The sequence below is a fragment of the Streptomyces sp. NPDC001292 genome (assembly GCF_042896465.1).
Classification (GTDB): Bacteria; Actinomycetota; Actinomycetes; order Streptomycetales; family Streptomycetaceae; genus Streptomyces.
In genome coordinates this window covers 1-56,631 of the sequence record NZ_JBIAXG010000046.1, presented here as the reverse complement: position 1 = coordinate 56,631, position 56,631 = coordinate 1, and the positions used below count along the sequence as shown (strand labels likewise).

The window sequence follows — 56,631 nt, the reverse complement described above, 5'->3', positions numbered from 1 at the left end:
CGACGCCGAGGGCGATCTGTGGGGCGGTGTCGGGCGCGTACGTCGCCAGCCGGGCGGTCAGCAGGCGGAGTGTCTCCGGGGTGAGGGCGGTCAGGTAGTCCTCGGAGAAGAACAGCGAGGTCAGGAAGGCGCTCAGCTTGCCGTCCCGACGGGCGTGCAGTGACGCCCACATTTCCAGGCTGAGCCACAGCATGGTGCGGGGTCGGGCGAATCCGGCAGCGTGAACAGACCGCGCCAGGCCGGGATGGCGGGCGGCGGCCTTGACGGCGATGGCTGCGCACAGCGAGGTCCCCGTGATGACGAAGTCCTGCAGACCGGCATTCTGCGCCGTGGCCACCACCTGGTGGGCCACGGTCCCCACGGCCAGCGGGCCGGCGGGCAGCAGGCTGCCTCCCGATCTGGGGAGGTCCGGAAGGACGACGATGTGCTGCGCGGCGAGGCCGGTCACCAGCGTCTCCCCAGCGGCGGCCGCGGAGCCCCCGATACCGGGCAGAAGGACCAGACCGGGCCCGCTGCCCCAGACGCCGTACGCCAGCATGTGCCGCCTGTTCTCACACTTCCTCAGGACTACGAGAGGAGGCGGCGTGCGGGTGCACCCGGCCCGGGCGGTCCCGTCCTGGGCCGGGTTCGTGTCCTCCGTACGTTCATCGGTCCAGGAGGTGAGGAGGCGCAGGGCGTCGTAGGAGGAGCTGCCGGTCCCGGCGGTCAGGACCATCAGGCGCTGTCGTGCTTGGTGTGGTACATCGCTGTTGCCGCGGTGTCCGCTCCACCAGGTGCGGAAGTCCGTGTCCTGCGCGGACAGTTCCGAGGCACCGTCCGAGGACGGCGGGGTCAAATGCCCCGCCGTCCTTCGAAGGTCGTCAGCGGGCGGTGGCGTGGGCGGCCTGCTCGATCACGTGGGCCACCAGGTGGGGGTGGGAGACGGCGACCGAGTGGGAGGCGGCGACCTCGGTGGTGTGGGCGTGGGCACGCTGGGCCATGAAGCGCTGGACGGCGGCGGGGATGTTGAGGTCGCGGGTGGTGACGATGTCCCAGCTGGGCTTGGTCTTCCAGGCCGCGGAGGTGGCCTTCTCCTCCAGGGCGGCCTGGGCGATGGGGCGCTGTTCGGCGGCCATGAGGGCGGCCTGCTGCGCAGGGACGTCGGCGGCGAACTGGTGACGGAACTTGTCCTGCTGGATGTACAGGTCGGTGGCGGTGGAGCCGTCGGCCTGCTTGTACGTCACCGGATCGAGGGCGTCGGGGAGGGTCGAGCCCGGGTACTTGTTGGTGAGCTCCAGGGCGCTCTCGCCGGGGGCAGGCAGGAAGGCGGCGACGTAGACGAGGGCCTTCACCGAGGGGTCGTCGGTGGCGGCCTCGCTGATGACGTTGCCGCCGTAGGAGTGGCCGACGAGGATCTTCGGGCCCTTGACATGGTCGAGGACGGTGCGCAGGGCGGCGGCGTCGGAAGCCGGGCCGCGCAGCGGGTTGGCGGCGGCGACGACCGGGTAGCCGTCGGCGCGCAGGTCGGCGATGACGCCGTTCCAGCTGGAGCCGTCGGCGAAAGCACCGTGCTCCAGGACGATGGTCGGCTTGGCGTGCCGGCTGGCGTCCGCGGACTTGGCGGGCGCCTCAGTCACGCCGCTGGCGGTGCCGCTGAGGGCGAACGCGCCGAGCGCGAGCCCCGCCGTGGCCGTCGCGACCGCACCCGTCACCAGTCGCTTGCGCCCACCCTTGATGCTCACCACGACAAACCCCTCTCAGGCATTCTCTCGGTACATGGGGCGGGCCGGCCTCACCGGTTCGTCACCGCCCTGACTGGTGATGAATGTGTCACGCGATTCATCACCTGTCAAGGCGGTGACGATGGGAATGTGGGGATCACGAGCCGGTGCGAGCGTCGACACGGCGCGGACACATGCGGACAGAAAGGTGAGATGCCGTGAGCGACACCGAGGAGGGCACTGCCGGCCGTCGGCTGCTGGGGCAGCCGCTAGGTCATGAACGGCGGCAACACTGGCGCGGCACACATGCGTTACCGGACCGTCGTGCGTCCTACTTCACCCACGGGTCCCGCGCGATGATGTCCGCCAGCGCCGACGCGCACCCGGCGAGCATTCGCTCGCCCTTTTCCGCGCTCGCCACCCGGGCGTTGCCCGCGACCCCACTCTCGGTGATGCGGTCAAAGGACACCGCCATGTACAACGGGTCCGCGCTCTCCGCGGGCAGCGTGATCTGCGGCCCGTGGGCCTCGGCGAGGTGCTCGCTGCGGATCAGGTCGGGGTGGGCGGCCATCATCATGGACGTCTCCCCCTCGCAGGCGTGCATCAGGCCGTCCTGGGTCTCCAGGGTGTCCCGCACCACCTTCCGTCCGGCACCGAAGTAACTGGCGAACGCGATCGGCGTCGACAGCTCCACGGTCAGTTCGGCCGTGAGGGCGTTGAGGGCGCTCATGTTCCCGCCGTGGCCGTTCACGATCAGGATGCGTGAGAAACCCGCCCGGATCACGGAGTGGCAGATGTCTCGCAGCAGCGCGTGCAGTGTGGGCAGGCTGAGCGTAGGGTGCCGCCGAAGGCCATGTGGTGCTCCGAGAGACCCGTGGGGATCGACGGGGTCACCACCACACCCGTGTGCTCGGCGGTCAGCACCGCTGCCCGGTGGCACACCTCCGCCGCGAGGAAGTCGTCGACGCCGGTCGGCAGATGGGGGCCGTGCTGCTCGGTGGCCCCGATGGGCACCAGCACCACCGCGTCCCGTGCCGCCAGGGCGCGCAGTTCGGCGGCAGTCAGACGGTTCCACTGGACTTCGCTCATCTAGGACTCCTCCTGGGCGGGGGCCGGCCCGGTGAGTGGGGCGCCGGGTCGGGTGGCGGATACGGATCTCAGAGGTGGTCGGCGTCGATCACGGCCTGGGCGAAGACCGTGGGCGCCTCCTGCGGCAGGTTGTGGCCGATGTTCGCGATCGTGTGGTGCAGGTACGGCCCGGTGAAGTGGGAGCGGTAGACGGCGCCGTCGCCTGCCGGGGTGAAGGGGTCGAGAGCCGCGTCGAGGGTGACCGTGGGCACGTGGATGGCAGGCTGGGCCGCGAGCTGCTTCTCGTAGCGGTCGTAGCGGCGTTCACCTTCGATGAGGCCGATGCGCCAGCGGTAGTTGTAGAGGACGATGGCCGCATAGTCGGGGTTCTTGAAGGCCTCGGCGGTGCGGTTGTACACGGCGTCGGAGAAGTTCCAGTTCGGGGAGACCAGCGTCCACACGTAGCGGCACAGCGCGATGCGCTCGTCCTCGTTCTCCATTGCCTTCTTGCCGCGGTCGGTGGCGAAGTACCACTGGTACCACCAGTTGTGCTCGACGGCCGGAGCGGCGGGCGACAGCTGGGCCTTGACGTCGGTGATCAGGTAACCACTCGTGGACACAAGAGACTTGACCCGCTCGGGCCACAGCGCGGCGATGATGTCGGCGGTGCGCGAGCCCCAGTCGAAGCCGGCCAGGGTCACCTTCTGGATCTTCAGGGCGTCAAGGAACGCGATGATGTCCAGCGCGATGGCGGACTGCTCGGCGTTGCGCGGGGTGTGGCGGGACAGGAAGCGGGTGCTGCCGTGGCCGCGCAGGTAGGGAACGAGGACGCGGTAGCCCTGCTCGGCCAGCAGCGGGGCGACGTCGACGAAGCTGTGGATGTCGTAGGGCCAGCCGTGCAGGAGGACGACGACCGGGCCGTGGGCGGGGCCTGCCTCAGCGTAACCGACGTCCAGGACGCCTGCCTTGACCTGCTTGAGAGTCTCGAACTCGGTGTGGGTGCCGGGTGTGATGGTGGGCACGGTGGGAGCGGTGGAGCCGCTGCCCGGCTTGGGCGAGGTGGTCGCGGCGGACGCGTTGGTCTGCAGGCCGGACAGTGAGATCGCGGCTGCGCCGGCGCTCAGGCCGACGGCCTTGCTGAAGGTACGCCTGTTGATCATGTCAAACCCTCTCGAGCGTTTTCCGGTGACCGGTCCGTGCCTGAAAGACCTCCCCTCGCATCGGCGTGAGGGGATCACCGCGGCTCTTGGCACGACCCTCGGCCACCACTCGTCACCCGTCAAACCGATGCGTGATGGCGTCCGATGCGGGCGGGCGACGAAGCAAAGGGCCGCCCCCTTCCGGGAACAGGACCAGCGGCACAGATTCTCGTCCGCCGTGAAACCGGACACATCAGTCATATGACGGTAGGACACGGACAGGGGGCCGGGTGTGCGGCTCACCATGTTTTCCTCCGGCAACCGCAGGTGAGAACACCGGAGGCATGTCGGTCGGATATGTTCGCGTGTGCTCCGGACCAGGTGCAGTGGCCCTTAAGTCATTCGACTGAGGAGACACTCCTCAACGGGCCGCCCCTCAGCCGCCCCGCTCCTCTTCCAGCCTGGCCAGCGCGTCGCGCAGTGCGGCGCGTGAGGTGATGCCGAGCTTGGGGAACACCCGGTACAGGTGTGAGCTGACGGTGCGCGGTGACAGGTGCATCCGTTCGCCGATCTCCTTGTTGGTCAGGCCGCTGGCCGCGAGATCCGCGATCCGGCGTTCCTGCCAGGTCAGTTCGGCGAGCTGCACGGACGCCGTACGCGTGGCCAGCCCCGAGGCCCGCAGTTCGGTCAGGGCCCGCTCGGCCCAGTTCGGCGCACCCAGCCGCTCGAAGATTTCGGCGGCCTTGACCAGCACCTGCCGCGCGTCCTTGGAGCCCTGGGTGTGGCGGAGGCGGATGCCGTGGGCGAGGTGGATGCGGGCGAGTTCGAAGGGGAAGTTGGGGCCGGCCGGGTGGGTTTCGGCGCGGTTGTACATGTCTTCGGCTTCGGCGGGGTCGGTGGCGGTCATGGCGAGGGCGCCGTAGGTGATGAGGGCGAGGCGGGGGGAGATGTCGGGGAGTCCTGCGCGGTGGGCGGCTTGGGCGTGGGCGCGGGCTTGTTCGGCGCGGCCGGTGTGCAGGGCTGCTTCGACGAGGTCGAGGAGGGTGCGGGAGGCTTGGTGTGCGTAGGGCTGGAAGCTGCCGGGGGGTGTGATGCCGATGGCGTGGAGGTAGGCGGCTTCGTAGTCGCCTTCGGCGAGGGCGGCTGTGGTGCCGACGGCGTCGGCGATCTGGGTGAGGAAGCCGACGCCGCGGGGTCGGGCCCAGGCGTCGACCATGGCCTGGAGTTCCCGGGCTCGCTCGACCTCACCACGCAAAGCGGCCAACAAACCCAGATACGCGCGGCTGTGGTGAGCGAGCAGCTGATAGCCGTGGGACGACGTCAGCTCCAGACCGTGCTGTCCGGTGCGCTCGGCCTCGGCCCACTCACCGACCGCGATCTGATCGAGCATGATCAGATGCTGCGTGGTCATGCTGTTGCGCGCGAAACCCGTCTCGGCCTCGCGGTCCACGATGCGCTGCAGATGCGGCCGATACCGGCTAAGGGTGTCCACGTGATAGGCGGCCACGGACAGCCGGGTGACATCCCACGGCTCCATCTCCGCAGGGCTGTTGAACTCGGTCTCCACCCGCTCCCGCGCCCCGGCACCGTGCCGGACCACGTCGCCCCACGTGTCGCGGTAGACCAGCGAGCGCGACGGGAGCACGTCGCCCAGGGAACCGAGCAGCCCCCGGGTCTCCTCCCACTGGGCCGCGTCATTGGCGTACTGGTCGATCGCCAGCAGCAGGTTCACGAGCCGCGTGAGTACCTCGGACGCCCGGTGCGGCTCGCGGTCGCGCAGGGTCTCGATCGCCGACGTCACCTTGCGGTGCGAATGCCGTACGTCCCCGTCCTCCCAGAGCGCCCTGTACGCCGAGGTGACCACCGAGGCCGGGGACTCGTCCGTGCCCGGCGTCCGGTCGGAGAGCGCCAGCCGCTGCGCCTGGTCGAAGAGTCCCGCGTGCCCGGCGACGAAGGCGGCGTCGCCGAGTCTGCGGGAACGGTCCTGTCGGTGCTCGCTGAGCTCCGCGGCCCGGGTCAGCCAGGCCATGGCGGCCACCGCGCTGCCGCGCCGGGTCGCGGACTCGGCCGCCGCCTCCAGCGCGGCCGCCACCTCCTCGTCGGGGTCGACCGTCGACGCCGCCAGATGCGTGGCCCGCCGCTCCAGATCGTCCCGGTGGACGTATGCGAGCACGGCGTGTGCCGCACGCCGCTGGTTGGGCGTGGCCGTCTGGACCACGGTGGAACGTACCAGGGGGTGCCGGAAGACGAACTCGCCGGTGAGCGGGTCGAGCCTCAGCAGGCCGGCCATCACCGCCTCCTCGGCATCGCGCATGCGATAGCGTCCTGGACCGGGTGCGGGCGCGGTACCGGGTGTCGCTCCGACACCATCGAGGGCGCCGCGAAGCAGCTCCTCGCGGACCGTGACGTCGAGCCCTTTGATACGTGTGCTGTAGACATGCTGCAGGCGGCGCGGCAGCGGCAGTGAGGCGTCGTGCAGTCCGAGGGCCCCGGCGGATGCGAGTTCCGCGGGACCGACGGGGAGGTGCGCGGGCAGTTCCAGTAGGGCGAGCGGGTTTCCCTGGGCCTGGTCCAGCACCAGACGGCGCACGGACGTCTCCAGGTCCGGGTGGTGCAGGGACAGCAGCTGCCGTGCGGCCGTGTCCGAGAGGGCTCTGACCGGCAGTTCGGGCAGGGCGGCGGTGTCGAACCCCGATGCGACGTCCGTGCGCAGCCCGACCAGGAGCTTTACCGAGCCGCCGGTCAGCCGGCGTCCGACGAACCCGATCACCGCGACGCTGGAGGCGTCCAGCCACTGCCCGTCGTCGAGGACCAGCAGCAGCGGTCCCGCGGAGGAAGCCAGGGACAGCAGGTCCAGAACGGCAATACCGAGCGACATGACCGACGGTGGCTTTCCCTCGCTTCGCCCGAAGACGGTGTCGAACACGGTGCGGTGCAGCAGATCGAGGCCGTCCGTGAAGGGCAGCAGGGGGTAAAGCAGCTGGTGCAGGCCGGCGAACGGCAACCCGGACTCTGCTTCGACCCCGGCGGCCCGGATCACCTCGTGGCCCGCCTCCGCCGCCAGCCGGGCGGCATGGTCGAGCAGGGCGCTCTTCCCCACCCCCGCCTCCCCCTTGAGGACAAGGGCCTGACCTTCGACGGCCGTCATGAAAGAGGACAGCCGCCCCTGTTCGCCGTCCCGGCCGATCATCGTCACGAGCGATTCCACGCCGCCCCGCTCCCTTCCCCACCGGTCCAGCCACGTGCGTACAACTCCGAGCCTATGTGTGCGAGGCAATGCTCTCGCGTCGAAGGGTGCGGAAATAGGTGACTGCACATGGGATGGGGACGATCGTCACGTGGGTGTTCGGAAGAGATGTTACGTGGGTGCCTTCGGAGTGGCAGAACGAAAGTGGGCCGCCGTGGTGGTTCGTGCCACGGCGGCCCGCTCCGGGGTGTGTGCGGTTGTTCATGCCCTTGACTTCGGGGCGTGCGTCAGTGCGACGTTCCCGCTTTCGCGGGCGGGAGCTCGACCTGGGCGTCGGGGTCGCCCGCGTCGGCGGTGTAGTCCTCTGGCTTGGTCTCGTCGACGCCCTCGGGGGCTTTGAAGGCCTTGAGGACGAAGGTCAGGACCACCGTCACGATCACGTTCATGACGAAGGCGGTCAGGCCGATGTAGCCGATCTCGCCGATGCCGGGGATCTCCTTGGCGGAGCCGCCGAAGTGCTTCTGGGTGGGGGAGGCGACGCCGTACGCGGCGACGGTGCCGTAGATCATGCCGACCGCCCAGCCGGCGATCAGGGCCCAGCGGTGGAACCAGCGCGTGAACAGGCCGCCGACCAGGGCCGGGAAGGTCTGCAGGATCCAGATGCCGCCCAGCAGCTGGAAGTTGATGGCGACCGTCTTGTCCATGGTGAGGACGAAGACGAGGGCGCCGACCTTGACCAGCAGCGAAACCAGCTTGGAGACCTTGGTCTCCTGCTCGGCGGTGGCGGCGGGCTTGATGAAGTCCTTGTAGATGTTGCGGGTGAAGAGGTTCGCGGCCGCGATGGACATGATGGCGGCCGGGACGAGAGCGCCGATGCCGATCGCGGCGAAGGCCGCGCCCGCGAACCAGTCCGGGAACATGTCCTCGAACAGCTGCGGGATGGCGAGCTGGCCGTTGGTGACCTTGATGCCGGCGGCGATCGCCGTGAAGCCGAGCAGGGCCAGCAGCCCGAGCATGAGGGAGTACAGCGGCAGGATGGCGGTGTTGCGGCGGATCACCTCACGGCTCTTGGAGGAGAGCGTCGCGGTGACCGAGTGCGGGTACATGAACAGCGCCAGCGCCGACCCCAATCCCAGGGTGGCATAGGTCCATTGGCCCGCCTCTCCCGGTACCACGGCCCCGCGCGGCGCCCCGGTGGCGGGGTTGGTCTGGGCGAAGGCGGCGCCGGCCTTGGCGAAGATGTCGTCGAAGCCGCCCAGCTTGATCGGGATGTAGGCGATCGCGACCGCGATGACGATGTAGATCAGGGCGTCCTTGACGAATGCGATCAGCGCCGGGGCGCGCAGGCCGGAGGAGTAGGTGTAGGCCGCTAGGGCGTGTTTCGAAAGTCCCGTCTGGTCCGCGACGCCTGGCACGGCACCTCGCCGCGTTGTCGGGATCGTCCACGTACGCCCAGTACGAGGACGACCCTCCGCCTTGCGATGCACCGCACCAGACGTCGCGGACCCCGCCCTCCGGGCGGACGACGCTACTTTCGAAACACGCCCTAGCACACCGAAGGCGATCAGCAGGGGCAGGTCCTTCACGAACCAGTTCGTGTTGTCGCCGCCGCCAACGCCCATCACGTCCAACACCGCGAGGTGGCGGGTGGTGCGACGGCCGACGGTACGGCCGTGCAGTTGTCGTCCGTTCGGATGCGGAGTCCGCAGAAGTGGACGTCGGACTCGAAGGGCCGGCTGGTCGGGACCGAGTCGGACAGGTGCCCGGACTCGCCCGGCCCGAGCTCCGCGAACGGTACGAAGCTGCGGATCTGGACCTGCGCGGCCGGCGTCAACCAGCTCTGGAAGCTCCCCGCCTGACGGGAGCCCCTCACCGACACCGGACCGTGCGGGAAGCACTCCTGCCGGTCCGGTGTTTCTTGTCGGCGTGTGTCCGAAAAATCCCTTCATGCCTCTTCTCGATAAGATACATGTTGAATACTCTAGATGTGTCAGTATGGCCGTCGAGCGTGTCTCTGACTCTTGGCCTTGTCGGGATGCCTCATGAGGGGTGTGACCAGTGCGTGGAGCGTGCTTGACCCTCGGGGGGCGAACCGGTCACGTCCGTCCGGCGGGCGCCCGTCCTCTGTCGGGTCGTGGGACCGGGGGCGCGGAGCTCCGACGCCGTGCAGAAACGTGTTGACAACGACGTCGGCCGCCTGTCCGGGACTCAGGTGTGCCTGATGGTGCGAGGCGAGATTCATCAGCTCCGGCAGGAGCGGCCCCGCCCATCCCTCCGGCTGGTCCCGGCGCAGCAGCCCCTCGTCGGTGGCCCGCGCGAGGAAGGCCTCGACCTCGGCGATACAGGCGTCCCGGCGCCGCCGGATGGCGTCGTCGGCCAGCAGGGGGGCCAGGTCGACGGGCCAGGTCCGGTTGACGGTAATGATGTTCTCGATGTAGCGGTGCAGGGCCACGGCGACGGGTGCCTCGCGCAGCCGCGCCTCCTCGATGGCCCGCTCGATGGCCGTGACCCGGGACTCGTAGATGGCGGCGAGGAGTTCCTCGCGGGAGGCGAAGCGCCGGTAGACGGTGCGCCGGTCCACACCTGCCTTGGCGGCGATGCTCGCGATGCTCACGCCCGGGTCGGCGGCGAACATACGTGCCCCGGTGGTCAGAACTGCTTCCAGGTTGCGTGCTGCGTCGGCTCTCATCCCTTAACAGTACCGTCGGTGGGGAGAATATCTGGGTTGTTCGCCACGCTGCTGTGCACATAGTAAAAAGAAGTGCTACATTGAAGTGGCAGTTGGATGACACATCCGAAGAACTGAACCGAAGCACCGGGAGAGAGAAAGCACATGATCACCTACGACCGGCTTTTCATCGGAGGTTCCTGGGTCGAGCCGAGCAACCCCGAGTTGCTCGACATAGCCTCGCCGCACGACCAGTCGGTGGTCGGCCGTGTCGCCCAGGCGCAGCCGGCTGACATCGACCGCGCCGTCGCCGCAGCGCGCAGCTCCTTCGAGGCGGGCGAGTGGCGTCTGACCCCGCCCGCGGAGCGGATCGCGGTTCTGCGGCGTTTCAACGCGCTGCGTGAGGAGAACGCGGAGAAGATCGCGTACCTGATCTCGCTGGAGAACGGCTCGGCCGGATGGTTCACCCGCGCCGGACAGCCCGGCCTGACCCGACAGGCGAACGCCTACCTGAAGGCGGCGGAGGAGTTCGCCTGGGAGGAGACCCTGGTCCCCTCCGACCCCGACTCCCCGACGCGCAGTGTGGTGCGCCGCGAGGCGGTCGGTGTCGTGGCCGCCGTGATCCCGTGGAACTCGCCGTTCTCCTCGGCCACCTCGAAGATCATCCCCGCGCTGGTCGCCGGTAACTCCGTGGTCCTCAAGGTGTCTCCGGAGAACTCGCTGAGCATGGGCCTCCTGGCGGAGCTGCTGGAGCAGGTGGGCTTGCCCGAGGGTGTGATCAGCGTGCTGCCCGCCGACCGTGAGACCAGTGAGTACCTGATCTCGCACCAGGACGTCGACAAGATCGCCTTCACCGGGTCGACGCGCGCCGGCCGCCGTATCGCCTCGATCGCGGGTGAGCAGCTCAAGCGGGTCAGCCTCGAGCTGGGCGGCAAGTCCGCCGCCATCATCCTGCCGGACGCCGACATCGAGAAGGCGGTCGCGGGCCTGAAGTTCGGTTCCCTGCTCAACAACGGCGAGTCCTGCATTGCGCAGACCCGCATCCTGGCTCCGCGGGAGAAGTACGAGGAGGTCGTGACGGCACTGAAGGAGCTGGTGGAGTCGCTGAAGGTGGGCGACCCCAACGACCCGGACACATTCATCGGCCCGATGATCCGCCCCGACCAGCAGCAGCGGGTGCGCAACTACATTCAGCTCGGCATCGAGGAGGGTGCCCGCCTGGTCACCGGTGGCCCGCAAGTCCCGGAGGGCCTGGAGAAGGGCAACTACGTGACGCCGACCGTCTTCGCCGACGTCGACAACTCCATGCGGATCGCGCAGGAGGAGATCTTCGGACCGGTCCTGGTGGTCATCGCGTACGACGACGAGGACGACGCCGTCCGTATCGCCAACGACTCCGAGTATGGCCTGTCCGGTGGCGTCTGGTCCTCCAACGAGGAGCACGCCCTGACGGTCGCCCGCCGGGTCCGCACCGGCACCATCACGGTCAACGGTGCTTCCGTCGCCTTCGACGGCCCGTTTGGCGGCTTCAAGGCCAGCGGCATCGGCCGCGAGTACGGCGCGGTCGGCGTCGGTACCTACACCGAGTTCAAGACCATCACCGTCTGACCTTTCCGTACGACACAGAACACAAGATGATCCGCGGACAGCGGCAGGTGGTCCCGCCACCTGCCGCCGTCGCGGCGTTTTCGGCTGAGCGCCGATACATGCGACGCCTCCATCGCATCCCGCGTGCTTCCCCGGCACCAGGGTGCCGTCGCCCGTGTGCGGACACGACGAAGCAGGAAGCGTCCCACCGCGGTTTCACGTCGGCCGTGTCCGGCCCGGACTCGGGCGTCGACCCAGTACGGTCCGTCCGCGCCCGTCTCGATGCGCTTGTGCGGCCACTACTCAGCGGGCTCGTGGCGCAGCAGGGTATCGACGCGCGCCGCCAAGGACAGCAGCGCCCTGTCGCCCGTACGACGCCCGATGAGCTGCATGCCCACGGGAGGCGACGCGGTGACGGGGAGAGAGACCGTGACCGACGGCAGGCCCGCGGTGGCCGCCGACGGCAGCGCCGCGACGATGGGCGCGTCGCTGGCCGGGACGAAGCCGGTCAGCGCAGGCGTCCCCGCGGTGTTGGGCAGCCTTGCGGCATGGATGTCGTCCTTGACGACCAGGCACCAGCGGCCGTGCACGCCCCGGCTGTCATGGCGGGCTGCCTCGGCGAGCGCGCCTTCGGCGTCGAGGTGATGAACGCGTGGAGGTGTGCGACCGCGGCTGTGCGGTCGAGTGCTGCCGACACCATGTCCCGAGCGAGGACCCGGCCCGCTGCTTCCGCCTCGGCCATGAGGCCGCCTCCCTCGTTCTGCCGCCGGTCGGTGGCGTGATCGACATGTGCCCACGCCGGGTCGGTCCTGTTCGATACCTACCGGTGTCCGGTCGACGGCCCGGAAGGCGGACAAACCCCGGGGGCCGGACCCGGCGAACATATGCCACCGGATCCGCCCCGACATTCACGCACTCACGCCGGTGCTGTCAGGCTGTCAGGCCGGGGGCAGCACCTGACGCCCGCGGTACATGCCGCAGTGCTGGCAGGCGGCATGGGGCGGGGTCGGCAGGGCGCACGCCGGGTTGGCGCACCTCGCCAGCAGGGGCTGAGCCGCCTTCCAGTGGGCTCGGCGGTGACGGGTCCGTGAGCGGGACTTCTTGTGCATCATGGGCGATGGTCCGATTTCGTATGTCATCGCTCTGACCGGGAAGAAACCGGCGGAATCCGGCCGGGCCGCGCGCACGCAGGAGTCAGGCGCCCCGTTCGGACAGGGAACACCTGGGCCATGCGGAGGGATCGGCGGAGAACGGGCCGGTGAAGGTCAGAGCCGCTGTATGGGGGCGGAGAGAGCACGTTTTCGCCACGCCGGAGCGCCAGCGGGGGCCTCTGACCGCTTGTCACCGGGGCGCGGAGAAACCCACGACACCGTCGGTGCGCAAGGCGAGCCCCAGGCCGGCCACGGTGGGCGGTCGGCTCAGGGGCAGGCTCTGTCGACTTCGATCAGCATGGCGAGGACGCTAACAACTGCCGACGCGCACCGCAACACATTTGATCACTGTCCTCCAGTCACACTCACTGGACAGAGGCCGGCGCTTGCCCACGGCGGCGACAGGAATCGGCGAAAGTTCCGTGATCGTCAGCGACGGCCGGGTCTCGACGACGGTGCGCCGACCGTGGGTTCACAGTGCGGCCCCGTTCTCCGAGTCCGCCTCCCGCGCCCGCGTACCGCCCGTCCACGGCCGGGTCATGGCCAGCGCGAGCCCCCGGAAGCCCATCGCGCCGAGGAACGCGAGCAGGAACGAGTTCACGGACACCGACCACGCGCCGATCCCCCGGACCATGCGCACACGAACAGGAACCGGCCCGGCCGTACCCGTGTCGCGCCCGCCACCACGACACTCGCCTCCGCCAGCACGGGCACCGGACGGCACAGGAGGAATGCGACCACGCCGAGGCGTCGCGCCGCACCGGCGGCACGTGCCAGGCTAGCCTCCCCCACCAGTCGCCGGGTCAGGGATACTGAGCGCGCCCCTACGAGATAGCCCAGACACGAGACCGTCATACCGGCCCAGACCACGGCCGTACCCCCAGAAGAACCCCAGGGGCGCCCCCGCAGCGGCCGACACGACGCTCGACGGCACCAGCAGGAACACGTCCAGCGCGAGCAGCCCGTCGATCACCGCGACCGCCATGGCCACGGAGAGCCGGTGCTCCGCCGCCAGTGCGGCCAGATCTTCGAAATAGTCCCCGAAGAGGAAGAACGGAACGAGAATCGCGGCGAACAGCGCGACCACGAGTCAGACCATGCGCATACGGGGAGCGTAGCGGGCAACGTGTCCTGCAGGTGGGACATAGGCCTACACGAGGCACACATGTGGGGCGCCTCCCAAGGGGGGACTGGGGGAATGACGACACGGTGGGAAACCCGGCCTTGCGGGTCGGAAGGTACAGTGCTCGTCGGCGTACCAGTCGAGGAGTGATCGTGGAGCTGGAGCTCGAACGGGCAGAGCTGAAGGCGGTGTTGAACCGGCAGCGCCGCGCACAGGGCCACCTCTCCGGTGTCATCCGGACGCTTGAGGAGGGGCAGGACTGCGCGGACGTCGTCACGAGCCGGGAGGACGGCGCCCGGCTGCGTGCCCGCTTGGAGAGACTCTTCCTGTCCCTGGCGTAGGGACCGCAGGGACCAGAGGGACTCAGTTCCGGAACAAAGATTCCGGAACCAATTCCCCACAAGAGCATGGAAAGTAGAGTGAACGCGGCAGGCTTCACGGCTCGTGGAGGGAGCAGAGCGTACGTTCTGATCCCTCTCCGCGAAATCCTGTCGTGACTCGACGTTTTTGTAACCTGGGTGCCGGGACCGCCTGTGCCGTTGCCGCCGTCCTTGCTACCACCGGCTGCTTCACCCCGAAGAGGAAGACTCTGCGCGCGTCCAGGCTCTCCCCGGGCATGTGCAAGGGGGCCACGGTGATCTTCTCACTGGGACGAGAACTGAGGCCCGCCCGCGCCGGACGATGCCCTGCGGCTGGCTCTGGACACCTCCGATCAGGTCGATTACCTGGTGGCCAAGACCGGCACTGGGCCCCGTACGAGCGCGCCGAGCTGTTCAACGGGCTGTGCCGGGACTTCCTGGCCGACCGGCGCTAAGCCGGCTGGCCAGGACATGGAACCCGACCGCTATGCCGGGACCACGCGGTAGCTCAGCATCGGCCGGGGAAGGTCGGTCTGGGCCAGAGTGCCGCTGCGCCATGCCGTGGTGCCGGTGCAGTCGGTCGAGGAGTACAGCTCCACGGACCCGGAGCCGGTGGCGATCTGGATCGATTTCGCCGCCGTCGACAGCGTGTGGCACGTGCTGAAGTCGCCGAGGTCGACCACCGTCACCGAACCCGTCCCGCCGGTACCAGAGTAGAGATACGCGCCTTCCTGCAGCGGAGGCCAGCCGGCGGCGTCGGCCGCCCCGGCACCGAGGCCGATCAGCGCCGCGGCCATGGTCCCGGCAGCGGCTGCACTACGGAGTTTCGCCCTGGGGGTGAACATGCGACCCACCCTTCTGTGTGTGCCGACGTCATGCGCACACGTCGGCTCGGGACTGTTGGGGTTTGATACCTGCGGCAAATTCTTGCATGGTCAATCATGTTTGGGGAGTGCCCGATTGCCACACATGCCTATGTATGTGAAGTGAAGTCCAGGTGAGCCATGACGACGTCGGCTCGACGCCGATGTCAGGAGCGTGTCTCGACAGCTCTGCGCCAGGCTCCGCCCCCGACGAGCTCGGTGAGTTGGCCCATGCTGAGTGCCGGCGTGACGCGCGCTCCCGGCAACGGGGTGACGGCACCGGCCGTGAGCGCGCCCCAGCCGGGTCTGTGTCTGTGCATCGGTTCCTTCGCATGGGGTGAAGGCAACCTGTCGGCGGGTGTTCTGCTTCTCACATGGCGATGACGTGTAGGGGCGACAGCGTTTCACCGATGGCTTCGCCGAAGACACGTACGCCGATGACTCCTTGGCAGAGACACCCGAGATGAGGGTCTTCGTAACCCGTCAAAGCGGCGACGCGCGGTGGGCGTGGGCACATGTGTCTCGCACGTTCCGGCTCGAACGCCAGGAAGCGACATGACCGGCAGACGGCGACTGGCGACTGTCCCCGGCCATGACGGCGACGGCGGGAGCGTCCGGTCTCGCCGGTGCGGGCCAGGCCTCGGCTCCTGGACCAGCCGAAGATCACCGTCCCCGCCGTCACCCTGGACGGTCAGGCCGACGGCGTCATCCCGCCGACCGACGGGAAGCGGCTACGCGGCACACTTCGCGGGCCCCTGGACCCATCGCGTCGTCCCGAACGCCGGCCACAGTCCTCCCCAGGAGCAGCCCGAGGCCTTCACCGTGGCCATCCTCGAAGCCGACGGGACGGCCTGACCACTCATGCCCCCTGCCTGCCCCGGGCCGCCGCGGCACTCACCGCGGGCGGCCCACCGGCCTTTTGCCCCAGGGCATACGTGGGTCTCCAATGAGACTCCGGCCGCATATCGAGACGCCCGAGTTGAAATGCGGACACTTCTTGCGCTGGGATGGATTGCCTCCGATACGGAGCAGGCGCCGGCACGGGGCCATCGATACAGCGCCGGCGCTTCTGTGGATCGCAGCCCTTGGGAGCCTGATGAACGACCTGGACCATCCGTCCCGCCCCGCTTCGACACGGCTGATCGGGCGCGACGAGGACCTGGAGTTCATCTGGTCCCATTTCAGCGGCTCCGCGATCCATGGCGCGGCCCTGCTGCTGTCGGGCGAGGCGGGCATCGGCAAGACCGCCGTCCTGGACGCGGTCGCGACGCAGGCCCGGGACAACGGTGTCCGGGTGCTGCGGGCAAGCGGGGTGCAGTTCGAGGCGGACATAGGCTACGCCGGACTCAACCAGCTCCTCCTACCGCTCTTCGACTCCTTCGCCCTGCTCGACCCCGGCCACCGGGACGCCCTGCGCATCGCGGTGGGCATCGGCAGCGGCCCTGCCCCCAACCCCCTGCTGACCTCCACCGCCGCTCTGCTGCTGCTGCGCCGGATCGCCGCCGACACCCCCCTGCTGATCGTCGTCGACGACCTGCCCTGGCTGGACCGGGCTACCGTCTCGGTGCTGGGCTTCGTGGCCCGGCGGCTCGTCGGCAGCCGGATCAGCTTCCTCGCTGCCTCGCGTGTCACCTCCGACAGCTTCTTCCAGTCCAGTGGCCTGACCGAACACCGGCTCCGGCCGTTGAACGACCGTGCGGCGACCGAACTGCTCGCCCGGACCCACCCCGGCATGTCCCTCGCGGCGCGGCGCACCGTCGCGGACAAGGCCCGGGGCAACCCGCTCGCGCTCGTGGAACTGCCCGCCACGCTCGACGGAGAGCACGAGGCGGTGACCGGAACACCGTCGTCCGTGCCTCCCGGGGAGCGTCTGCAGAACCTCTTCGCCTCACGGATCGCCGAACTGCCCCGTCAGAGCCGCGAACTGCTGCTGATCGCAGCCCTGGAAGGCACCGGAGACCTCACCGCGATCGAGGCGGCCGGGCCGGGGCACGCCGTCATCGACGTCCTCGAACCCGCCGAACGCGACCGGCTGATCACGATCTCCGCACCCTCCCGAAAGCTGTCCTTCCGGCATCCGCTCATCGGCTCCGCCGTCGTGGCCCAGGCGACGGCCGTCGACCGCCGCCGGGCGCACCAGGCACTCGCCGCCATCCTCACCGACCAGCCCGAGCGCCGCGCGTGGCACCTTGGCGAAGCGGCGACCGGCCCGGACGAGACGGTCGCCGACCTCCTGGAACAAGCCGCCCGGCTGCGCCTGAGGCGCGGCGACGCCCTGGGCGCCGTGGCCGCCCTCACCCGTGCCGCGGGACTCAGTCCGGCCTCGGCCGACGAGAGCCGGCGACTGGCGGAGGCCGCCTACGTAGGCACCGACGCCGGCGGCGAGCTGGCGGACGCCTCACGCCTGCTGGCCGGAGCTCGCAGGGCCGACCCCACCGCGCAGGACTCACTGCATGCGGCAGCGGCGTCCGCCCTCCTCCTGATCAACGAGGAGGGCGACGTCAGCACCGCGCACCGGCTGCTGGTGGGTGCCATCGAGGCCGGCGGACATGGCTACGACGCGTCCGATGACGCCCTCGTCGAAGCCCTGTTCACCCTGATCACGATCTGCTGGTACAGCGCGGACCCGGAGAAGTGGACGCCGCTGTACCGGGCGCTCGACCGGCTGAAGCCCGCCTGCCCCGACCTGCTGTGGGCCTGCGCCCACACCATCGCCGACCCGGCACGCACCGGGCCCCGGACCCTGGAGGTCCTCGACACCCTGCTCGCCAACATCGGCGACGATCTCACCCGCGTCGTCCGCATCGGCGTCTGCTCGATCTACCCGGACCGACTGCCCGCCGTGCGGGAGGCGTCCCTGCGCCTGGTCGAACAGGGCCGCGCCGGCGACGCCCCCGTCCGACGGCACCTGGTCGCCCTGATGCACCTGTGCCTCGACTACTACTCCGCGGGCCTCTGGGACGAGGCGGTACAGCTGGCCGCCGAGGGAATCGTCCTGTGCGAGGAACACGGATACGGCTTCTACGCCTGCAAGCTCCAGTACGTCCAGGCACTGGTGGCCGGAGCGCGCGGCGACGTGGAGGCGAGCGAACACCTGGCCGAGGAGATCGTCCGCTGGGCCGCTCCCCGCGGCGCCCGGGCCGCGCACGTCCTCGCCTTCCACGCCAGGGGCGTGACCGCCCTGGGCAGCGGTGACTTCGAAGCGGCCTACGAGCAGGCCGGCGAGATCACCACGCCCGGCACCCTCGCTCCGTTCCAGCCGCAGGCCGTGGTCGGCGCCCTGGACCTGGTGGAGGCGGCCGCCAAGTCGGGGCGGGCCGCGGAGGCCGCCGCTCATGCGGCCGCCATGCGGGAGTCCGCGATGGCCGGGCTCTCGCCGCGCCACCGCATGATCGTCCTGGCCTGCGAGGCCCTGGCCACACCCGACGACGACGCTCTGGCCCTGTTCGAGCAGGCGGTGTCGCTCGCCGAGTCCGGTGACTGGCCCTTCGACACCGCACGGGTGCGTCTGTTCTACGGCGAGCGGCTGCGCCGCCGGCGCGCCACCAAGGAGGCCCGCCGGCAACTGGTCCGGGCGTCGGAGGCGTTCGAGGAACTGGGAGCGGCGCCGTGGACAGCACGGGCCCAGGCCGAGCTGCGTGCGAGCAGCCGTACGACATCGGCCGCCGGACGGTCCGGAAAGGCGGTCCTGACCGCTCAGGAACAGGAGATCGCGGCCCTGGCGGCCACCGGGCTGACCAACAAGCAGATCGCCGAGCGGCTATTCCTGTCCCACCGCACCATCGGCACGCACCTCTACCAGATCTACCCCAAACTCGGCATCAGCTCCCGAGCCGCGCTGCGCGACGCCTTGGCCGCCCTCGACCTGACGGACACCGGTGGATGACGTGCGGAGTCCCCCAGTCATATGACGTATGTGGAATCATCGGGTTCCGTTGCAGACTGAAACGGAGATGTCCTTGGGCCGCGGTGCCTCCGACACCGTCGGCGGCCGCCCCCAGCCAAGCAGAGGCGCGAAAGAGAACTCGGATGCACGACACCGCAGGCAGCCACCCAGACATCCACTGGCCGTCCGGCTTCTCCCCCGCCGATGCCCACAGCTTCCATCGTGGTCAGGCCGTCGTGCCCGGCCCGCCGGAGCGCGCCTTCCGGCTGCTGACCGACGTGCCGAACTGGCCGACCTGGATTCCGCACTGCGAAGAGGTCACCACCACCACGCCCGCGCAGTCGTTCGAGGCCCGCTGGCACGGCTACCGGTTCGAGGTGTTCGTGGGGGAGCAGGTGTCACCCCGGCGGGTCGGCTGGCTCGGGATCGGCGCGGGTGTGCAGCTCTACCAGACCTGGCTGCTCACCGAGGTCCCGGACGGCACGCACGCGGTGGTCGAGAGTGCCGTCCGCACCGCCGCCCCCAAGTCCCTCGACCCCCTGTCCCGGGCCTGGGCCCAGCGCCTGGACGACCTGTGGCACGCCCAGCTCGCGAAGCTCTCGCAGGAGCCGCAGGGCCCCGGTCAGACGTCATGACCCGTCGGGCCGCTTTCCGAAGCGGCCCCGGACAACTCGAGAACCACCGGCACGACCGCCTCGGCGCCGCCCGGCAGCCGGTCCAGGCGGATCACGCCGTACACCTCTTGGCCATCCGCCACGTGTGAGCGTCTCCCGGGCCAAGCCCCGGCCCGGTTCCGCTCCCCACCAGCAGCCAGGGCTTCCGCGAGCACCCGGCGGGTGAGCAGTTGGCGACGAGCAGCCCGCGGCGTGATCTCTCAGCCCGCGGGCCGGTTCCAGAAGGGGTACTCATGGGGGTCGAGCGCCTCCCATGCCGTCGACACGGGGTCGAAAAGGTCTGTTCTCGGGCACGCCGAACCCGCGGATCTACCGGACTCGCCCTTGTGCGCCACATGACGGGGTGCCGGTAAGAATGCTGTCACCAGCCGCAAACGGCGGTGATCACTCCTCGGACCTGGTGGGTTGGGGCAGTTCCAGCGCGTTCGTCGCCTCAGCGAGTGCGAGGCGACCGCCCTTCAGCTCGGGCACGTAGTTGTAGATCGTGTTCCTGGAGACGCCGAGGAGCTTTGCGATCGAGGTGACGGTGTTCTCCGGGCGGGCGAGCAGGTCGCGTGCGTGACGTACCTGTTCCTCCGTCATCGCCGGCGGGCGGCCGAGTCGGGCGCCGCGGACGCGGGCGGCGTCCAGGCCCTCGTAGGTGCCCTGCACGATGAGTTCGCGGATGAACTCCGCGAGCGCCGCGAACACGTGGAAGACCGGGCGCCCGCCGGGCGTGGTCGTGTCGAGCGCCTCGTGCAGCGAGGTGAAGCCGACGCCACGCTTGCGCAGGCCGGACACAATCGCGATGAGGTCCTGGATGGAACGGCCCAGCCGGTCCAGTGACGGGACGACGAGGGTGTCGCCCTCACGCAGGTAGTCGAGGGCCTTCCATAGTTCCTCGCGTTCGGCGTTCTTGCCGGACTACTTGTCCGAGAAGATCCGGATGCAGCCCGCTGTGTTGAGTGCGTGGATCTGCCGGTCGAGCAATTGCCCCTTGGTGGACACGCGTGCGTATCCCACGAGGCTGCCGGTCCGTACGGCCGGAACAGGTGCGAGGAGATCAGCGGTGTCGTCGTCCTGGGGTGGCTGCACCCGCCAGATCGTACAGAAAACGGTGCTCCTCAAGTTCTTGAGCACATCGACTTTCTGACACCGTTTTATGGGCATGATCCGGTGTCGATCCGGCCGCGCACCGCCGCTTATCGATCTTGCTCATCAATCGGTCGATTGATGAGCGGCGCTGACGAGCCCTGACTCGTAGGCGCTGATCACCAGCTGCGCGCGGTCCCGTGCACGCAGCTTGTTCAGCAGCCGACCGATGTAGGTCTTGACGGTGCCGTTGCTGAGGTGGAGGTACTCGGAGATGTCGGCGTTGGAGAGGCCACGTGCTACGAGCACCAGGACCTCACGCTCGCGCTCCGTGAGGTCCTCAAGCGAGGAGCCCGGCGCATGGTGCGTATGGGGAAGACGGGCGAACTCGGCGATCAGGCGTCGGGTCACCGAAGGGGCGAGAAGGGACTCTCCGGCGGCGACAGTGCGGATGCCTGCCAGCAGCACCTCGGGAGATGTGTCCTTGAGGAGGAATCCCGCTGCCCCGGCACGCAACGCGCCGTACACGTACTCGTCGAGGTCGAAGGTGGTGAGGATGAGAACGCGTGTCCCGGCTGTCTCGGGGGATCCGGCTATGCGCCGTGTCGCTTCGATCCCATCCATGCCGGGCATCCTGATGTCCATCAGCACCACGTCCGGGCAGAGCCGCTGTGCACCCTCGACAGCTTCGGCCCCGGTGCCGGCCTCGCCCACCGCTGTCAGGCCGGGGGCGGTGTCGATGAGCACCCGGAAGCTGCCTCGGAGCAGGGACTGGTCATCGGCGACGAATACCCGGATCGGTTCGGTCACGCGGTCCTCTCCTTCCGGCTCGTAGCCGTGCCGTGAGCGGGTTCGGGCGGGAGACGAGCCGACACAGCGAACCCGCCGCCGGGCCGTGGCCCGGCGGCCAACGTCCCGCCATACATCATCACGCGTTCGCGCATCCCCACGAGTCCATGACCACCCCTGAGTTCCACCCGGTCGGTCGCGGCCGCGTTCCCGGCTCCGTCATCCGCCACCTCGATTCGCACTTCTCCTCGCGAGTCGACTGTGATCGTCACCTGGCAGTGCGTTCCGTCGCCGACGTGCTTGACCACGTTCGTCAGAGCCTCCTGCACGATCCGGTAGACGGCCAGCGCCGTCCCCGCGGGGAGGCCGACGGCCAGCCGGGTGCGGAGTTCGGTACGAACTCCCGCTCGCTCGGCACGCTGGATGAGGGCTGGCAGGTCGTCCAGTCCGGGAGGGGGAGCCGTCTCCGCCGAGCCGGGCTCTCGCGTGCGCCGACCAGCAGTGTCGCCGCGTAGCACTCCCAGGGCACGGCGCATCTCGGTGAGCGCCTCCCGGCCGGTCTGCTCGATCGCTTGGATGGCATCGCGCGTCTCTTGGGGGCGTGCCTCGGCCACATGGTTGGCTACCGCTGCTTTGACGACGATCACGCTGAGGCTGTGCGAGACGATGTCGTGCAGTTCTCTGGCGATGCGCAGGCGTTCTTCGGCCAGTGCCTCCTCCGCAAGGCGACGGTCTCTTCGGGCCGCTCGGGATCTCCGTTCGCGCACGACACGCCCTGCGGCCCACGCTGCCCCGATGACCAGCCAGACGAGGGCGGCAGTGCCGGCGGCTTCCGTCCACGGGCCGGAGGGCGTCAGGACCGCTTCACCGGTGATGACCGCGGCTGCCGAGACAACCAGGGTCAGGGCGAACGCCGCCGAAGCCCGGCGTGTCGGCTCGATGAGCGCCACTGCGTAGACGGCCAAGGCCGCAGAGATGTAAGGGTCACGGGTGATGTCGAGCAGTGTCGCCGTCGCCGAAGCACCCAGAACTACGGCCAGGGCAGGCAGGGGCCACAGGCGCCGAACGGCCAGCGGCACTCCCACACAGACGGCCACCAGCCAGCCCAGCCACCACGGGCCGGAGAACCGAGGCAGACCGTCTGAGGCACCCTGGTCGGCCAGTGCCACGTAGCCGGCTGTCACTACGGCCGCCACGCAGGCGTCGATCGCCAACAGATGCGTGCCGGTCCGCAGGCGCCGCCCCATTCTGTGCATCGCTAGACGATACCGATGGCCGCTCATCCGGCCTGCCCGAAGAGAAACATTGCGGTACCCACGGCGACCAACAGGAGAAGCCTTCCGGCGACCGTGGCCGCCCGCGAGGTCGTCCCGCTGCGCAACGCGGCCACGCCCAAGGGAACGAGCGCGACACACAGTCCCGCAGCGGCCGCGACCGATAGAGGGGTCGTTCCCTTCAGCACCCCCAGCGGCATCGCCGATGCCAAAGCCAGGGCCGCCGCACGCAGCGGTCCTAGCACTTGGGAGCGGTAGGCGCCGATGGCCAGCAGGAGCCAGCCGCCCATGATGGCCGAGTTGAGTGTGCTGAAGATGTGGAACGCGCCGTAGGTCTCGCTCACCGTTCGCGTCGCCGATGCCGCCCCCTGCACGGCCACCAGTTGGAAGGCCAGGTGGTCCACACCGGCGTGAAACGCGCGGGCGAAGAGGCCGAGGACCGTGAGTGCGCCGCCCCACAGAGCGAGTTCCCGGAACCTCTCGCCGATCTTGGCGGCGAGAAGCACGACTCCCGGCCAGAGCAGCACCCACCCGGCGGACACAAAGCTGTATGAGGCCGTCATGAGGCCCGGATGGTGCCCGTACGCACTCAGTTGCGCGGGGAAGAAGAAGTCGAAGCGCAGGCGCAGCAGTACGCCGGTGAGCAGCAGCAGAGGGCCGAGGACGAGGGAGGCGCCGCCCACCCAGCGTCCCGGAAAGACAGGATTAGGAACGGCGATTGACGCAGTCGTGACGGTCATGGGGCAACGATGCTGCCGCCGCACGTACCGCGTCGTCGGAGCATGGACCACACTTTCGGATCGGACCGTGGTCTTACCGCTTGCCTGTTGTTCGCTTCCGGTCCGATTCTCGGACCAGACACCATGCTGCTCGGCTCACGTGCGCTCGGCCGACCGGTGCTCGTCGACGTCCGCCGGTGCCCGAGGGCCTGGCACGGCAACCGCGGCAAGGTCCAGGCGGGCGCCCATATCGAGGTTCACCTCCCCGTACGGACGCACATGCGACCAGAACAGCGGGGTCAGGCCGCGCCGGTCGGCGAGCGTGAGAAGCCGGGCCCACTCCGGTTCGCCGAGGATGTCCTGAAGCATGAGGGTGTTCACATAGACCAGGGCGGACTGGAGAATGCGCAGGCACAGCACGAACATCTCCTGCTCGTCGCGCCGGTTCGAGGCGATCTCCCCGCCCTTGCCGTAGGCGATCACAGAGTTGGCGCCGTTGGAGGACTCCATGACGTTCAGGCCCTCCTCGATCTCCCGCTGGAGGTCGCGCAGCCGCAGGTAGCGGGCCACGAAGATGGTCTTCTGGGCGCGGCCGACCTCCAGCATCGCCGCGTAGGTGGGGTGGGAGGCATTGCGGGTGAAGCGGCGCAGGATGGCCTCGGTGGACGCGGTCCGGGTCCGGATCGCCGTCGCATACTTGATCATCTGGTCGTACTGCTGGGCGATGAGCTCCCAGCGGATCGGACGGGTCAGCGCCGGGGTCAGCTGTGGATAGGCGTCGGGTTCGCCGGCCGTCGGCCGGTACAGCTTCACCTTGTTGATCCGCTTGATGCGCGGCAGCAGGTCGAAGTTCAGCAGCCTCGTGATGCCGAAGCCGATTTCCGACTGGCCATGCGAGTCCGTGTAGTTGGCCTCGACGTCCATGGTGGTGCCGTGCCGCATCGCGCCCTCGATCATCGCGGCGACCTCGGAGGCGGTGCAGTTGATCAGCTGGGAGTGGATGGCCAGGGACTTCTTCTCGACGTGCCAGTAGATGAGCACTCCGCGGCCGCCGTAGCGTGAGTGCCACTCGGTGAAGAGGTTCTGGTCGTAGGCACGGACGTGGGTGGAGTCGGAGGCGACCGCGGTCGAACCCTGGCCCCACAACTCGATGCTGCGGGCGGCGAAGGTGGCGTTCGCGATCTCGATGGCGATTTGTCGGGCCGTCTCCGGGGTCAGATACCGGCGGCGTACATAGCGCAGTTCGTCCTCGGTGTGGCCGTGGCCACCGGAGGCGACGGCCTTGATCCCGGTGTTCGTGCCGTAGGCGTAGATCACCAGGAGCAGGCGCTCGGCCAGGACCTCCGCCGAGAGGGAGCCGCCACCGGAGACCGAGGTGACCGCGTCCAGGCAGCCCGTGCGCAGGACGGCCTCCTTGAGCATGTCGATGAGCGGCACGACGCCCCACCGGCGCTGTACCTCGCCCTTGATCCTGCGCAGGTTCTTCGGCTCGGGCTGGGCCTCGGCCGGGGTCAGCCGGATCGCCCCGGACTTCCGCTCGGCGATGTCCAGCCAGCCCATCTTCGGCATCCTGTCGTTCAGCAGGCCCAGTTCGGTGGTCATCTGCTCGCGCAGCTCGTCGACGAAGACCTGCGGGTCCAGTGGCTTGCGCAGCTCGCGGTAGTTCTCCTCGCGGCGCTCGGCGAAGTCCTGGGGCAGGTCCTCGTCCGGGTTGCGCCACTTGTCGGCGCCGACGACCCAGATCTCCTTGCACTTGAGCTGGTCGCGCAGGGCCTGGAAGGCGACGACCTCGTAGACCATGCGCACCTCCCTGCGCCGACCGCGCTTGTCGGTGCGGCGGACGACTTCCGCCCAGTCCCCGCCCATCGCCTTGTGCACCGGCACGGTCTCGCCCAGCGGGTAGTACGTGGTGTTGCCCGCCGCCGCGTACCGGGCCACCAACGCCAGGGCCTCGATCACCGGCTGGTGGGTGTGGTTGGACGAGCGGAACTCCAGCACGTCCAGCAGCCGGATCAGCCCGCGCCGGTAATGGTTGGTGTACGACGCCTTCAACGTCGTCTGCACCGTGCGCCGGTAGACCGGGCCACGGGTCTTGAACTCGTGCACCAGCTCCGCAGCGTCTGCTCACCGCCAGACACCGCCCGGTAGACCACCTCACGGACCGTGCCCTCGGGATCCCCGATCGACACCTCGGCGAGCTTGAAGAGGATGTTCTCCTTGCCCGACACCTTCTTGAACGCGTTGACCAGCTGCTCGGTGACCTTCTTCTCCGCCCGCGCCCCGATCCGGTGCACCGTGGAAATCAGCAGCTCCACCAGCGTGTCCGTGATCTCCCGCTCCCGCTCGTGCAGCAGCGCGGCCAGCAACGTGACCCGCAGCGGCAGCGGGTGAGTCCGCAGGTGCGAGGGAGACTCCACCGCGGCCCGCGCCCGCCACCCGGCCACCACCTTCGGCGCAACATCGGCAAACAGGTCCGGCGGCAGCCCGACCGCCCGGACCGCAAGCAGCTTGTCGATCTCAGTGAGCATCGTCTCCAGGCTCACATTGCCCGGAGCCTCCTTGATCCTCCCCAGGGCCGGCGGCCCGTCCTCGCCCTCACCCGCAGCGCCTTCACCTGCTTCACCGTCCTCCGCCTCATCGGCGCCGGCGACCAGGGCCACGATCCGCTCCGTGCTCTCCACCGCCAGCCGTGCGGAGATCCGCGCCGTCAGCATCTCCTCGGCCACCCGCAGCGCGCCGCCCACGATCCGGTCGCACCGCCCCGGCGTGGGCGGCTCGATGCATTCCGCACGGCAGCGGGCCAGCAGCTCCACCCGCACCTGCTCCGGCCGCCGCTCCTTGCACGCGACGTGCTCGGCGAGCCAGGCCGTCAGCTTGTCCGCGTCCGCGACGCTGCACTCCCGGAAACCCAGGTGCCCGCGGATCTGCGCCCGGTGGTACTCGATCGTTCGGCCGCTCCACTCGTACGCGTCCAGCTCGGACGCGGGCACCTGAACCTGCCGGGCGACGAACTCCACCGCCTCACCCGGCAACTCGAACCGGCCCCGAGGAAACCGGCCGTACTGCGTGTAAAACTTCAGCAACACGGCGGAGCCCAGTCTCGTCGCACCGCGCTTGCCGGACACAAGCCCATGCTCGTCCCTCAGCAGCGTCCAGTGCTCAACCAGCTCAGCCAGGTCCAGCGGAGTACGGGCCACGACCGTTGATCGTCCTCGCGAGGCTTCACCCACCGCAGCCGTACGGCCCCGCGTTCACCCACACGGGTGACGTCCCTGCAGGATCACCGCCGTTTGCGGCTGGTGACAGCGTTCTTACCGGCACCCCAAGGTCCATGCCCTGTACGAGTCGTGGGGCTGGCGCACCCTGGGGGACCTGCGCCCCCGCATCCCCGACGCGCCGCTCTTCCACGCCATGCTGCTCGACCTCCCGCAGCGCTGACCGACCCCGGGCCGCGAGCGGGGTGTCACAAAATCCGGCGGACGACGTTCCCCCCACTGTGAGGACACCACCGACATGCCCGTCGGGCCGCAGGCCCGGACAGCCGTCTCCCGGGAGACGGGACGCCCAGCGGGAGACGCCCCGCCCCCTCTCCCGTCCCGGGGGACACCACCTGACGTGCAAAAACTGGTGTCCCCGTTCCTGTAACGATTCCGAGGGCCGATACGTCTACGGCTTTGAGGAGACGTCACAGAGCAGCAGAGGGAGGGGACGTCAGGTGACCGGATCGGGTGAAGCCGCGGCGTGGCCAAAGGCCAGCCCAACGCCTCCCATTGTTCGCGTGCTTCACGCTGCAATGGGCCCGTTTTGCCTGAATGCCCGTCACTTCCCTTGTGGCGGGAGGCCGGAACTTAAACGCCCGCCTCACGGGAAATCCGGCGACACACCGGCATCAAGGTTGCGTACATGAACGTCGGTGAGGAAAGATCACCAGCATGGCCAGGCCCTACGGAAGTCGAGATGCGCAAGAGCGGGAGTACGTCCCGCCGGTGCAGGACAAGAAGCGCCACGGTCTCGTGCGCCTCTCCCCGATGGTTCCGGCCGACGTCCACGCAGCCGCGTACGCCAACGCCAAGGCTGCGGGGGTCTCGATGGGCAAGTACCTCGCCGAACTCATCCGGCGCGACCAGCTCGACAAGAGCGGCCGTCCCGTGTGGGCCAGCGAAGCCTTTGGTGAGCCAGGCCAGGGGGAACTTCCCATGACTGGCTGATCATCTGAAAACGCGTCGAAGGGCGCCAAAAAGCCCCGGCTTCCACCGGGGCGGCGCCCTTCCGACGTACCGGGTCCAGCGTTCTTTCCACGGCCGCTGAAACCCATCGCATCACCTGCAGTACCCACCGCAAGAGGCGTCTCCCAACGCCACCAGTCCAGAGGTCCCGGGTTTTCCAGGCCCGGGTCCTCGCCCCACAAAGGAGGAGGTGAGTCAAGCCCCACAGACGCTTTCCACGGCGACTGTCGGGCGGTGGTGTCCTAACCAGCGCATATGACGTTCGGAGCCCAGTTACGCGCCTGGTTGGTCGCGTTGGAGCCCTCCGCCGCTAGGCGGAAGGGGGGCTTCGGCGTGCATATGGAGTTAGGAGCGCCACCATCGTAGCGGACAGCTACGGTGCCGGACAGCTCATGCCCGCCCCCGGAGTGTCCGGGGAACCGGGCGTGCACAGCCCGTCATCTGCCCCGATTCACAACCCCCATACCGGCGTTCTGCCCCTCTTCGAGAGCGCGCAGGTCGACTTCCAGGCCCTGTTCCTGGAACTGTCCCCGCGCGCCTCCATCCGGGTGGACCGCCGCTCTGGCGATGGCGAATGGCTGCACTCCTACGTCGACCGGCCCCTGCCGTCGACCGCCCCCCGGGGCCCATACGCCGTCTACCTCGCCGACGAGGACGGCCGCTTCCGCCGGTTGTGCTTCGACCTCGACTCCAAGCGCGGCGACACCGGACCCGACCTCGCCACTCTGCTGCGCGCCCTCGACGAGGCCGGGCTGACCTACGTGGTCGCCGCCTCCGGGTCCGCCAGCGGACGGCATGTGTGGGTCACCGCAGAGACGCCGCTGGAGGCGACTCTCGTCTCCGCCATCGCCGAGGCCGCCAAGAAGCGCGTGCCGACCCTCGACAAGGGGATGCTGAACAACCCCGCGACCGGGCCCCGGAGTCCTAGCTCAGACACCGGTGGGCAAGTAACCCGCCGGTAGCTTTCAGGGCTTCGCGGCCGTGGTCTTCTTGGGCTGGCGGGGCACGGTCTTCGTCTTGTCGAGGTGGCCATACACCGTCGACCGGGGCACGGCGAACATGTCGGCGATCTGCTGGACGGTCTTCTCCCGCTCGTCGTAGAGCCGTTGGGCGAGCGCGGCCTGGTCCGCGGTGAGCTTCGGCCGGCGCCCGCCGACCCGGCCGCGAGCACGAGCAGCGGCGAGCCCGTCGTTGGTGTTCGCCACGATCAGCTCGCGCTGGAGCTCGGCGAGCACGGACAGCATCCCGAACATCGCCCGGCCCTCCATCGTGGCGGTGTCGATGCCTTGCTCGATGACGTGCAGCCCGATGCCGCGCTCGCGCAGGTCGGCGCCGAGGGTCACCAGATGCAGCACGGACCGGGAGAGCCGGTCGAGCCGGGTGACCTTCAGCGTGTCGCCCTTGCGCAGCAGCTGGAGGACGAGATCGAGCTTGGGTCGGGACGCCTTCGCGCCGCTCGCCTTGTCGACATGGATGTTGTCGCGGTCGACGCCGGCCCGTAGCAGGGCGTCGATCTGATGATCGGGGTTCTGGTCGACGGTCGAGACCCGCGCGTAGCCAATGAGCATGTGTCGGAATCTATCGGGCGGACCGTTCACCGACGTTGATTTTCGGCACGAGTTGCCGACACTGCCCACCTGCGGGTTCGTGATCACGGTTTCGAGTGTCGACAGACGGTCGTTTCTCGACACCCGAGCGAGGTCCGGCGAGCGCCACCCATGCGCGGCTGGCTTCCCTCGGTGCCGGGCGGCTGGCGCCCGCAATGCACCCCTTGCCGAATGGTCGATGCAGGGGGCTATAGTGCTAGGCAACTAGATAAATGGAGGAACCGGTGATTGAGTTCCACCTGAACAGCCGGTCGGGCCTGTCCCCGTACCAGCAGCTGGTCCAGCAGGTTCGGCATGCACTGCGCCTGGGTCTGCTGAACGAAGGGGACCGGCTGCCGACGGTCAAGGACGTGGCGAAGCAGATGGCGGTCAACCCGAACACGGTGCTCAAGGCGTACCGGGAGCTGGAGCACGACGGCTTGGTGGCCGCCCGCCCCGGCGTGGGCACGTTCGTGACCCGCACGCTGGCCGACGCCTCGCTCGCCGCACATGGGCCTCTCCAGAAGGACCTACAGCGCTGGCTGACCAAGGCCCGGCTGGCCGGGCTCGACGACGAGAGCATCGAGGCGCTGTTCATGAACACGTTTCGCAACGCCGCCGGAGAGGACGTAGCGTGAGCGCCGTCTTGCGAGCCCAGGGCCTGGGCAAGAGGTACAAACAGCGCTGGGCGCTGCAGAACTGCGACCTGGACATCCCGGCCGGCCGGGTGGTCGGCCTGGTCGGCCCCAACGGCGCCGGCAAGTCGACCTTACTGAACCTGGCCTCCGGCATGCTCACCCCGACGGCCGGCACCATCGAGGTGTGCGGCGGCCGTCCCGCCGAAGGTGTAGAACAGCTGGCCAAGGTCGGCTTCGTCGCCCAGGACACCCCGGTCTACGCCGCGCTGAGCGTCGCCGACCACCTCGACCTCGGCAAGCGCCTCAACCCAGGCTGGGACGACGCCGTGGCGCGCGACCGGATCCGTCGCCTCGGCCTGGACCCGAAGCAGCGGGCCGGCAAGCTGTCCGGCGGCCAGCGCGCACAGCTCGCTCTCACCCTGGGCATCGCCAAGCGCCCGGAACTGCTCATCCTGGACGAGCCGGTCGCCGCCCTCGACCCGCTCGCCCGACGGGAGTTCATGCAGGACCTGATGGAGGCCGTCGCCGAGCACGAGCTGAGCGTCGTGCTCTCCTCCCACCTGGTCTCCGACGTGGAACGGACCTGCGACTACGTCATCGTCCTGGTCGACTCCCGGGTACAGGTGGCCGGCGACATCGACGACCTGGTCGCCTGCCACCACCGGCTCACCGGACCGCGCCGGGACCCGAACACGCTCCCGGCCGGCCAGCACGTCATCACCGCCAGCCACACCGACCGGCAGACCACCCTCCTGGTGCGCACCGACACCGCGGTCCACGATCCGACCTGGACCGTCAGCCCGCTCGGTCTGGAAGACATCGTCCTGGCCTACATGACCCGGCCCGCCGACGCGGTACGCGACACCCGGCCCGCACTGGAGGTACTCCGATGATCTGGCTGACCTGGCGCCAGTTCCGCACCCAGGCCGCCGTGCTGTTCGCCGCGGTGGCCGTCCTCGCCGCCACCCTCGCGGTCTCCGGCCCGCAGCTGGCCGACCTCTACCGGACGGCCGGCAGCAGCCTGGTGGACCAGGTCTCCCGTGCGGACCAGACCCTCTACTACACCGGACTGCTGGTCGTGCTCGCCGTGCCGGCGGTCATCGGGATGTTCTGGGGCGCGCCGCTGATCGCCCGGGAACTGGAGACCGGCACCCACTACCTCGCGTGGAACCAGGGCGTCACCCGCACCCGCTGGCTGGCGACCAAGCTGGGCCTCGGCGCGGCGGCCTCCATGACCGCCGCCGGACTGACCAGCCTCGCGGTGAGCTGGTGGAGCAGCCCCATCGACCGGGCTGTCGACGGCGGCGGCGCGACGGACACGTACTTCCCGCGGATCGACCCCGTGGCCTTCGCCGCACGGGGTGTCGTTCCCGTCGCCCACGCCGCCTTCGCCTTCGTCCTGGGCGTCGTCCTCGGCCTCGTCATCCGCCGCACCCTGCCCGCGATGGCCACCACGCCCGTCCTCTACGCCGCCGTCCAGCTCGCCGTACCGCTGTGGGTCCGGTCCCATCTGGCCACTTCGGACCGGGTCACCGTGCCGATCGAGACCGGCGTTCCCATCGGCATCCAGGAGGACGCCAAGGAGATCGTCATGCACCCCGACGCGCCCGGCGCCTGGGTCACGTCCCAGGAGGCGCTGAACGCCGCCGGCCGACCGGTCCCCGTGCCGTCGTCCTTCGCCGACTGCCTGCACACCGAGTCGGGCCCGCCCGCCATGGAGCAGGTCGACGGCTGCATCGCCGACCTCGGCGCCCAGGGCTACCAGCAGCGGGTGACGTACCAGCCCGCCGGGAACTTCTGGGCCCTTTAGTGGGCCGAGACCGGGCTCTACCTCGGCCTCGCCCTGGCCCTGGCCGGGTTCTGCGCCTGGTGGATCCGCCGCCGGGTGACCTGACGGACGCCGGTCCCACTGCGGGAGCGCCCGTGGGGGGCAGCCGGGATGCGGCTGTCCCCCACGGCGTCGGCAGGCTCCTCTCACCTGCGACATCAGGCTCGCCGAGATCGGCTGTCCCGTTGGCCTTCAAGGCCGGTACAACAGGCACCAATCCGTCGGCACGGGGTTCACCTCGGCTCCGCCAGGGCCCGGCCGGAGGCGTCCGCCGGGGTGCGGGGACGGGCCACTGAGAGAAGTGGCGCGAGGTCGAGCCGCTTGTCCATCTCCAGGCGGAAGGTGCCGTACGGGTTGATGTTGGACCAGAACAGCGCGGTGAGCCCGCGTCGGTCCTCGTCCGAGAGTTTCTTCGCCCAGGCCGGTTCGGCGAGGACCTGCTGCAGCAGCAGCGTGTTGACGTGCACGAGCGCGGACTGGAGCAGGTGCAGGGCGAGCATCGAGGTCTCGGCGTGTTCCTTGTCCGGGCCGGTGAGCGCGCCGTCCTTGCCGTAGTGGAGCACGGTGTTCGCCAGCGGATGCCCATGTTGGTGCCCAGTGCGAACAGCGCGAGCAGCAGACGGCGCTGGAGGGTGGCCCGGTCGATGCGCTCGTACGCGGCGACGGAGGTGAACTCGTCGGTGAAGCCGGAAAGGAAGTCGGCGTTCTTCAGCACGTCCAGGAGGTCAAGGACTCCCCATCGGCGTACGACCTCGTCCTTGAGCGCCTGGAGGCCGGTCGGCTCGTCCAGCTTCTCCAGCTTCGGCACGGTGATCCACGGGTCGCCGTGCCGCGTGGTCACCTTCACCCCGCCCGCCGAACCGTCCGCGAGCGCCGCCGACAACCTGTCCAGGCCCTCGGTCATCCGCTGCTTCAGGCTGGTGATGAACGCCTGCGGGTCCTGGGGCTGGCGGATAGCCGCGTAGTGCACAGTGCGGGCGGCCTCGAAGTCGCCCGGCAGGTCGTCCTCCGGGTTTCGCCAGCGCAAGGCCCCCTCGACATAGATCTCCCGGCGCCGGATCGCGTCCCGCAGCGCCACCAGGACGCACAGCTCGTACGGGATGCGCTCGACCTTGCCCTTGTCGTCCACGACGGCCTCGCGCCAGTCCTTGCGTACGACGCCGTCCATCGGCACCGCGTCGCCGGCGTCGTAGAAGCGGGTCTTGCCGTCGACCTCCGCATACGTCTCCAGCAGCGCCATCGCATCCATCACCGGCCGGTAGGCGGTGTTGTTGCACCTGAAGCCCAGCGTCCTCAGCAGCGGCGGCAGCATCTGCCGGTAGTACGAGCTGTAGGAGGACCGCAGGGTGGTGCGGACCTTGGCCTTGAAGACCTTCTCGTTCGCCTTCGCCTCCGCGACCAGGTCGCGCAGCGTCTTCTCCCCGACCACCGGGTACAGGGCCTCGCGTACCACGTCGTCGGGCTTGCCGATCGCCGCGTCAGCGAGCTTGAAGAGGATGCCTTCCTTGCCCCGGACCTTCTTCAACTCCGCGGTGAGCTGCCTCTCCACCCGCCGCTCGGCACGCGCATTGATCTTGTGGACCAGCGCAGCAGCTTCACCAGAGCATCGGTGATCTCCGCCTGACGAGAAGAGCACAGGGCCGCGAGGAGTGTGATCCGGGCGTCCTCGGCGGTGTCCCGGAAGTCCGAGGGGTACATCTTGATCGCCCTCGACCGCCACGCGGCCAGCAGCTTCTCCGAGCAGTCCGCGAACAGCCCCTCGGGAAGCCCGAGTCTGCGTACGTCGTTCAGCTTGGTGATCTCCGTCAGCAGCGAGTCCAGGCCGACCGCGCCGGGATCACGCTTGAGCAAGGCCAGCAGGCCGGCCCCGTCCTCTTGCCCTCCGCGACCAGCGCAAGCAGCCGGGCCACCCCGACGTCGCCCAAGCGCTCGATGGTCCGGGCACAGAACACCTTCTCCCACCGGTTGCGGGCGGCGACCAGCACCTTCTCGATCCGGGTCCGGCCCGGCGGCTCGATCTTCCTCGCCCGGCACTCGACCAGCAGGGCCTCCCGCTGCCGGTCCTCCACCAGCTCTACCGGGCACACCTCCACCGCCAGCCACGAGGTCAGACGCTCCTCGTCGTCCAGCGTCGCAGGCCGGAAGTGCAGGGCTTCCCGGATCTGCTTACGGTGTCGCTTCGCCCCCGCCAGGTCGTACTTCGCAAGCTCGGTCGCAGGGACCTTCACCAGGCCAGCAACGTACTCGACGGCGGGCTGCGGGAACTCCTCGATGAACTCCGGGAATCTGCCCTCCATCTCGAAGAACTTGAGCATCAGGCAAAAGCCGAGCCGGGTCGGACCGGTCTTGTTCGCCACCAGGTCCCAGTCGCCGTCCACCAGCGTCCAGCACGCCACCACGTCTTCCGGCGACCACTCCTGCCGCACACCCGCCCCATTTCGTCGCCCCACCCTGGGATTCGCTCGTTCAGCCCAACGAGGCGCACGACGACGAGAAACGAAAGATCTGACCCACTGATAGCTACCGACGGGTTACTTGCTCCCTGATGTCCGAGTTAGGACTACGGGGCCACCACCTTCGGCGCGACGTCCGCGAACAGATCCGCCGGCAGCCCGACCGCCCGGACCGCGAGCAGCTTGTCGATCTCGGTGAGCATCGTCTCCAGGCTGACGTTGCCGGGCGCTTCCTTGATCTTCCCCAGGACCGGCGGTCCGTCCTCGCCCTCACCAGAACCGGCGTCACCGGGTCCGGCGTCGTCCTCCTGGTCGGCGCCGGCGACTAGGGCGACGATCCGCTCGATACTCTCTGCCGTGATCCGTGCCGAGATTCGCGCCGTCAGCGTCTCCTCGGCGACCCGCAGCGCCGCCGCCACGATCCGGTCGCACCGCCCCGGGGTGGGCGGCTCGATGCACTCCGTACGACAACGGGCCAGCAGCTCCACCCGCACCTGCTCCGGCCGCCGCTCCTTGCACGCAACGTGCTCGGCCAGCCAGGCTGCCAGCTTGTCCGCATCTGCGACGCTGCACTCACGGAAGCCCAGGTGCCCGCGGATCTGCGCACGGTGGTACTCGACCGTCCGACCGCTCCACTCATACGCGTCCAGCTCGGACGCAGGCACCTGCACCTGCCGCGCGACGAACTCCACCGCCTCGCCCGGCAGCTCGAACCGGCCCCGGGGAAACCGGCCGTGCCCGATGTTCCTCAGCCGCCGAGGAGTTGCGGTACAAGATGTAGGGCAACTCCTCACCCTCGCGCTCTAGAAGGAGTCGCACACGTGGCGGAACCGGTGTCTCAGGTGTCGACGCAGGCCATAAGGCAACTCGCCCAGCTGGCACAGATGGCGTCGAACCCGCTGACCGTCGTCAAGCACGGACGGCGCGAGGACCGCCAGGCCCGCCGGCGCCACGAGCTCGTGGACGTGGTCGGCGAGGACGGCGAGCCGGACTGGTTCGAGCGCGCCTGACGGCAAGAGGGAGGGAGCGGCTTCGAACCGCTCCCCGCCCTCACACCCGGCACGCGATGGCTGGCCAACCGCGGGCGAGGCAGAGTGGAAGGCATGAGTCCCTGGCAGAGCCTTGTCGGACTGCGGCAGCCGTGGAAAAGGAGTCATGCGCTGGTGCTGCTTCCGATCGCGCTCATTGTGCTGATCACGGCCGTGGACCTCAGTATTCCCGAGTACATCTACCTAGAGCCTGCGCTGGTCATCGCGCCTGCGCTGACCCCATCGTTCGCCGGGCCTCGGACTACCGGCCTCATCGGAGCACTGGCGGTTGCGGCTAATGTGATCATCTCCTATCTTTTTGGCGATTTGGGCAGCCTGAACCGCGTTGTGCAGATCGTCACGCTCACTGTACTCTCAGTGACGGTCGTCATCTACAGTGCGCTGCGCGACCGTGGCCGAGCACAACTGGCCCAGGTCCGGTCGGTGGCCGAGGCGGCACAGCACGTCCTGCTGTGGCCGCTACCCGAACAGATCGGCCCCCTGAAAGTCGCCAGCCTGTACCTGGCCGCCGAAGACGAAGCGCAGATCGGTGGAGACCTGTACGCGGTCGCCCACACTGACGACGCGGTGCGCATCCTGATCGGCGACGTGCGCGGCAAAGGACTTTCCGCCATCGGCGAGGCCGCAGTGCTGCTCGGAGCCTTCCGCGAGGGCGCCCACCGACACGCCTCCCTGCCGGAACTCGCCGCCACCGTGGAGCAGAGCGTGACCCGCTACCTGGCCGATTCCGAACCGCTAGAGGAGGCCGGCGAACGCTTCGCCACCGCCCTGCTCGTGGAGATCCCCGACGCGGACCTGGTCACCCGGATGACCACCTGCGGGCACCCACCGCCGCTGCTGATCAGTACCGGCCACTCGGTCACCGTTCCCAGCCTGCACCCCGCACCCCCGATGGGGGTTGGTCGGACCGGCCCGGGAGACCACAGCCTGGACGTGTTCTCCTTCGAGCCCGGCGACACCCTCCTGCTCTACACCGACGGCGTCATCGAGGCCCGCGACACACACGGCCGCTTCTACCCCCTCGCGGAACGCGTCGCGCAATGGCCCCAGGCCGGACCGGAGTCGCTTCTGCACCACATCCGGCGCGACCTCCTCGCCCACTCCGGCGGACGCCTCGACGACGACGCCGCACTGGTCGCCCTCCACCGCACCCCGCCCACCCACCGCGGACAGATCATCCACCGCGGATAGCACTGGTCCCGGACGGCACCGAGGGTGACGACGTAGACCTCCCCTGGAGAGAACTGCAACGGCCTTGGGGAACATCGGTACAGCCGTTGGCGCTGAGAACGATCATGGTCGGTTAGCACAGCGATCGTCCCCAGAACGGGGGTTCGCTGAAAGATCGTCGATCAGGGGCGGGGCCTGGCTACGGTCCGCCTCATGCCGGTGGAGTTCTTAACTGATGATCAGGCCGAGGCGTACGGGAAGTTCGCTGAGGAGCCGACGAGACCCGAGCTGGAGCGGTTCTTCTTCCTGGATGATGTCGACCGCGATCTGATTGCGCTGCGGCGTACAAAGCATCATCAGCTGGGCTTCGCCCTCCAGATGTGCACAGTCCGCTACGTGGGGCTGTTCCTGGAGGACCCGCTCGCGGTGCCGTGGCCGGTGGTCGAGCACCTGGCCGTGCAGCTCGGTATCGAGGATCCGTCGTGTGTGAAGCGGTACACCGAGCGGCTGAAGACGGCATACGAGCACTCGTGGGAGATCCGGGACGCCTACGGATACCACCCGTACGAAGATGCGGAGTCAGGGCGGAAGTTCCGGACGTTCCTGCACGGCCGGGCGTGGACGCATGCGGAGGGGCCGGTCGCGCTGTTCAACCAGGCGGTGGGCTGGCTACGGCGGAACCGGGTGCTGCTGCCGGGTGTCTCGGTGCTGGCCCGGCAGGTGTCGGAGGTTCGCACGATCGCGGAGAAGCGGCTGCACGCCACCGTGGCCAGGGCGGCTCACCGCGCGGACCCGGCGCTGCCAACGGACCTGGTGGCCACGCTGGTGACGCCGGAGGGCGGCCGGTACTCGGAGCTGGAGCGGCTGCGCCGGCCGCCGACACGGACGACGGGCACGGCGTTCGCACGGTCGCTGGAGAGGGTCGACGAGATCGGCGCGTTCCAGCTCGGGCGGTTGAAGCTGTCGCAGATCCCGCCGAACCGGCTCGCGGCGCTGGCCCGCTACGGGCTGGGGTCCAAGGCTGCGAGCCTGGAGCGGGCCGCAGAGCCCAAGCGCACGGCGATGCTCACCGCGGTGATGCGCCATCTTGAGGCCAAGGCGATCGATGAGGCGCTGGACCTGTTCTCGGTGCTGATGGCGACGAGGCTGATCAGCACGGCGAAGCGGGCGACGGACAAGGAGCGGCTTTCGACGCTGCCGCAGTTGGAGAAGGCGTCGCGGACCCTGGCGCGGGCGGCGAAGGTGCTGTTCGAGGAGCTGGAGCTGGTCGAGGCACACGGCACGGATCTGGACGCGGCGGCACTGTGGCGGGCAGTGGAGGAGGTCGCGCCCCGGGCCGCGGTGATGAGTGCGGCCGTGCTGGTGGTCTCGCTGGTGCCGGAGGACGAGGACTCGGCGGCCGTCGCGATGCGGGCGGCGCTGGCCACCCGGTACAACACGGTGCGGCCGTTCCTGTCGCTGCTGGGCGAGTCGAAGGCGCTGGATGCGGCGACCGGCGGGAAGCGGGTGCTGGCCGGGGTGAAGCGGCTGCCCGCTCTGGCGCGGCGGCGGGTGAAGGACAAGCCGCTGCTGCCGCGCGAGGTCGACGACAAGCTGGTGCCGGCCGCGTGGCGCAAGGCGGTGTACGCCAACGCCGAGCTGCCGCCGGGGGCCGTCGACCGGGACGCGTACGTGGTGTGCGTGCTGGAGCAGCTGCACCGCGCGCTTCAGCGCCGGGACGTGTTCGCCTCTCCCTCGCACCGCTGGTCCGACCCGCGCGCCCGGCTACTGGACGGCACGGAGTGGGAGGCCGTGCGGGACGACGTCCTGGCGGGCCTGAGCCTGGACATGCCGGTCGAGGAGCACGCCGCCCCGTCGCCGAAGTACTTCGGGTTCAAGCGCGGCATCACCTGGCTCAACGCCGTCAACGACCAGGTCGCGGGCATCGGGCAGATGGTGGTGCCGGGCACGCCGCGCGACTCCCTGCACATCCTGGACGCCCTGCTGAATCTCGATGGCGGGGTGAAGCCGGAGATGGTCGCCACCGACAACGCCTCGTACAGCGACATCGTGTTCGGGATCTTCCGCATCCTGGGCTACAACTTCAGTCCCCGGTTCAAGGATCTGGACGACCAGCGGTTCTGGCGCGCGTCCTTTCCCGGTGTAGAGACCGGCACGTACGGGCCGCTGGAGCCGCTGGCCCGCAACCGGGTCAACCTGGACAAGGTGATCACTCACTGGCCGGACATGCTCCGGGTCGCCGGTTCCCTGGTCACCAACCAGGTACGCGCCTACGACCTGCTGCGGATGTTCGGACGCGAAGGCCACCCGACCCCGTTGGGGCAGGCATTCGCCGAATACGGCCGGATCGCCAAGACCGAGCACCTGCTCCGCGTCGTCGACCCGGTCGACGACACCTACCGCCGCCAGATGAACCGCCAGCTCACCGTGCAGGAGTCCCGGCACAAGCTGGCCCGCGACGTGTGCCACGGCAAGCGCGGCACCATCCATCAGGCGTATCGGGACGGGATGGAGGACCAGCTCGGCTCCCTGGGGCTGGTCCTCAACGCCGTGGTGCTGTGGACCACCCGGTACATCGACGCCGCCGTCGCCCGGCTCCGTGCCGAGGGACACGAGATCCGGGACGAGGACATCGCCCGCCTGTCCCCTCTCAAGCACCGCAACCTCAATGTCCTGGGCCGTTACAGCTTCACCGCCTCCACCCCGGCTGGCGGCGCCCTACGCCCTCTTCGCGACCCGGACACAGTCGAACTCGACGAGGACGACGAGGGGTAGGGGAGCGGACTCCGGCCAGATACGTGCGCTGGCGAAGACGCACCACTCCGGCGCGTAGACGCCCTTGAATCGTTTGGCCCGACGACTTCCACCGCTTGACCTTGACGCAACGGCAGGGTTTCTACTGGCGGCATGCGAATCGGAGAGATCGCCGCGCTCGTGGGGCTCACCACCCGGGCGATCCGGCACTACCACCATGTCGGCCTGCTTCCGGAACCGGAGCGGCGCCCCAACGGCTACCGGGCCTACAGCGTCCGCGACGCCGTCCTGCTCGCCCGGGTGCGCCGGCTCACCGAACTCGGCCTCAGCCTCGATGAAGTGCGCGACGCCCTCGCCGACGATGCCGGACGCGAACTGACCGAGATATTGGAAGAACTCGACGCCGACCTGGCCCGCCAGGAAGCCGACATCAGGGAGCGCCGCTGCCGGCTCGGCGCCCTGCTTGCAGAGCCGCCCGGCGCGACCGGGCCCGTCTCACCCGCCCTCGCCGCACTGCTGGCACAGGCCCCCCGAACAGACTCGCCGAGCGCGGCCAAGGACCGCGAGTACCTCACGCTGCTGGACGCCACCAGCACCGGTAACCAAGAGATGCTCGCGCTGCTCGGGACGCTGGTCGGCGATCCCGCGGTTGTCGAACTGTATGAGCGCCTCGACGCGCTCGCCGAAGCCCCCACCGACGATCCGCGCATCGCACCCCTGGCAGCTGACCTGATGGCAGCCGTCCCCGAGGACCTGTTCGCCGCAATCCCCGAGGACGGGGTCGTCGTGACCGGGTTCAGGGAGGCGCTGCTCGCCGAGTACACCCCAGCGCAGGCGGAAGTCGTGGGCCAGCTCATGGACGCGTTCATGGAAAGGGGCCGGGGATGAGCGACCGGCCAAGAGGCGTACGGGCGGCGCGGGTCGCGGTGGCCGCCGTGCTGCCGGGGGAACTGGCCCTGGCGGCCTGTCTGGTGGCCGGGGTCCGGCCGCCCGGGTGGGCGCTGGCGGGCGCCGAGGCGCTGGTGCTCGCGGTGCTGCTGCTGGAGGCCTGGGTGCTGCGCTCGTTGTACGTCGCCGCGCGCGCCCGCGGCGTAGACCGCCGGGCGGCGCGGCGGGACGCCGTACAGGAGGCGGTGCCGGTGACAGTCCGCCGCCTGATCCTCCACGAGCTGCGCGCCCTCGCCTCCCTGGGGCGGTGGGTCCGGCGCAGCACGCACGGGGTGCGCCCCGGAGACCTCGCTGCCGCGTACACCGGTCCCCAAACCGCGATGATGTACGGGCTGCTCTTCGTGATGGTGATCGAGACGGTGGGCCTGGCCTTCCTCATCCCTTGGCCGGTGGTCCACCGGGTGATCCTGGTACTCGACCTGTACGGCGTCGTCCTCGTACTGGCACTGCACGCCGCATGCGTCACCCGACCGCACGTCGTGCGCCCCGACGGTTCTCTGCGGATCCGCTACGGAGCCCTCTTCGATCTCGCCGTACCGCCGGACGCGGTCGCCTCGGTCCGGGTCGACCGGCGCTATCCCGAGGGCCGCCTGATCACCCTCTCCGAGGACGGGGTCCTCGACCTGATCGTGGGCAGCCAGACCTCGGTGACCCTGAAGCTGAACCGGCCACTCCCCTTCACCCGCCCGCTCGGCGCAACGGAAGAGGCCCACACCATCCGCTTCCACGCAGACGACCCACGCGCACTGGTCAGCGCACTCCGTCAGCCCGCCTGAGCACACAGGTTGGTCCTCGCCGCGACGTGGCGCCCGGCAAGGCGCTCCGATCGGGCACCCGCCCGGTTGCATGTTCGACTTCTCGGCATTCTCACAAATGAACATCTGTGAGAGTTCTGCGAGAGCCCTGGCAGTGATCACGTCTCCGCAGGTCGCTGTTCGCAAAAGTCCTCTCGAAACCGGCGTGTTGTGCGAGGCACTTCTGAGAGGCTGCCGCCATGGATCTCACGCCCGATCAGGCCGCATTGGCGGTAGAGCGTCACGACTGCCCGAACTGTGACGCGCCCGCTGGCAGCGCCTGCCGTACCCGGGGCGGGAAGACCGCTGCGAAGTACCACACCCCCCGGCCGCGTGTGGAAGCCGGGGCCCGCGCTCGCCGTCGTGCCCGCGCCCCGCACCGAGAGGCCGGTGAGGATCGGGTACGCCCGTACCTCGACCGCCCGCCAGGAGCTGGCGAGCCAGCTGGAAGCCCTCCACCGCGCGGAGTGCCACAAGGTCTTCCAGGAGCAGATCAGTACCCGCGTCAAGGTGCGGCCCGAGCTGGAGAAGGCGCTCGCGCTGGCCCGCCAGTTCAAGGAAGCCGCACCCGAGACGCCGGTCATCCTCACCGTCCACGAGCTCAAGCGGCTCGCGCGCAACGCCGCCGAGCTGATGACACTGTCCGCCGAACTCCAGGCCGGCGGCATCCAGCTCGAACTCCTCACCGGCCCGCTCACCGGCATCTACGACCCCAACGGCATGGGCGCCATGTTCTTCGCCGTGCTCGCCGTTGCCGGGCAGATCGAGCGCAACTACATCCGGGAGAAGACACTCGAAGGCCAGGTCACCGCAGCAGCCAAGGGCAACCACGGCGGACGGCCGAAGGTCATCGACGACGACATGCTCACCTTCGCCGTCGCGCCCAAGGACAAGGGCGTCCCCGTTCCCGAGATCGCGAAGAAGCTGATCATCAAGACCGGGAAGAACGCAGGCAAAAGCCCCTCGGTCGCCTCGCTCTACCGGGCGCTGGCCGAAGTCGAGGAGGCTGCGGCGGATGGCGGCCCGCCGCTGCGGCCCAAGCACGTCCGCATCCGCCGGTCAGAAGGCCCGCTCACCCCCGAGGAGACCGACCTCCGCGACCGTCTCCAGGCCCAGCCCCACCCGAACACGGAGATCCGCAGCTAGACCCCATGATCAATCTCAGCGCCAACGGCTGTACCGATGTTCCCCAAGGCCGCTTCAGTGCCTCGCGGGCCGCTCTGGAGGCCTCCTTGGGCACGGTGAACCCGCGGCCGCGCGCCTCGACGGTGACTCCGGTGATCCTGCGCTCGATGGTGTTCGGTGCGGCTTGTTGCACCTGGTCCAGCCAGGTCACGAAGCCCACGAAGGTCCCCACCGTGAGTGCGCTGAGCGGCAGCCGGGTGCCGGTGCGCTCGGCGAGCCAGCCGTGGAACTCCTCCCACAGCGCCCAGTCGCGGGCGTAGCCGTCCTGGGTCTTCTTCGGCCGGATCCGGCCCAGGTGCTCCCGGGCGCCGTGTTCCAGGGCGGTGAGGACGGCGGCCGCCGCCGGGTCGTACACCGCGATCGCGCCGTCGGCCGCACCGTTGCCGGTGCCGGCCCGCTCGGCGTCGGCGGCGTCCTGGACTCGCTCCACATCGGCGGTCACTGCCGTACCGTCTCCTCTCCCGTTCTCCTGCAGTCGGTGACGGCGGTCATCGGTCGCCGGTGATGGTGCGCTTCGGTGCGGCGGTGACCAGCTGGACCCAGCGCAACGCCAGATCCACCGCCGCCTCGTCACGGGTTCTGCGGCGCGGGCCAACATGGCCGCCGAGGCGGCCGGTCCAGCCGTTGCGCCCGGAGCGGGAGGCGCCGCCGTAGGTCGGCTCCACGTGGCCGATCACGGTGTCGCCGCTGCGCAGGATCCAGCCGTGGTTGTCCCGGTGTTCCGGATGGCGCACCAGTTCCGCGGCGTCGACGACGGCGCGGGCCTTCTTCTTCGCGAGCCGCTGCGGCCGTGGCTCGATTCCCCGGGGCGTGGCCGTTGCCGCTGAATCGTCACGTGACGCTCTGGCGGCACGCGTCGCGGGCCGGGCGCTGCGCCCCGAATCGTCACGTGACGCTCCCGGGCCGGTGACGGCGGCCGCATCCGCTGGTGCCGTCGGGGCGGCGGTCTGGTCCCGGCGGACGGCCGTTTCGCCGGCGGTTGCGGTCGGGGCGGCCTGGTGGGCGCGGGCCGTGAGGACGGCCGGGAGCCGCGCCAGCACGCCGAGGTCGAAGTCGTCGACGGGTTGCCCGGCGGTCAGGGCAGCGGCCAGCCGCCGCGCCGCGAGCGCGAGTTGGTCGGCGAGCTCCGAGGCGGGCACGCCGTCGTACCGGGTGAGCAGGCCCGGTGCGTCGCCGATGGCGAGGAGGTGAGCGTCGCGCTGCCGCTGGCGGGCGCGATACGCCTTGGCCTGGCAGGCGCGTGAGCAGTAGCGGCGGGCGCGCGGGCCGCGCTGTGCGGGCAGGTCTGCGCCGCACACCAAGCACACCGCCATGGAGACCCCTCCCCCTTCAATCGTCACGTGATGCTTGCGCGCACGGTACCACCCCGGGACCCGAACATCACGTGACGATTGAGCCCGGGTGCGGCGCGGCGTGCCGGTCACCGGCCATGCCCGGCCCGGCGGCGGTTCGTCACGGTCCGGTGCTCGTACAGCTACGGCAGACGGACATGTGGCGGAGAGTGACGGGCCATCCGGGCCGACGCCGGAAGTAGAGATGCGGGGAGACGTCGGGCCGCGGGCGCCCTTCGGGCGGGGGTGGAGCTGGCGGCCGGCCCCGGCGGTAGCCCGTGGGAGACGGCTGTCCCCCGGTCGCGCCCCGCGCGGAGTCGGGCAGATCGGGCACACGTCCCACGGGCCACCGGCGATCAGGCCGCTGACCTGCGGAAACCGCTGTGTGCCCCTGTGAGGCCCTGACATCTACCCGAGCGCCAAATCACATACGGACGATGGAGAACTCCCCGGAGGCGGCATCCTGGGGGCCCGTTTTTGATCTTGGCGGCTCCATGCTCCGCGCGCTTCCGCCGGCGGATGCCGGGAGACCTCCGGAGAGGCCTCCATGACCTCCGTGTTCTACGGCCAGCTCCGGGTGGAGATCGACTCCGGGAAGGTCCGGTACGTCCCTATACCGCGAGCGACCCGGAGGGGAAATCCGCAGGTGAACCCCAGGAAACCACCCGTGTGAGAATAGCTCAGCACCTGAGCCCCCCAGCCACAAGAATTGCTGGGGCATTGTCATCCGTTGTCATACACCGTCATACGCCGCCCCCTGAAGGCACTCAGAAAGGCCCCGCACTCGTGTATCTTCTATTTTTAACGCCATCCCCCTCCGGAGTGGCGGTGAGACGCACGTGCTCTCACCAAGGAGGGAGGTGGATCAGGTGGCCGGCGACGACGTCCTTCAGGGGGGCTCCAAGCCGGTGCGGACCAAGCTTTGGGACCGGGCTGCTTCGGCAGGTCGGCTCCTGGGGGGCCTGGCTCAGGCGGCGTACTACGCGCTCAAGACCTGGGTGGAACTCCTGTAGAAGCACTGATGGGGCCGCCCTCTGCAGGGGCGACCCCATCGGAAGTCCTCACCGACGGACCCCTCATGTCCTCGCTTCGCGGGCCAGGCGTGGGGGTCCACTCATGTCGTGGACCGTGTGCTGAGCACCAACCTTCGCTGTGCTCGCTGGTTTCAGACTAGCACCCGGAGCAAAAATTACGAAGAACCCAAATTTTGGGTTCTGCTTATTTTGAAGATCCTTCGTTCTGCTCAGATGCAATTTTCGGGGTCCAGCACAGATTACTAAACTGCGCCCAGCGCTATTTTTCTTCGTCAGCCAAAATCGCGATCTGGTGAGAACGTAACTTTGGCCGTTGTCCCAACGACTTCGCAGCATCGTTCCCAACGTGCTCTCCGTATCCGAGGTACTGCCCGGCCGCCCGGGCCGTACCCGCCTACTCGACGGGATGCACCCTGGCACGGGTGCGTTCCAGAGGCCGGCGCTCGATCCGGACCTCTCCGTCAGCTACGAAGTCGGGGTGCACCTGAGGTACGCGGCGAGTGCACCTCGGAGATACAGCCCGGGTGGCCAGGCGGCTGGGTGCACCCCGTCGAGTACGCGGCGGGTACGGCCCGGGCGGCCGGGCAGTACCTCGGGTACGGACAACGCACCAAGAACACCGTGTTGAACGTGTGGGGCGGCATGTTGGGCTGTTGTGGATTGCGTTGGGAACGACTGGGAACCCCGTCGCGCCTTCTGTAATCCCGTCACTCGAATGGAGTAGCCCCTTCTGTCGTCAGAAACCGCCTGGTACTGGACAGTTCGCTGCCGCGCGGCCTCGCTAACCTCGATTCGTCAGCGGGGTTCGGCCGCTGATCGGTCCGGCGGTTCGCCCGTAATGTCCTCTGCCGGTTGAGGGCGGGCCGTCGCCTTCCCACCCCTCCCGGTTTCCGGAGCCGGCGGTTCCTCATGCCCGGTTTGTCGCCTCGGATATGACACCTTATCCGAGGCGAGACACGTCGCCTCGGCTCGCATATAACATCTTTGCCGTGTTCTACGAACATTCTCTATTGACGGCTTCCAGCAACCCCGGGCAGACTCCTGTGTCATATAGAACACGTTGAGAATGCGGCAAGGATCGCCCGGAGGGCTCGTGAAGATCACCATCGAGGGAGCGTCACCCGAGTTCGAGCGCAAGCTGCTCGACCTGCTCGCCGAGCACCGCGAGGAGCTGGCGGTCGCCGTCGACACGGAGTGGGACGCCGATCGCGCCGAACGGTACCTGCGCACCCTGCCCGGACCGGCCCTGCACTTCCTGGAGGATGTCGTCGCCGCGCAAGGGCATGCCGACGCCGAGGATCTGCGCGACCGGTTCGGATCGCTGCGCGGCCCGACCATCGCGCTGTCGCGGGCCATGCCCCGCGGGGTGAAGGCCGGCTGGTGGCCGGAGGGGACCCCCGCCCCCATCCAGCCGGTCTACGACCCCCAAAACCCCTCATGGCAACGGGCCATCGCATACGTCATGGAAAGGAAGGTGCTCGACGTCTTCAACGATGCGCTCTGGGCAGTCACCGGCCACGGGCCGGGCTACCCTCGCGACCCCGAGGACTTGAAGCAGCTGGAGGAAGCGCGGGACCAGGATGCGACAGAGCGCGCAGCCCTGGAGGAAGCGCGTACGAAGGAGTTCGAGGCCCTGGAGGAAGCGCTCCAGGATGCGGAAGAGCACGAGGCCGCACCCGGCTGGGCCGACGGTGACGCCCCGTCCGCGCTGGCCCCGGCCGCCGTCGGGACGGGCTGGGCGGCCGAGGACGACGCGCCGCGTGCGCTGGACATCCTCGACGAAGGAGAGGACCGGTGACGGCCGGGGGTTGCGCGGCTAACCCCCCGCTCTCGCAGAGTCGGCGCGGCCCGTCGGAGAAGCGGGCCGTACCGACTCCTTGGAGGTCATCCGTGTTCCCCGCCCGCAGCGCCGTCCGCTCTGTTCGCACCTCGGAGTGAGGCATCCCATGTCGCTGCTCACCGACGCACTGCCCGGCCTGCTCAGCGCCACCGGCGCCGCCGGCGTGGTCGCACTCGCTTCCGCCGCGCGGCGCCGCCTGCTCTCCCGCCGCCCGCGAACCACCCAACGGCCAGGAACGGCCGCCGCGTTGGAAGGACCCCGCGCGCTCCGTCGCTACACCCTGCTGCGCACCGCCGGCCCGGACCAGTACGAGACGACCCGGCCCACCGGCACCGTCATCACCCACCAGGTGGACGGCCGCCCGCAGCGCTTCGAGCTGACCGACGTCCCGCTCGGCGACGGCACCTTCGCCGCCGAACCGCTCGACTATCTGTAGGAGAAGCCCTCGTGTCCGGCTCCCTGCCCGCCGTCCGCTTCGCCCGCATCACCGACCCGACCCGGCGGCACGCCTTCTTCGTTGCCACCGCCGAGGAGGACCTCGACCGCCTGGCGGCCGCGTACGAGCGCGAGGACGACCTGACCGTGACGCCGGTCGAGTTCACCGACCCCTGGATCGTCAGCGAGACGCGAGGGCGGGTGGCCGACACCCGGCAGGAGAACGGCCGCCCCCGATGGTGATGGTCGGCTCGGTCGAGAACGGCCGGTGGGTCAACTGGAACCTCGAGGCGGCCCGGCCCCTGCCCGCCCGTCCCCTCCCTCTGACCCCACGGAGTCATCTACTCAGGCATGATCACAACATTCCGACCGAGAGGAGCGCCCCCTGTGTCATCTGCACAGCCCGCAGACCGGTACGAGAACGTCCCCACCGCCGCGGTGTACGACACGTTCGCGGAGACGGCCACCCGGCTCACCGGCCGCTACACCCGCCTGTCCGACGCCGCGCCGTCCGCCGCGGAGCGCGAGCAGTGGTGGCAGAAGGTGCTGGAACTGCGCGCGACCAAGCAGGCGGTACCCGCCCACGACCGCGCCCAGCTGATCGCCCACATCGACGCGTGGGAAGCAGAACTCGCCCGCCTCCGGGACGACCGTGGCTGAGGCCCGGGACTACTTCCTCACCGAGGAGCAGCTGCGGGCCCGCTTCGAGGAACGCATCCGAGACTTCGTGTTCTCCGGCTACGCGCCCCAGGACCAGCCGGTACTGGTCCTGGTGGGCGCACAGCCCGCCGCCGGGAAGAGTCAGGCGATGGCGGCCGCCGCGCAGCGCCACGCCGACCGGCAGCTCGTGCCGCTGACCGGGGACGAGCTGCGCGCCTTCCATCCGCAGTACGAGGAACTGCTCGCCGAGCAGCCGCTGCTGTTCCCCAACGCCACCGGCCAGGCCTCCGGAGCGTGGGTGCGGATGAGCATCGAGCACGCCCGCGCCCACGGCTACAGCCTGATGCTGGAGGGCGTGTTCCGGAACCCGGCGATGACCGTGGCCACGGCGGAGGAGTTCGCCGCCGACAAACACACGGTGGAGGTGCTCGGGCTGGGCGTGCGGGCCGAGCGCAGCAGGCTGGACAGCCTGCACCGCTATCTGGAGTCCGGACGCTGGACGCCGCCCACCGCGCACGACGGCGCCTACGCGATGATGCCGCAGACCATCGCGGCCGCCGAGGCCAGCCCGGCCGTCCGGCGGCTCACCATCACCGACCGCACGGGCGCCGACCTGTACGTCAACGAGCGGAACACCGACGGCCGGTGGCGGCATGAGCCCGCCGGCACGGGCGCCCTGGAGGCGAGCCGGGCGCGGCCGCTGCCAGCCGAGGAGGCAGCCGGGTGGCTCGCCCGACACCGCGACATCCTGGTCGAGTTCGCGGCGCGCGGGGAGATCAGCGAGACGCCCCTCCCCGTCCTGCGCACCGTGACCCGGGATGCGGACGCGGTGGCCGCCATGGACCCCGACCCGCGCAGCGCCGCCCGGCGCGAATACGCCGCGCTGCGTCCCCTGGTACACGCCCTGGTGTCTCAGCCGGTGACCTCGCCCAAGGCTCTGCCGCTGCCGCTCCTCCCCGCCGAGATGCTGGCCTCCCGCGCCCACCGCGATGCCGCGCTGGCCACTGCGGAGCTGGACCGCCGCGCCAGCCTCGCCCCCGCCGAACGGCACGCTCAGGACGCGTTCCGCCGCCGCCTCCACGACCGGCTCCGGCCCTCGGTGCAGACACCGGGCCCCGAGGCACCGTCGCGCAGCCGCCCGTCGACCGCGGCGGCCCGCTCCCGGTCGACGACAACCCGGGCGGCCGGCGGACGGAACCGGCCCGCCGCCCCCGGCGGCGAACAGCCGCCCCACCTGCGCCGCTCCGGCCCCGGCCAGGGACGCGGCCGCGGTCCGCAGGCGTAGGAGTCCGAGGAGTATCCGAGCAGGGATCACCGCTACGGCGTTCAGTCTCCTGACGCTCATGGGCGGTACGGGGCGGGGTGGCAGGCTGTCGCGGGTGACGGAGTGGTTGAAGAAGTTCCGCCGCCCGGGGAGGAGAAGGTCTCCGTCCGGAAGGTCGCCGAGGCGGCGGGACTGTCGCCGACCCGGGTCCACCAGCTCACCCCCCGAACTGTTACCGCCGACCTGGAGGGAGAGCCCGACGCCGGCGGACCGTGGTAATGCGTAACATCCGTGGATCTTGGCCGGTTGTCGCCTTCACTGTTGAACTTGTGGCCCGGGATGCTGGCTGGCGAGAACCTGTAATGAACTCGCGAACCGGGGGAGTGATCTGATCATGGTCCGCCTACGTAGATTTGCTGCCGGGGCAGTCGCGTGCGCCACCTTGGCGCTCGGCATCGGGGGTACCGCGAACGCGGCCGACCCGGCCGCCAGCACACCAGCCGCCCGCCAGGCCGTCACCCTCACGGCACCTTCCGCACCTGTGGGCGTCCAGAACTTCGGCCCCACGGCAACGTCGCCCTACACCTCGCCGGCGTCCACCGCGGGTCACGTCAACCCCGGCCAGACCTACACGTGCGAGTACCAGTACTTGTGCGAGGTGGCCTGGGACCCCACCACCGGGAACTGGGAACTGTTCAAGCAGGCAACCTGCAACCTGTACCACGTGTACTACTGGAATGGCGACGGGTACTTCATCAACAACCAGACGCGCGGCACCGTCTCCACCTTCCTCGGCAGCGGCGACAAAACAGTTCTGTGGAGGAACACCGCACCGAGCCCCCAGACGTCCGCCTACTGGGACCCGGTGTACTCGTTCCGCAACTGCTGAACCCGTTCGGCGGTGCTCCCGCCTACGCAGATGGGCCCCTCCTGGTGATCACCAGGAGGGGCCCATCTGCGTTTCCCGGGGCCTGCTGCTGTACTCAGGGCCCGGCGACGACGTGCACGATGCGCACCAGGCCGGTAGCAGGCCGGCCCGGCAGATCACCGTCGGCGCAGGTGTCGGCGGCCGGGGCGATACGGCCCGGTTCTCGTATAGCTACGGCAGACGGACATCCACGGAACTCGGCAACACGTCAAGGCGGACTTACCGGGCGGCAAATGACAAGCACAGCTTGACGGACAGCGGCGGCAAGGCAGGCAGGACGTGACCAGCCGGCAGGTGGATCCTTCGATACCAGCACGAGCAGGACGCGGCCTTGACGATGACCCGTACGCCAGGGCTGTCTTGCCTGTGCCTTACCAAGCAAGCTCGGCGTGACGTCGCCTCCAGCGTCAGGCCGGACCTGCCTTGGGACGGGCGTCAGCTATAGCCTGACGACCATGACTGACACTGCTCCGCCCGTGCCCGCCACGCTCGGTCCCCGCGACGAGGCCCGCGTCTCCTACGGCCTGTGCGCGAAGAAGCTCGCCGACCTCGCCCACGGCCTGCTGGCCCACGACATCGACGCCCCGCCCGGCGACCGGGTACGCCGCGCCCTCGCCCTGCGCGAACAGGTGGAGAAGGTCATCAACCAGGCCGTCGTCGCCGAACGCGAGGAGGGCACCAGCTGGGCCGCCATCGGCCGGGCCGCCGGCGGCATCACCCGGCAGGCCGCCGCCGAGCGCTGGACCCCGGCGGTCACCGCCTGGAGCGCCAACGGACGGCGCGCACTCGGCGGCGGCAGCGGCCTGACCGCCTGGGATGCCGCCGCCAACCTCGATCACGCCTACACCCGCCTCGCCCCCGACCACCCCCGCGCCTTCAGCTCCACCCTGGACGCGGTCCGCTTTCCCGACCAGGAGGCCGACCGCATCCGCCGAGAACAGGCGGCTGCCATCGAGGCCCGGCTGAGTGAACTGCGCGCCGAGATCGCCCACCTGGACCACCGCTTCCACCACTCCAGCGCCCCAGCCGACCGGGGCGGAGCCCTGCGCCGCCGCGGCGAAGACCGCGAGAATGCCGCCCACCTCCTCGACCAGCTGGCCGCCGTCGAGCCCGAACTCGCCGACGACCACCACGCCGCCGCCGAACGATGCCGCGCCGAAGCCGCCGCCGACCGCGAGTTCGCCAACCTCCTCGACCCGGCCGGGTAACACGGCCCCCTCCGTCGACAGAGCGGCCGGCGTCACCCAAGGACCACGAACGGGCGTGGAGCTTGGCCTCGACCAGGGTGGCCAGGTCGAGGCGTCGACCGCCGCCCAGTCCCTCAGCCTGCCGGACCGGCGCAATTTACGGACGCGCGCGGCAGGGCCGGGCCCGTAACGTGGCTGCATGCCGAAGCCTCAGCACATCGTGCACATCACCGAGCGCTCTCTATGGGAGACGGCCCGTGAGTCCGGCACCTACGAGATGTCCACCCGCGGCCGCACACTCCAACAAGAGGGGTTCGTTCACTTCTCCACCCGCGACCAGCTCCCGCGTATCGCGGCCTTCCTCTACGGCGACTACGAGGGCCCCGACGAGTTGGTGGTGCTGGTCGTGGACCCGGCCCGGCTCGATGTCCCGCTGAGGTACGAGGCCATGCCGCCGAACGGCGAGGAGTTCCCGCACGTGTACGGGGCAGTGCCGGTCGAGGCCGTGGTGGGCGTCGAGCCCTGGGGGTGAGCGAACAGGGAGGGGTGCGCCCCCGCTTGGTGTGGGTGATGACCGAGGGGCCAGGAGCCCGTGCCGTAGGCGCTGCACCTGGCGTACCACGGCGGCACAGCCGCACAACGACGCGGGCCCCGGCTCCCCTTTCGCGAAGGGGACCACCGCGGCCCGCGGGTTATCTGGCCAGAAAGACCACCTTCTTAGTCGCCGGACCACTCTGGAGCGGCTGCCGCGAGAAGCGGCGCCCGTAGCCCCCGGTCACACAGCTGCTTGATCACACTCGCGGCCAGGTCTTATGGGTAGCCTGAGCGAACATGTCGACAACAGATCACGAGCCCGCGCCGGGTGAGGTGACGGGCTGGCTGGCCCGGAACGCCTTACCACTGAACAGCCTGACGGCAGGCACACCCACCACCGACCTTCAGCCGCTGAAGAGCATTCTCGACGGCGTGCGGATCGTGGGCCTGGGCGAGGCGACTCACGGAACACGTGAGTTCTTCCAGCTCAAGCACCGCCTACTGGAGTTCCTGGTGACAGAGCTGGGCTTCTCGATCCTGGCCATGGAAGCGAGCGCGTCGGCGGCACCAGCCGTCGACGCCTATGTACGCCAAGGCGTCGGCGACGCCGCGGAGGTCTTGGCCGGGCTCGGATTTTGGACCTGGCGCACCCATGAGGTGCTTGCGGTGATCGAGTGGATGCGGACCTACAACCGAGGCCGCCCCGAGGCCCGGAAGGTGCGCTTCGCGGGCCTCGACCCTCAATGGTGCGGCACCTCCCTCACCGTGCTCGACGCCTTGCTGCGGCGCGTGGCACCCGCGCGTGCGGCTGAGCTCCTCTCCCCGCTCCGCGTGCTCGCCAAGGCGTATCCGGGATCACGTCCCGACCCCGAGCAGCGCCTGGTCCACGACGTGGAGGCGCTGCTGGGCTTTCTCAGCAACATTCCCGAAGCCGCCGACGCGTTGCGCCATGCCCAGATCCTCAAGCAGGCTGCCGACCTGGTGACCCGCGCCGGACAGCACCCGGATGCCGAGCAGACCGTCTTCGCCGCCCGCGACCGGTACATGGCCGATGCGGTCGACGAACTCCTCGCCGATCCGTCCGCCAGAATCGCCCTGTGGGCTCACAACGGCCACATCACGACGAGCCGTCACGGCGGAGCCGTACCGACACTGGGGCAGCACCTCCGCACTCGGCACGGCGACGCTTACTACGCACTCGGCCTGCTGTTCGGCAGAGGGAAATTCCGTGCCCGCCGGATCTGGCCGGGCCCGTGGGCCCGGCCCCGCGCCGGTGCCGTCGTCATCAACCGGATAGGCCCTGCCCGTGCTGCCGCAGTAGAGGCCCAGCTGGCTGCCGCGAACCCAGACGACCACTTCGTGGACCTCCGCAGCGCAGCCGACGCACCGTTGGCCGTACGGCAGTGGCTCCACGGCCGCCACGTCGCGCGGGGCTTCGGCGCCCTGGTTCCACGCTGGACCTACCGGCTCAACCACAGCCCAATCGTCCTGGCCGACGCGTACGACGGGCTGGCCTATGTGGCGGCCTCCAACAGCTCCCAGCCCCTGGCACTCTCATAAACGACCCTTTGCCGGAGCAAGATCGCTCAACGAGCAGGGCGTCCCGAGCAAGCGCGGCGGCCGCTGGCACCCCACGACCGTGGCCCGGCTGCTCTCCCCGGACGCTCGAGCGGCTGCCCGGCAGCAGTCGGCGCAGGCCCGCGCAGCCGAGCGGGAGCAGCAGCGCCGGCAGCGCGCCGACCGCATCCTGTCCCGGCTCACCTGACCAACCCCACGCCCCACCAACGCAACGGAGGACGACATGACCAACTACCGATGCGCCGCTGCTCACCCGGAGGACCCCACCCCGTGCAACGGCCCGCACGACGCCGTGCGCGTACTCGGCGCCAACGGAAGCTACGCGGACGGGTGCGAGCACCACGGCGCCCGGATGCTCGCCTCCGTCGAGGGGGCACGCGCCGTAGATGGCAGCGTCCCCGCGGCCAGCGCCCGCGTCGCGATGGCCTCCGGCATTATCCGCCCGTTCCCGTGGGTTGACGGCCCGCGTACCGAGCCGGACTAGCTCTCCGACGTGGAACGGCGACTCTCATGGACACCGATGACGGGAGCGGCTACGGGTGGTTCGACGCGCCCGAGTTGGACGGCCGCCCCGACTGACCCCCCCGAGCAGCTCCCCAGAGGCCCGCAGCCACTCCCGGCAGCGGGCCTCTGCTCATGCCCCTTGCCCCGGGTTTCTGGACTTTCTGGACCGCCCAACGCGCGCGCACGCGAAGGCCCGGGCCAACCTTGCCGTGGAACCGCGTGTTACCGGTCCTTTCCTAAGGTGGGAAGCCCGCCACTGTACGGGCGGTAGGCAGAGCCGTTCGTGCGCGGAGTGATGCCAAGCTTCTTCTTCAAGGCGGCCAGGTGCTCGGCGTCCGCCTGAGCCTGCTTCTTCTCGTCCTCGGCGGCTCTGAGTCGTGCAGCTTCTGCATCGGAGACGATCCGCTTGGGCTGCCCGGTGTAGAAGTTCTCGGTCTCGAAGAGGAATTTGAGGCCCCACGCCTCGTACTGCTCGGCAGCTTCGCTGTCGCCACGCTCGAGGGCCTCGCGCTGCTTAGTTTCAAGCTGGCGTGCCATTTGGATGCACAAGGCCTGCCGACTCTCGCCGATCCAGTCGGTGCCGGACATCGTGTTATCGCTGGCGCCCATGGTGTCCCCCTCCCGGCTCCATTTCACGGATAGTAGGCCCTCAATGGCGATCCGAGCCGTGAGACCGCCCGACGCGCGCACCCGCAAGGCCGGTCGCTCCGCCGTGAGACCCACACCCGGCCCGCTGAGCTGCACAGAGGTACATCGGTGGAACTCATGAGACCGTCCTATTCGGCCTCGTCTTCGGCTCACGGTGGGGGAGGAGTGTCCCGCGGGGAGCCCGCAGAACGGACAGCTCAGGAAACGCTCCACACTCGCAACTGGCGCCCGGTCAGCCCGACACTCGTCGCGCCGGAGGCCACGTCCCGCACCAGGGACACCGCTTCCTTCGGCGGGTAGTCGAGCCGGCAGCCGTTGAGGGCCAGGTACGCCTCCGCGCAGTGCCAGGCGAAGGCCTCGTTGGAGTGCTCCAGACAGGGCAGCCTCACCAGTGTCTGCAGCAGCGCGGCGGCCTTGAGGTACAGGGAGCCGTAGATGTCGCGTTCCAGCGCCCGGGCGTTGACGCGGGCGACCGCCGCGTACAGCGGGCCGTAGTCGTCCACCTGCGGATCGCCGGGCAGCAGCTCGGCGGCGTGCAGCAGGAAGGTCACATCGAGGGGGGCCGGCGGTTCGTCCTGGGTCACGCGGCGTGGTCCTGCCCCGTCCGGCCCTCGAGGTCGCGCCGCGCCTCCAGCTCGGCGGCGCGCTGCTGGGCGCCCGGAGCGACGGCACCCGCCCCCTCGGCGAAGGCGTCGCCGCTGCGGGACATCGAGTCCCGGAAGGCGTCGAGGAAGCGCTTCTCCACAGCAGTGGCGCGGGCGTACGCGGCGGACAGGATGTACTCCTGCAGGCTAACGCCCTCCTGCCGGGCGGCGGCCTCGATCGCCGCGCGCTGCCCGGGGTCGGGGAAGCGCAGGTTCATGGCTTTCATGGTACCGATGGTACCGTCGATACCGCGCCCCGGGCCAGCCTTCCGAGAACGGTCTGCGCGCGAATCACTGTGCCCCAGGATCGCGCTGCACGTGCGAGCACCCGGCGGGAACAGGGCCGGCACGAGGCGTACGGCGGAGAGCCGTACTTTGAGGGGCTGTTCGGCAGTGGTCGCCAGGACGGCCGTGCCGTCGGCGTCGCCCACTTTGAGGTATGGCCGGTCGGGGTCGAGGACACCGCCGTCGACGGGGACGGCGGCGGCGTTGTTCAGCGGCCGGACGCACACCGACTCCGGGCTCACTCGGTAGCCGCCCGGGGCCTCTCGACCCTCGGAGACGGCACTGTAGACCTCGAATCCGCCCCCGACGGCGGGCACGTAGGCGAAGTTCCAGGCGCCGATGAGCAGGAACCACGCGGAGACGAGGACGAGGCCGGCGTAGACGATCCATCGCTCGCGCACCATGAAGTGCAGATGCTGGGCCCACTCCAGCAGTGCAGGCGCGATCAGCCACAGGCTTAGGATGGCCAGCGGGGCGGGCGTGAACTGGAACTGGTCCCAGGCGGGGATCTGGACGTCCTCGACGTCCACGTGGAACTCGTTCAGATACAGAATGGTCTGCCACAGCCCGATGGAGGGCAGCAGGCCGGGGACAAAGGGCAGCCGGGCCGGGAGCAACCACGGCAGCACGCCGCGCAGCGACGCGTGGCGCAGCAACAGCCCCAGCCCTCGCCAGATGAACATCCCGACGAGCAGGATGAGCAGCGCGTACCCGCCGGAGAAGGCGTCCGGCGTACGCGTCGAGGCCTTCTCCCGTGACGAGCCCGCGGACGAAGACGACAGCGCTCATCATGGCCGACAGCGCGATCTGGCCCGCGCCCGGCAGGCCGGGCCGGTTGCGGTCCAGGGCCAGCGCGGTGGCGGTCAACGCGCCCGCGGCGGCCAGCAGGAAGAACCAGAACCGCGCCTGGTCCGGTGAGGTGTCCTTGTTCTGTGCGTCGGCGACGCCCACCACGAAGACCACGATCAGCGGGGAACTGAGACCGGCGAAGAGGTGTCTTCGGGGCTCCGCCGGACGCGGTCCCGGACCGGTGAACTCCCGCCAGGACGGCCTGATCCGCGCGTCGGCGGGAGTGTCGGCGACGCCGGGCAGCGGCCGGGCGGCGAGTGCCATCGCCTCGTTCCGGGTGTACGCCGCGTCTGGCGGCCGGTGCCGCGGACCTCCCCCACCCGGCGGCGAAGCCGTTCCAGCCGGCCCGGTCCCGGAGGGGTCTGCGGTCCGGCCGCGGGGCGGAAGACGGTCCAGCGCGGACGGAAGTCGGGGCGGCCCCGCACCAGATCCACGGCTGTCACGGTCAGTTCGAGGCTCAGGCGTTCGGCGAGGACCTCCAGCCGCTGCCGGGCACCGGTCACCGCACAGTAGGCGGAGCCGGGGAAGCGGACTTCGACGGTGTAGTCGGCGAGCCCCGCCGCCAGCGCGGTCACAACGGCCGGGACACGGGAGCCGACGGCAATCCACCCCTGTTCGTCCAGCGCGTCGGTGAACAGCTTCTGGTCCGTCGCGGTGCCGTGCACCGTGACCTGAGCGACGGCACGCAGGTCCCAGTGAACTCCAGCCATTCCCAGCCCTGTTCCGGCCGTAGAGACGGCACCCTGGGCGCGCGGCGGTGACGGCCGTGCGTGGGACCGCTTCCTCTGGCGGGTCCGCATCGCTCGTCGGTTGCCCAACTCTGCCGGGTGCCGGGTGCGGGGTGCGGGGTGCCGGAGCAACCATCGGGTTCGCCACGCTGCGAAGCCGGTCGGTCGTGACGCTCATCGGACGCCGCCGTCGCCGTGCTAGTGCAGCGCCGCATTGATCTTGCGGGGGTATGTGCCCCGCCGTCAGCGGCGACGCGGGCTGCTGACGGCGGAGGGTGATGCGTCAGTTCTTG

At 69.6% G+C, this 56,631-nt stretch carries 55 protein-coding genes and 4 pseudogenes (1 of these 59 only partly in view); 30 read left to right on the top strand and 29 right to left on the bottom strand.

Annotation, left to right across the window (positions count from 1 at the left end; all coding sequences use genetic code 11):
* The 6 genes and pseudogenes from ACFY4A_RS34460 to ACFY4A_RS34435 all read right to left on the bottom strand — a co-directional run.
* Positions 1-835, bottom strand: partial view of a hypothetical protein gene (locus tag ACFY4A_RS34460; RefSeq protein ID WP_390833247.1) — the 5' portion only. Its footprint begins 245 nt before the window's first position; 835 of the gene's 1,080 nt are visible here — the first part of the coding sequence; it begins with the start codon at positions 833-835; the stop codon falls past the left edge of the window.
* A gap of 25 nt (positions 836-860) precedes the next feature.
* The gene (locus ACFY4A_RS34455; RefSeq protein ID WP_390729768.1) at positions 861-1,724 is read right to left on the bottom strand and encodes an alpha/beta fold hydrolase; all 864 of its coding nucleotides are present in this window, start codon (positions 1,722-1,724) and stop codon (positions 861-863) included.
* Positions 1,725-2,031: 307 nt separating this feature from the next.
* A pseudogene (locus ACFY4A_RS34450) lies at positions 2,032-2,789 on the bottom strand (creatininase family protein).
* A 68-nt stretch (positions 2,790-2,857) separates the two neighbouring features.
* On the bottom strand, positions 2,858-3,928 hold the full coding sequence (locus ACFY4A_RS34445; protein WP_390729766.1) for an alpha/beta fold hydrolase: 1,071 nt from the start codon (positions 3,926-3,928) through the stop codon (positions 2,858-2,860).
* Positions 3,929-4,343: 415 nt separating this feature from the next.
* Positions 4,344-7,097, bottom strand: coding sequence for an AAA family ATPase (locus ACFY4A_RS34440; RefSeq protein ID WP_390833256.1), 2,754 nt, complete (start codon positions 7,095-7,097; stop codon positions 4,344-4,346).
* Positions 7,098-7,381: 284 nt separating this feature from the next.
* Positions 7,382-8,467: pseudogene (locus tag ACFY4A_RS34435) on the bottom strand (sodium:solute symporter); the annotation flags it as partial.
* Positions 8,468-8,734: 267 nt separating this feature from the next.
* On the opposite strand from ACFY4A_RS34435, the gene ACFY4A_RS34430 reads away from it, so the two are divergent.
* Positions 8,735-8,953 carry a ricin-type beta-trefoil lectin domain protein gene (locus ACFY4A_RS34430; RefSeq protein WP_390833255.1) on the top strand — a complete coding sequence of 73 codons (219 nt, stop codon included), beginning with the start codon at positions 8,735-8,737 and terminating at the stop codon, positions 8,951-8,953.
* Positions 8,954-9,246: 293 nt separating this feature from the next.
* Here ACFY4A_RS34430 and ACFY4A_RS34425 read toward each other — a convergent pair.
* Positions 9,247-9,729: pseudogene (locus ACFY4A_RS34425) on the bottom strand (TetR/AcrR family transcriptional regulator); the annotation flags it as partial.
* A gap of 198 nt (positions 9,730-9,927) precedes the next feature.
* Between ACFY4A_RS34425 and ACFY4A_RS34420 the strand changes: the two are divergent.
* A complete protein-coding gene (locus tag ACFY4A_RS34420) occupies positions 9,928-11,370 on the top strand; it encodes an aldehyde dehydrogenase (protein WP_390833246.1) in 1,443 nt (480 codons plus the stop codon).
* Between the two features lie 278 nt (positions 11,371-11,648).
* Here the strand turns inward: ACFY4A_RS34420 and ACFY4A_RS34415 are convergent, their stop codons facing one another.
* The 4 genes from ACFY4A_RS34415 to ACFY4A_RS34400 all read right to left on the bottom strand — a co-directional run bounded on the left by ACFY4A_RS34415 (position 11,649) and on the right by ACFY4A_RS34400 (position 13,587).
* Complete coding sequence (locus ACFY4A_RS34415; RefSeq protein WP_390833245.1) at positions 11,649-11,939, bottom strand: hypothetical protein; 291 nt, start codon at positions 11,937-11,939, stop codon at positions 11,649-11,651.
* Between the two features lie 348 nt (positions 11,940-12,287).
* On the bottom strand, positions 12,288-12,458 hold the full coding sequence (gene rpmF / locus ACFY4A_RS34410; protein WP_390833254.1) for a 50S ribosomal protein L32: 171 nt from the start codon (positions 12,456-12,458) through the stop codon (positions 12,288-12,290).
* 514 nt (positions 12,459-12,972) lie between these two features.
* The gene (locus ACFY4A_RS34405; protein WP_390833244.1) at positions 12,973-13,140 is read right to left on the bottom strand and encodes a hypothetical protein; all 168 of its coding nucleotides are present in this window, start codon (positions 13,138-13,140) and stop codon (positions 12,973-12,975) included.
* A 138-nt stretch (positions 13,141-13,278) separates the two neighbouring features.
* Positions 13,279-13,587 (bottom strand): hypothetical protein, encoded by a 309-nt coding sequence (locus tag ACFY4A_RS34400; RefSeq protein WP_390729645.1) that lies wholly within the window; start codon positions 13,585-13,587, stop codon positions 13,279-13,281.
* A gap of 188 nt (positions 13,588-13,775) precedes the next feature.
* On the opposite strand from ACFY4A_RS34400, the gene ACFY4A_RS34395 reads away from it, so the two are divergent.
* On the top strand, positions 13,776-13,964 hold the full coding sequence (locus tag ACFY4A_RS34395; RefSeq protein ID WP_390833243.1) for a metal-sensing transcriptional repressor: 189 nt from the start codon (positions 13,776-13,778) through the stop codon (positions 13,962-13,964).
* A gap of 503 nt (positions 13,965-14,467) precedes the next feature.
* On the opposite strand, the gene ACFY4A_RS34390 is transcribed toward ACFY4A_RS34395, so the two are convergent.
* The gene (locus ACFY4A_RS34390) at positions 14,468-14,779 is read right to left on the bottom strand and encodes a hypothetical protein (RefSeq protein WP_390729647.1); all 312 of its coding nucleotides are present in this window, start codon (positions 14,777-14,779) and stop codon (positions 14,468-14,470) included.
* Positions 14,780-15,941: 1,162 nt separating this feature from the next.
* Here ACFY4A_RS34390 and ACFY4A_RS34385 point away from each other — a divergent pair.
* Both ACFY4A_RS34385 and ACFY4A_RS34380 read left to right on the top strand, forming a co-directional pair.
* On the top strand, positions 15,942-18,731 hold the full coding sequence (locus ACFY4A_RS34385; protein ID WP_390833242.1) for an ATP-binding protein: 2,790 nt from the start codon (positions 15,942-15,944) through the stop codon (positions 18,729-18,731).
* A 143-nt stretch (positions 18,732-18,874) separates the two neighbouring features.
* Entirely contained in the window at positions 18,875-19,366 is a 492-nt protein-coding gene (locus ACFY4A_RS34380) for an SRPBCC family protein (RefSeq protein WP_390833241.1), read from the top strand.
* A 423-nt stretch (positions 19,367-19,789) separates the two neighbouring features.
* Here ACFY4A_RS34380 and ACFY4A_RS34375 read toward each other — a convergent pair.
* From ACFY4A_RS34375 to ACFY4A_RS34350, 6 genes and pseudogenes are all read right to left on the bottom strand, one after another.
* A pseudogene (locus ACFY4A_RS34375) lies at positions 19,790-20,407 on the bottom strand (recombinase family protein).
* Positions 20,408-20,602: 195 nt separating this feature from the next.
* Complete coding sequence (locus ACFY4A_RS34370; RefSeq protein ID WP_390833240.1) at positions 20,603-21,286, bottom strand: response regulator; 684 nt, start codon at positions 21,284-21,286, stop codon at positions 20,603-20,605.
* The gene (locus ACFY4A_RS34365; RefSeq protein WP_390833239.1) at positions 21,283-22,521 is read right to left on the bottom strand and encodes a sensor histidine kinase; all 1,239 of its coding nucleotides are present in this window, start codon (positions 22,519-22,521) and stop codon (positions 21,283-21,285) included. Before ACFY4A_RS34365 ends, ACFY4A_RS34370 begins: the two co-directional genes overlap by 4 nt.
* 23 nt (positions 22,522-22,544) lie before the next feature.
* The gene (locus tag ACFY4A_RS34360; RefSeq protein ID WP_390833238.1) at positions 22,545-23,279 is read right to left on the bottom strand and encodes a hypothetical protein; all 735 of its coding nucleotides are present in this window, start codon (positions 23,277-23,279) and stop codon (positions 22,545-22,547) included.
* Between the two features lie 135 nt (positions 23,280-23,414).
* On the bottom strand, positions 23,415-25,364 hold the full coding sequence (locus ACFY4A_RS34355) for a Tn3 family transposase (RefSeq protein ID WP_390833237.1): 1,950 nt from the start codon (positions 25,362-25,364) through the stop codon (positions 23,415-23,417).
* Positions 25,307-26,455: a DUF4158 domain-containing protein gene (locus ACFY4A_RS34350; protein ID WP_390833236.1), complete on the bottom strand. Its 1,149-nt coding sequence runs from the start codon at positions 26,453-26,455 to the stop codon at positions 25,307-25,309. The genes ACFY4A_RS34355 and ACFY4A_RS34350 overlap by 58 nt, the downstream gene beginning before the upstream one ends.
* Before the next feature lie 735 nt (positions 26,456-27,190).
* Here ACFY4A_RS34350 and ACFY4A_RS34345 point away from each other — a divergent pair.
* Both ACFY4A_RS34345 and ACFY4A_RS34340 read left to right on the top strand, forming a co-directional pair.
* Positions 27,191-27,466: a hypothetical protein gene (locus ACFY4A_RS34345; RefSeq protein ID WP_390833235.1), complete on the top strand. Its 276-nt coding sequence runs from the start codon at positions 27,191-27,193 to the stop codon at positions 27,464-27,466.
* Between the two features lie 410 nt (positions 27,467-27,876).
* Positions 27,877-28,446 carry a hypothetical protein gene (locus tag ACFY4A_RS34340; protein ID WP_390833234.1) on the top strand — a complete coding sequence of 190 codons (570 nt, stop codon included), beginning with the start codon at positions 27,877-27,879 and terminating at the stop codon, positions 28,444-28,446.
* A 3-nt stretch (positions 28,447-28,449) separates the two neighbouring features.
* On the opposite strand, the gene ACFY4A_RS34335 is transcribed toward ACFY4A_RS34340, so the two are convergent.
* Positions 28,450-29,052, bottom strand: a complete 603-nt coding sequence (locus ACFY4A_RS34335) for a recombinase family protein (RefSeq protein ID WP_390833233.1) — start codon at positions 29,050-29,052, stop codon at positions 28,450-28,452.
* A 251-nt stretch (positions 29,053-29,303) separates the two neighbouring features.
* Here ACFY4A_RS34335 and ACFY4A_RS34330 point away from each other — a divergent pair, with 251 nt between their 5' ends.
* Genes ACFY4A_RS34330 through ACFY4A_RS34320 form a run of 3 tightly spaced genes read left to right on the top strand, consistent with a single transcriptional unit; the run spans position 29,304 to position 31,518 of the window.
* Positions 29,304-29,708 (top strand): GntR family transcriptional regulator, encoded by a 405-nt coding sequence (locus ACFY4A_RS34330; RefSeq protein WP_390833232.1) that lies wholly within the window; start codon positions 29,304-29,306, stop codon positions 29,706-29,708.
* On the top strand, positions 29,705-30,601 hold the full coding sequence (locus ACFY4A_RS34325) for an ABC transporter ATP-binding protein (RefSeq protein ID WP_390833231.1): 897 nt from the start codon (positions 29,705-29,707) through the stop codon (positions 30,599-30,601). Before ACFY4A_RS34330 ends, ACFY4A_RS34325 begins: the two co-directional genes overlap by 4 nt.
* On the top strand, positions 30,598-31,518 hold the full coding sequence (locus ACFY4A_RS34320) for a transporter (protein ID WP_390833230.1): 921 nt from the start codon (positions 30,598-30,600) through the stop codon (positions 31,516-31,518). Before ACFY4A_RS34325 ends, ACFY4A_RS34320 begins: the two co-directional genes overlap by 4 nt.
* Positions 31,519-31,769: 251 nt before the next feature.
* Here ACFY4A_RS34320 and ACFY4A_RS34315 read toward each other — a convergent pair whose 3' ends face one another.
* Positions 31,770-32,099: a Tn3 family transposase gene (locus ACFY4A_RS34315; RefSeq protein WP_390833229.1), complete on the bottom strand. Its 330-nt coding sequence runs from the start codon at positions 32,097-32,099 to the stop codon at positions 31,770-31,772.
* 195 nt (positions 32,100-32,294) lie between these two features.
* Here ACFY4A_RS34315 and ACFY4A_RS34310 point away from each other — a divergent pair, with 195 nt between their 5' ends.
* Complete coding sequence (locus tag ACFY4A_RS34310) at positions 32,295-32,501, top strand: hypothetical protein (protein ID WP_381052346.1); 207 nt, start codon at positions 32,295-32,297, stop codon at positions 32,499-32,501.
* Between the two features lie 556 nt (positions 32,502-33,057).
* Here the strand turns inward: ACFY4A_RS34310 and ACFY4A_RS34305 are convergent.
* The 3 genes from ACFY4A_RS34305 to ACFY4A_RS34295 all read right to left on the bottom strand — a co-directional run bounded on the left by ACFY4A_RS34305 (position 33,058) and on the right by ACFY4A_RS34295 (position 34,783).
* Positions 33,058-33,387 carry a hypothetical protein gene (locus tag ACFY4A_RS34305; RefSeq protein ID WP_390833228.1) on the bottom strand — a complete coding sequence of 110 codons (330 nt, stop codon included), beginning with the start codon at positions 33,385-33,387 and terminating at the stop codon, positions 33,058-33,060.
* The gene (locus ACFY4A_RS34300) at positions 33,342-33,962 is read right to left on the bottom strand and encodes a DUF4158 domain-containing protein (RefSeq protein WP_390833227.1); all 621 of its coding nucleotides are present in this window, start codon (positions 33,960-33,962) and stop codon (positions 33,342-33,344) included. The genes ACFY4A_RS34305 and ACFY4A_RS34300 overlap by 46 nt, the downstream gene beginning before the upstream one ends.
* A gap of 134 nt (positions 33,963-34,096) precedes the next feature.
* Positions 34,097-34,783, bottom strand: a complete 687-nt coding sequence (locus ACFY4A_RS34295; protein ID WP_390833226.1) for a DUF4158 domain-containing protein — start codon at positions 34,781-34,783, stop codon at positions 34,097-34,099.
* A 27-nt stretch (positions 34,784-34,810) separates the two neighbouring features.
* On the opposite strand from ACFY4A_RS34295, the gene ACFY4A_RS34290 reads away from it, so the two are divergent.
* The 6 genes from ACFY4A_RS34290 (at position 34,811) to ACFY4A_RS34265 (ending at position 41,850) form a co-directional block, all read left to right on the top strand.
* Entirely contained in the window at positions 34,811-34,999 is a 189-nt protein-coding gene (locus ACFY4A_RS34290; protein WP_390833225.1) for a hypothetical protein, read from the top strand.
* Positions 35,000-35,092: 93 nt separating this feature from the next.
* Positions 35,093-36,229, top strand: coding sequence for a PP2C family protein-serine/threonine phosphatase (locus tag ACFY4A_RS34285; protein ID WP_390833224.1), 1,137 nt, complete (start codon positions 35,093-35,095; stop codon positions 36,227-36,229).
* A 192-nt stretch (positions 36,230-36,421) separates the two neighbouring features.
* Positions 36,422-38,983: a Tn3 family transposase gene (locus tag ACFY4A_RS34280; RefSeq protein WP_390833223.1), complete on the top strand. Its 2,562-nt coding sequence runs from the start codon at positions 36,422-36,424 to the stop codon at positions 38,981-38,983.
* Between the two features lie 132 nt (positions 38,984-39,115).
* A complete protein-coding gene (locus tag ACFY4A_RS34275; protein ID WP_390833222.1) occupies positions 39,116-39,850 on the top strand; it encodes a MerR family transcriptional regulator in 735 nt (244 codons plus the stop codon).
* Positions 39,847-40,686, top strand: coding sequence for a hypothetical protein (locus ACFY4A_RS34270; protein ID WP_390833221.1), 840 nt, complete (start codon positions 39,847-39,849; stop codon positions 40,684-40,686). The genes ACFY4A_RS34275 and ACFY4A_RS34270 overlap by 4 nt, the downstream gene beginning before the upstream one ends.
* Positions 40,687-41,037: 351 nt before the next feature.
* Complete coding sequence (locus ACFY4A_RS34265) at positions 41,038-41,850, top strand: recombinase family protein (RefSeq protein ID WP_390833220.1); 813 nt, start codon at positions 41,038-41,040, stop codon at positions 41,848-41,850.
* Here the strand turns inward: ACFY4A_RS34265 and ACFY4A_RS34260 are convergent.
* Together ACFY4A_RS34260 and ACFY4A_RS34255 are read right to left on the bottom strand one after the other, a co-directional pair.
* On the bottom strand, positions 41,777-42,331 hold the full coding sequence (locus ACFY4A_RS34260) for a hypothetical protein (protein WP_390833219.1): 555 nt from the start codon (positions 42,329-42,331) through the stop codon (positions 41,777-41,779). The genes ACFY4A_RS34265 and ACFY4A_RS34260 overlap by 74 nt on opposite strands.
* Before the next feature lie 46 nt (positions 42,332-42,377).
* On the bottom strand, positions 42,378-43,202 hold the full coding sequence (locus ACFY4A_RS34255) for a hypothetical protein (protein WP_390833218.1): 825 nt from the start codon (positions 43,200-43,202) through the stop codon (positions 42,378-42,380).
* Between the two features lie 878 nt (positions 43,203-44,080).
* On the opposite strand from ACFY4A_RS34255, the gene ACFY4A_RS34250 reads away from it, so the two are divergent.
* The 12 genes from ACFY4A_RS34250 to ACFY4A_RS34195 all read left to right on the top strand — a co-directional run bounded on the left by ACFY4A_RS34250 (position 44,081) and on the right by ACFY4A_RS34195 (position 53,164).
* Positions 44,081-44,233, top strand: a complete 153-nt coding sequence (locus ACFY4A_RS34250) for a hypothetical protein (protein WP_390833217.1) — start codon at positions 44,081-44,083, stop codon at positions 44,231-44,233.
* A gap of 1,114 nt (positions 44,234-45,347) precedes the next feature.
* A complete protein-coding gene (locus tag ACFY4A_RS34245; protein ID WP_390833216.1) occupies positions 45,348-46,052 on the top strand; it encodes a hypothetical protein in 705 nt (234 codons plus the stop codon).
* Between the two features lie 148 nt (positions 46,053-46,200).
* Positions 46,201-46,530: a hypothetical protein gene (locus ACFY4A_RS34240; RefSeq protein ID WP_390833215.1), complete on the top strand. Its 330-nt coding sequence runs from the start codon at positions 46,201-46,203 to the stop codon at positions 46,528-46,530.
* Between the two features lie 11 nt (positions 46,531-46,541).
* Positions 46,542-46,772, top strand: coding sequence for a hypothetical protein (locus ACFY4A_RS34235; protein WP_390833214.1), 231 nt, complete (start codon positions 46,542-46,544; stop codon positions 46,770-46,772).
* 144 nt (positions 46,773-46,916) lie between these two features.
* Entirely contained in the window at positions 46,917-47,189 is a 273-nt protein-coding gene (locus tag ACFY4A_RS34230; RefSeq protein ID WP_390833213.1) for a hypothetical protein, read from the top strand.
* A complete protein-coding gene (locus ACFY4A_RS34225) occupies positions 47,182-48,474 on the top strand; it encodes a zeta toxin family protein (RefSeq protein ID WP_390833212.1) in 1,293 nt (430 codons plus the stop codon). The genes ACFY4A_RS34230 and ACFY4A_RS34225 overlap by 8 nt, the downstream gene beginning before the upstream one ends.
* A gap of 421 nt (positions 48,475-48,895) precedes the next feature.
* Entirely contained in the window at positions 48,896-49,342 is a 447-nt protein-coding gene (locus ACFY4A_RS34220) for a hypothetical protein (RefSeq protein ID WP_390833211.1), read from the top strand.
* Between the two features lie 494 nt (positions 49,343-49,836).
* Positions 49,837-50,589: a hypothetical protein gene (locus tag ACFY4A_RS34215; RefSeq protein ID WP_390833210.1), complete on the top strand. Its 753-nt coding sequence runs from the start codon at positions 49,837-49,839 to the stop codon at positions 50,587-50,589.
* Positions 50,590-50,767: 178 nt separating this feature from the next.
* Complete coding sequence (locus ACFY4A_RS34210) at positions 50,768-51,100, top strand: DUF952 domain-containing protein (RefSeq protein ID WP_141363914.1); 333 nt, start codon at positions 50,768-50,770, stop codon at positions 51,098-51,100.
* Positions 51,101-51,399: 299 nt separating this feature from the next.
* Entirely contained in the window at positions 51,400-52,662 is a 1,263-nt protein-coding gene (locus ACFY4A_RS34205) for an erythromycin esterase family protein (RefSeq protein ID WP_390833209.1), read from the top strand.
* A 79-nt stretch (positions 52,663-52,741) separates the two neighbouring features.
* The gene (locus ACFY4A_RS34200; protein WP_390730212.1) at positions 52,742-52,867 is read left to right on the top strand and encodes a hypothetical protein; all 126 of its coding nucleotides are present in this window, start codon (positions 52,742-52,744) and stop codon (positions 52,865-52,867) included.
* A 36-nt stretch (positions 52,868-52,903) separates the two neighbouring features.
* A complete protein-coding gene (locus ACFY4A_RS34195) occupies positions 52,904-53,164 on the top strand; it encodes a hypothetical protein (RefSeq protein WP_390730211.1) in 261 nt (86 codons plus the stop codon).
* Positions 53,165-53,406: 242 nt separating this feature from the next.
* Here the strand turns inward: ACFY4A_RS34195 and ACFY4A_RS34190 are convergent, their stop codons facing one another.
* The 3 genes from ACFY4A_RS34190 to ACFY4A_RS34180 all read right to left on the bottom strand — a co-directional run bounded on the left by ACFY4A_RS34190 (position 53,407) and on the right by ACFY4A_RS34180 (position 54,694).
* Positions 53,407-53,793: a hypothetical protein gene (locus ACFY4A_RS34190; protein ID WP_390833208.1), complete on the bottom strand. Its 387-nt coding sequence runs from the start codon at positions 53,791-53,793 to the stop codon at positions 53,407-53,409.
* A gap of 236 nt (positions 53,794-54,029) precedes the next feature.
* Positions 54,030-54,416, bottom strand: coding sequence for a fic family toxin-antitoxin system, toxin component (locus tag ACFY4A_RS34185; protein WP_390729650.1), 387 nt, complete (start codon positions 54,414-54,416; stop codon positions 54,030-54,032).
* Positions 54,413-54,694 carry a DUF1778 domain-containing protein gene (locus tag ACFY4A_RS34180; RefSeq protein ID WP_390729654.1) on the bottom strand — a complete coding sequence of 94 codons (282 nt, stop codon included), beginning with the start codon at positions 54,692-54,694 and terminating at the stop codon, positions 54,413-54,415. The genes ACFY4A_RS34185 and ACFY4A_RS34180 overlap by 4 nt, the downstream gene beginning before the upstream one ends.
* A gap of 742 nt (positions 54,695-55,436) precedes the next feature.
* On the opposite strand from ACFY4A_RS34180, the gene ACFY4A_RS34175 reads away from it, so the two are divergent.
* Positions 55,437-55,679, top strand: coding sequence for a hypothetical protein (locus ACFY4A_RS34175; protein WP_390833207.1), 243 nt, complete (start codon positions 55,437-55,439; stop codon positions 55,677-55,679).
* Positions 55,680-55,726: 47 nt separating this feature from the next.
* On the opposite strand, the gene ACFY4A_RS34170 is transcribed toward ACFY4A_RS34175, so the two are convergent.
* Positions 55,727-56,320: a hypothetical protein gene (locus tag ACFY4A_RS34170; protein WP_390833206.1), complete on the bottom strand. Its 594-nt coding sequence runs from the start codon at positions 56,318-56,320 to the stop codon at positions 55,727-55,729.
* Between the last annotated feature and the right edge of the window lie 311 nt (positions 56,321-56,631).

Coding starts and splice junctions, on each gene's coding strand:
- ACFY4A_RS34445 (WP_390729766.1), bottom strand. CDS start 3,928: ATGATCAACAGGCGTACCTTCAGCAAGGCCGTCGGCCTGAGCGCCGGC.
- ACFY4A_RS34440 (WP_390833256.1), bottom strand. CDS start 7,097: ATGATCGGCCGGGACGGCGAACAGGGGCGGCTGTCCTCTTTCATGACG.
- ACFY4A_RS34420 (WP_390833246.1), top strand. CDS start 9,928: ATGATCACCTACGACCGGCTTTTCATCGGAGGTTCCTGGGTCGAGCCG.
- rpmF (WP_390833254.1), bottom strand. CDS start 12,458: ATGCACAAGAAGTCCCGCTCACGGACCCGTCACCGCCGAGCCCACTGG.
- ACFY4A_RS34390 (WP_390729647.1), bottom strand. CDS start 14,779: ATGGCCGCGGCGCTGATCGGCCTCGGTGCCGGGGCGGCCGACGCCGCC.
- ACFY4A_RS34385 (WP_390833242.1), top strand. CDS start 15,942: ATGAACGACCTGGACCATCCGTCCCGCCCCGCTTCGACACGGCTGATC.
- ACFY4A_RS34380 (WP_390833241.1), top strand. CDS start 18,875: ATGCACGACACCGCAGGCAGCCACCCAGACATCCACTGGCCGTCCGGC.
- ACFY4A_RS34365 (WP_390833239.1), bottom strand. CDS start 22,521: ATGCACAGAATGGGGCGGCGCCTGCGGACCGGCACGCATCTGTTGGCG.
- ACFY4A_RS34360 (WP_390833238.1), bottom strand. CDS start 23,279: ATGACCGTCACGACTGCGTCAATCGCCGTTCCTAATCCTGTCTTTCCG.
- ACFY4A_RS34345 (WP_390833235.1), top strand. CDS start 27,191: ATGGCCAGGCCCTACGGAAGTCGAGATGCGCAAGAGCGGGAGTACGTC.
- ACFY4A_RS34340 (WP_390833234.1), top strand. CDS start 27,877: ATGCCCGCCCCCGGAGTGTCCGGGGAACCGGGCGTGCACAGCCCGTCA.
- ACFY4A_RS34335 (WP_390833233.1), bottom strand. CDS start 29,052: ATGCTCATTGGCTACGCGCGGGTCTCGACCGTCGACCAGAACCCCGAT.
- ACFY4A_RS34330 (WP_390833232.1), top strand. CDS start 29,304: ATGGAGGAACCGGTGATTGAGTTCCACCTGAACAGCCGGTCGGGCCTG.
- ACFY4A_RS34320 (WP_390833230.1), top strand. CDS start 30,598: ATGATCTGGCTGACCTGGCGCCAGTTCCGCACCCAGGCCGCCGTGCTG.
- ACFY4A_RS34285 (WP_390833224.1), top strand. CDS start 35,093: ATGAGTCCCTGGCAGAGCCTTGTCGGACTGCGGCAGCCGTGGAAAAGG.
- ACFY4A_RS34280 (WP_390833223.1), top strand. CDS start 36,422: ATGCCGGTGGAGTTCTTAACTGATGATCAGGCCGAGGCGTACGGGAAG.
- ACFY4A_RS34275 (WP_390833222.1), top strand. CDS start 39,116: ATGCGAATCGGAGAGATCGCCGCGCTCGTGGGGCTCACCACCCGGGCG.
- ACFY4A_RS34270 (WP_390833221.1), top strand. CDS start 39,847: ATGAGCGACCGGCCAAGAGGCGTACGGGCGGCGCGGGTCGCGGTGGCC.
- ACFY4A_RS34255 (WP_390833218.1), bottom strand. CDS start 43,202: ATGGCGGTGTGCTTGGTGTGCGGCGCAGACCTGCCCGCACAGCGCGGC.
- ACFY4A_RS34240 (WP_390833215.1), top strand. CDS start 46,201: ATGTCGCTGCTCACCGACGCACTGCCCGGCCTGCTCAGCGCCACCGGC.
- ACFY4A_RS34215 (WP_390833210.1), top strand. CDS start 49,837: ATGACTGACACTGCTCCGCCCGTGCCCGCCACGCTCGGTCCCCGCGAC.
- ACFY4A_RS34210 (WP_141363914.1), top strand. CDS start 50,768: ATGCCGAAGCCTCAGCACATCGTGCACATCACCGAGCGCTCTCTATGG.
- ACFY4A_RS34205 (WP_390833209.1), top strand. CDS start 51,400: ATGTCGACAACAGATCACGAGCCCGCGCCGGGTGAGGTGACGGGCTGG.
- ACFY4A_RS34195 (WP_390730211.1), top strand. CDS start 52,904: ATGACCAACTACCGATGCGCCGCTGCTCACCCGGAGGACCCCACCCCG.
- ACFY4A_RS34190 (WP_390833208.1), bottom strand. CDS start 53,793: ATGGGCGCCAGCGATAACACGATGTCCGGCACCGACTGGATCGGCGAG.
- ACFY4A_RS34180 (WP_390729654.1), bottom strand. CDS start 54,694: ATGAACCTGCGCTTCCCCGACCCCGGGCAGCGCGCGGCGATCGAGGCC.
- ACFY4A_RS34175 (WP_390833207.1), top strand. CDS start 55,437: ATGAACATCCCGACGAGCAGGATGAGCAGCGCGTACCCGCCGGAGAAG.
- ACFY4A_RS34170 (WP_390833206.1), bottom strand. CDS start 56,320: ATGGCTGGAGTTCACTGGGACCTGCGTGCCGTCGCTCAGGTCACGGTG.